The 57032-nt window shown below is 60.5% G+C and carries 51 protein-coding genes and 1 tRNA gene (1 of these 52 running past the window's edge); 29 read left to right on the plus strand and 23 right to left on the minus strand.

All coding sequences use genetic code 11. The features are described 5' to 3' along the window. Positions 1 to 119: 119 nt before the first annotated feature. Positions 120 to 1319 carry a tyrosine--tRNA ligase gene (tyrS, locus tag AC1RQI_RS09785; protein ID WP_481904614.1) on the minus strand — a complete coding sequence of 400 codons (1200 nt, stop codon included), beginning with the start codon at positions 1317 to 1319 and terminating at the stop codon, positions 120 to 122. Between the two features lie 279 nt (positions 1320 to 1598). Between tyrS and AC1RQI_RS09790 the strand changes: the two genes are divergently transcribed. Then, positions 1599 to 3059 (plus strand): peptidoglycan DD-metalloendopeptidase family protein, encoded by a 1461-nt coding sequence (locus AC1RQI_RS09790; protein WP_481904615.1) that lies wholly within the window; start codon positions 1599 to 1601, stop codon positions 3057 to 3059. Continuing rightward, on the plus strand, positions 3060 to 4190 hold the full coding sequence (locus tag AC1RQI_RS09795) for an anhydro-N-acetylmuramic acid kinase (RefSeq protein WP_481904616.1): 1131 nt from the start codon (positions 3060 to 3062) through the stop codon (positions 4188 to 4190). It begins immediately after the preceding gene. On the opposite strand, the gene erpA is transcribed toward AC1RQI_RS09795, so the two are convergent. From erpA to argC, 4 genes are all read right to left on the minus strand, one after another. Beyond that, positions 4180 to 4533 carry an iron-sulfur cluster insertion protein ErpA gene (gene erpA / locus AC1RQI_RS09800; RefSeq protein WP_481904617.1) on the minus strand — a complete coding sequence of 118 codons (354 nt, stop codon included), beginning with the start codon at positions 4531 to 4533 and terminating at the stop codon, positions 4180 to 4182. The genes AC1RQI_RS09795 and erpA overlap by 11 nt on opposite strands. A 92-nt stretch (positions 4534 to 4625) precedes the next feature. Beyond that, positions 4626 to 5147, minus strand: coding sequence for a bactofilin family protein (locus AC1RQI_RS09805; RefSeq protein ID WP_481904618.1), 522 nt, complete (start codon positions 5145 to 5147; stop codon positions 4626 to 4628). Then, positions 5119 to 5886: a DUF6776 family protein gene (locus tag AC1RQI_RS09810; RefSeq protein WP_481904619.1), complete on the minus strand. Its 768-nt coding sequence runs from the start codon at positions 5884 to 5886 to the stop codon at positions 5119 to 5121. Before AC1RQI_RS09810 ends, AC1RQI_RS09805 begins: the two co-directional genes overlap by 29 nt. Before the next feature lie 10 nt (positions 5887 to 5896). Further along, positions 5897 to 6931: an N-acetyl-gamma-glutamyl-phosphate reductase gene (argC, locus tag AC1RQI_RS09815; protein ID WP_481904620.1), complete on the minus strand. Its 1035-nt coding sequence runs from the start codon at positions 6929 to 6931 to the stop codon at positions 5897 to 5899. A 92-nt stretch (positions 6932 to 7023) separates the two neighbouring features. Here argC and hemJ point away from each other — a divergent pair, with 92 nt between their 5' ends. Genes hemJ through hemL form a run of 3 tightly spaced genes read left to right on the plus strand, consistent with a single transcriptional unit; the run spans position 7024 to position 9393 of the window. Continuing rightward, entirely contained in the window at positions 7024 to 7446 is a 423-nt protein-coding gene (gene hemJ / locus AC1RQI_RS09820; RefSeq protein WP_481904621.1) for a protoporphyrinogen oxidase HemJ, read from the plus strand. Between the two features lie 28 nt (positions 7447 to 7474). Beyond that, on the plus strand, positions 7475 to 8116 hold the full coding sequence (gene thiE / locus AC1RQI_RS09825) for a thiamine phosphate synthase (RefSeq protein WP_481904622.1): 642 nt from the start codon (positions 7475 to 7477) through the stop codon (positions 8114 to 8116). After that, a complete protein-coding gene (gene hemL / locus AC1RQI_RS09830) occupies positions 8113 to 9393 on the plus strand; it encodes a glutamate-1-semialdehyde 2,1-aminomutase (RefSeq protein WP_481904623.1) in 1281 nt (426 codons plus the stop codon). Before thiE ends, hemL begins: the two co-directional genes overlap by 4 nt. A 6-nt stretch (positions 9394 to 9399) precedes the next feature. On the opposite strand, the gene AC1RQI_RS09835 is transcribed toward hemL, so the two are convergent. The 3 genes from AC1RQI_RS09835 to AC1RQI_RS09845 all read right to left on the minus strand — a co-directional run bounded on the left by AC1RQI_RS09835 (position 9400) and on the right by AC1RQI_RS09845 (position 12412). Next, positions 9400 to 10692, minus strand: a complete 1293-nt coding sequence (locus AC1RQI_RS09835; protein WP_481904624.1) for a tetratricopeptide repeat protein — start codon at positions 10690 to 10692, stop codon at positions 9400 to 9402. Positions 10693 to 11184: 492 nt separating this feature from the next. Continuing rightward, positions 11185 to 11823, minus strand: coding sequence for an anti-sigma factor family protein (locus AC1RQI_RS09840; RefSeq protein ID WP_481904625.1), 639 nt, complete (start codon positions 11821 to 11823; stop codon positions 11185 to 11187). A gap of 37 nt (positions 11824 to 11860) precedes the next feature. Continuing rightward, positions 11861 to 12412, minus strand: a complete 552-nt coding sequence (locus AC1RQI_RS09845) for an RNA polymerase sigma factor (RefSeq protein ID WP_416633522.1) — start codon at positions 12410 to 12412, stop codon at positions 11861 to 11863. Positions 12413 to 12593: 181 nt separating this feature from the next. On the opposite strand from AC1RQI_RS09845, the gene AC1RQI_RS09850 reads away from it, so the two are divergent. Then, positions 12594 to 13487 carry a DUF4382 domain-containing protein gene (locus AC1RQI_RS09850; RefSeq protein WP_481904626.1) on the plus strand — a complete coding sequence of 298 codons (894 nt, stop codon included), beginning with the start codon at positions 12594 to 12596 and terminating at the stop codon, positions 13485 to 13487. Positions 13488 to 13508: 21 nt separating this feature from the next. Here the strand turns inward: AC1RQI_RS09850 and AC1RQI_RS09855 are convergent, their stop codons facing one another. Both AC1RQI_RS09855 and mrcB read right to left on the minus strand, forming a co-directional pair. Continuing rightward, positions 13509 to 14042, minus strand: coding sequence for a tetratricopeptide repeat protein (locus tag AC1RQI_RS09855; protein WP_481904627.1), 534 nt, complete (start codon positions 14040 to 14042; stop codon positions 13509 to 13511). Positions 14043 to 14056: 14 nt separating this feature from the next. Beyond that, positions 14057 to 16351 carry a penicillin-binding protein 1B gene (mrcB, locus tag AC1RQI_RS09860; RefSeq protein WP_481904628.1) on the minus strand — a complete coding sequence of 765 codons (2295 nt, stop codon included), beginning with the start codon at positions 16349 to 16351 and terminating at the stop codon, positions 14057 to 14059. Between the two features lie 104 nt (positions 16352 to 16455). On the opposite strand from mrcB, the gene AC1RQI_RS09865 reads away from it, so the two are divergent. Both AC1RQI_RS09865 and AC1RQI_RS09870 read left to right on the plus strand, forming a co-directional pair. Then, complete coding sequence (locus tag AC1RQI_RS09865) at positions 16456 to 18015, plus strand: bifunctional aminoglycoside phosphotransferase/ATP-binding protein (protein ID WP_481904629.1); 1560 nt, start codon at positions 16456 to 16458, stop codon at positions 18013 to 18015. A gap of 76 nt (positions 18016 to 18091) precedes the next feature. After that, positions 18092 to 18472, plus strand: a complete 381-nt coding sequence (locus tag AC1RQI_RS09870; RefSeq protein ID WP_481904630.1) for a pentapeptide repeat-containing protein — start codon at positions 18092 to 18094, stop codon at positions 18470 to 18472. On the opposite strand, the gene sfsA is transcribed toward AC1RQI_RS09870, so the two are convergent. Beyond that, positions 18430 to 19164, minus strand: a complete 735-nt coding sequence (gene sfsA, locus AC1RQI_RS09875) for a DNA/RNA nuclease SfsA (protein WP_481904631.1) — start codon at positions 19162 to 19164, stop codon at positions 18430 to 18432. The two genes, AC1RQI_RS09870 and sfsA, sit on opposite strands and share 43 nt — an antisense overlap. Before the next feature lie 164 nt (positions 19165 to 19328). On the opposite strand from sfsA, the gene dksA reads away from it, so the two are divergent. The 10 genes from dksA (at position 19329) to pgi (ending at position 30988) form a co-directional block, all read left to right on the plus strand. Next, a complete protein-coding gene (gene dksA / locus AC1RQI_RS09880) occupies positions 19329 to 19769 on the plus strand; it encodes an RNA polymerase-binding protein DksA (RefSeq protein WP_416633515.1) in 441 nt (146 codons plus the stop codon). Positions 19770 to 19787: 18 nt separating this feature from the next. Further along, a complete protein-coding gene (gene gluQRS / locus AC1RQI_RS09885) occupies positions 19788 to 20645 on the plus strand; it encodes a tRNA glutamyl-Q(34) synthetase GluQRS (RefSeq protein WP_481904632.1) in 858 nt (285 codons plus the stop codon). A 1-nt stretch (position 20646) separates the two neighbouring features. After that, positions 20647 to 20823 carry a hypothetical protein gene (locus AC1RQI_RS09890; RefSeq protein ID WP_416633513.1) on the plus strand — a complete coding sequence of 59 codons (177 nt, stop codon included), beginning with the start codon at positions 20647 to 20649 and terminating at the stop codon, positions 20821 to 20823. Beyond that, positions 20813 to 23773, plus strand: coding sequence for an ATP-binding protein (locus AC1RQI_RS09895; RefSeq protein ID WP_481904633.1), 2961 nt, complete (start codon positions 20813 to 20815; stop codon positions 23771 to 23773). The genes AC1RQI_RS09890 and AC1RQI_RS09895 overlap by 11 nt, the downstream gene beginning before the upstream one ends. Next, on the plus strand, positions 23770 to 25185 hold the full coding sequence (locus AC1RQI_RS09900) for a sigma-54-dependent transcriptional regulator (protein WP_481904634.1): 1416 nt from the start codon (positions 23770 to 23772) through the stop codon (positions 25183 to 25185). Before AC1RQI_RS09895 ends, AC1RQI_RS09900 begins: the two co-directional genes overlap by 4 nt. A gap of 549 nt (positions 25186 to 25734) precedes the next feature. Beyond that, positions 25735 to 27099 carry a polynucleotide adenylyltransferase PcnB gene (pcnB, locus tag AC1RQI_RS09905; RefSeq protein ID WP_481904635.1) on the plus strand — a complete coding sequence of 455 codons (1365 nt, stop codon included), beginning with the start codon at positions 25735 to 25737 and terminating at the stop codon, positions 27097 to 27099. Then, complete coding sequence (gene folK / locus AC1RQI_RS09910) at positions 27096 to 27584, plus strand: 2-amino-4-hydroxy-6-hydroxymethyldihydropteridine diphosphokinase (protein ID WP_481904636.1); 489 nt, start codon at positions 27096 to 27098, stop codon at positions 27582 to 27584. The genes pcnB and folK (AC1RQI_RS09910) overlap by 4 nt, the downstream gene beginning before the upstream one ends. A 54-nt stretch (positions 27585 to 27638) precedes the next feature. Then, the gene (panB, locus tag AC1RQI_RS09915) at positions 27639 to 28433 is read left to right on the plus strand and encodes a 3-methyl-2-oxobutanoate hydroxymethyltransferase (RefSeq protein ID WP_481904637.1); all 795 of its coding nucleotides are present in this window, start codon (positions 27639 to 27641) and stop codon (positions 28431 to 28433) included. Further along, positions 28430 to 29287, plus strand: a complete 858-nt coding sequence (gene panC / locus AC1RQI_RS09920) for a pantoate--beta-alanine ligase (RefSeq protein ID WP_481904638.1) — start codon at positions 28430 to 28432, stop codon at positions 29285 to 29287. Before panB ends, panC begins: the two co-directional genes overlap by 4 nt. Positions 29288 to 29308: 21 nt before the next feature. Then, positions 29309 to 30988 carry a glucose-6-phosphate isomerase gene (gene pgi / locus AC1RQI_RS09925; protein WP_481904639.1) on the plus strand — a complete coding sequence of 560 codons (1680 nt, stop codon included), beginning with the start codon at positions 29309 to 29311 and terminating at the stop codon, positions 30986 to 30988. Here the strand turns inward: pgi and folK (AC1RQI_RS09930) are convergent. Continuing rightward, positions 30974 to 31486 carry a 2-amino-4-hydroxy-6-hydroxymethyldihydropteridine diphosphokinase gene (folK, locus tag AC1RQI_RS09930; protein WP_416633505.1) on the minus strand — a complete coding sequence of 171 codons (513 nt, stop codon included), beginning with the start codon at positions 31484 to 31486 and terminating at the stop codon, positions 30974 to 30976. The genes pgi and folK (AC1RQI_RS09930) overlap by 15 nt on opposite strands. Next, positions 31483 to 31839, minus strand: a complete 357-nt coding sequence (folB, locus tag AC1RQI_RS09935) for a dihydroneopterin aldolase (protein WP_481904640.1) — start codon at positions 31837 to 31839, stop codon at positions 31483 to 31485. The genes folK (AC1RQI_RS09930) and folB overlap by 4 nt, the downstream gene beginning before the upstream one ends. Positions 31840 to 31896: 57 nt before the next feature. Here folB and plsY point away from each other — a divergent pair, with 57 nt between their 5' ends. After that, positions 31897 to 32481: a glycerol-3-phosphate 1-O-acyltransferase PlsY gene (gene plsY, locus AC1RQI_RS09940; RefSeq protein ID WP_481904641.1), complete on the plus strand. Its 585-nt coding sequence runs from the start codon at positions 31897 to 31899 to the stop codon at positions 32479 to 32481. On the opposite strand, the gene tsaD is transcribed toward plsY, so the two are convergent. Then, positions 32469 to 33530 (minus strand): tRNA (adenosine(37)-N6)-threonylcarbamoyltransferase complex transferase subunit TsaD, encoded by a 1062-nt coding sequence (tsaD, locus tag AC1RQI_RS09945; RefSeq protein ID WP_481904642.1) that lies wholly within the window; start codon positions 33528 to 33530, stop codon positions 32469 to 32471. The two genes, plsY and tsaD, sit on opposite strands and share 13 nt — an antisense overlap. A gap of 179 nt (positions 33531 to 33709) precedes the next feature. Here tsaD and rpsU point away from each other — a divergent pair, with 179 nt between their 5' ends. The 8 genes from rpsU to AC1RQI_RS09985 all read left to right on the plus strand — a co-directional run bounded on the left by rpsU (position 33710) and on the right by AC1RQI_RS09985 (position 44833). Continuing rightward, positions 33710 to 33925 carry a 30S ribosomal protein S21 gene (gene rpsU, locus AC1RQI_RS09950; protein ID WP_416633501.1) on the plus strand — a complete coding sequence of 72 codons (216 nt, stop codon included), beginning with the start codon at positions 33710 to 33712 and terminating at the stop codon, positions 33923 to 33925. Positions 33926 to 33978: 53 nt separating this feature from the next. Continuing rightward, the gene (gene dnaG / locus AC1RQI_RS09955) at positions 33979 to 35715 is read left to right on the plus strand and encodes a DNA primase (protein ID WP_481904643.1); all 1737 of its coding nucleotides are present in this window, start codon (positions 33979 to 33981) and stop codon (positions 35713 to 35715) included. Positions 35716 to 35841: 126 nt separating this feature from the next. Then, positions 35842 to 37752 carry an RNA polymerase sigma factor RpoD gene (gene rpoD, locus AC1RQI_RS09960; protein WP_481904644.1) on the plus strand — a complete coding sequence of 637 codons (1911 nt, stop codon included), beginning with the start codon at positions 35842 to 35844 and terminating at the stop codon, positions 37750 to 37752. Between the two features lie 60 nt (positions 37753 to 37812). Continuing rightward, positions 37813 to 37889, plus strand: a tRNA-Ile gene (locus AC1RQI_RS09965). A gap of 209 nt (positions 37890 to 38098) precedes the next feature. After that, a complete protein-coding gene (gene hsdR, locus AC1RQI_RS09970; RefSeq protein WP_481904645.1) occupies positions 38099 to 40519 on the plus strand; it encodes an EcoAI/FtnUII family type I restriction enzme subunit R in 2421 nt (806 codons plus the stop codon). Between the two features lie 83 nt (positions 40520 to 40602). Continuing rightward, entirely contained in the window at positions 40603 to 42087 is a 1485-nt protein-coding gene (locus AC1RQI_RS09975) for a type I restriction-modification system subunit M (RefSeq protein WP_481904646.1), read from the plus strand. Beyond that, on the plus strand, positions 42084 to 43853 hold the full coding sequence (locus tag AC1RQI_RS09980; protein WP_481904647.1) for a restriction endonuclease subunit S: 1770 nt from the start codon (positions 42084 to 42086) through the stop codon (positions 43851 to 43853). The genes AC1RQI_RS09975 and AC1RQI_RS09980 overlap by 4 nt, the downstream gene beginning before the upstream one ends. After that, a complete protein-coding gene (locus AC1RQI_RS09985; RefSeq protein WP_481904648.1) occupies positions 43853 to 44833 on the plus strand; it encodes an Abi family protein in 981 nt (326 codons plus the stop codon). The genes AC1RQI_RS09980 and AC1RQI_RS09985 overlap by 1 nt, the downstream gene beginning before the upstream one ends. Before the next feature lie 459 nt (positions 44834 to 45292). On the opposite strand, the gene AC1RQI_RS09990 is transcribed toward AC1RQI_RS09985, so the two are convergent. After that, positions 45293 to 45850 (minus strand): SOUL family heme-binding protein, encoded by a 558-nt coding sequence (locus AC1RQI_RS09990; RefSeq protein WP_481904649.1) that lies wholly within the window; start codon positions 45848 to 45850, stop codon positions 45293 to 45295. A gap of 218 nt (positions 45851 to 46068) precedes the next feature. Here AC1RQI_RS09990 and AC1RQI_RS09995 point away from each other — a divergent pair, with 218 nt between their 5' ends. Then, positions 46069 to 47661 (plus strand): hypothetical protein, encoded by a 1593-nt coding sequence (locus AC1RQI_RS09995; RefSeq protein WP_481904650.1) that lies wholly within the window; start codon positions 46069 to 46071, stop codon positions 47659 to 47661. A 51-nt stretch (positions 47662 to 47712) separates the two neighbouring features. On the opposite strand, the gene AC1RQI_RS10000 is transcribed toward AC1RQI_RS09995, so the two are convergent. Both AC1RQI_RS10000 and AC1RQI_RS10005 read right to left on the minus strand, forming a co-directional pair. After that, positions 47713 to 49338 (minus strand): acyl-CoA synthetase, encoded by a 1626-nt coding sequence (locus AC1RQI_RS10000; protein WP_481904651.1) that lies wholly within the window; start codon positions 49336 to 49338, stop codon positions 47713 to 47715. 125 nt (positions 49339 to 49463) lie between these two features. Next, positions 49464 to 51977: an acyl-CoA dehydrogenase gene (locus tag AC1RQI_RS10005; protein ID WP_481904652.1), complete on the minus strand. Its 2514-nt coding sequence runs from the start codon at positions 51975 to 51977 to the stop codon at positions 49464 to 49466. A 162-nt stretch (positions 51978 to 52139) separates the two neighbouring features. On the opposite strand from AC1RQI_RS10005, the gene rfaH reads away from it, so the two are divergent. Continuing rightward, entirely contained in the window at positions 52140 to 52622 is a 483-nt protein-coding gene (rfaH, locus tag AC1RQI_RS10010) for a transcription/translation regulatory transformer protein RfaH (protein WP_416633493.1), read from the plus strand. Here the strand turns inward: rfaH and AC1RQI_RS10015 are convergent. The 6 genes from AC1RQI_RS10015 to AC1RQI_RS10040 all read right to left on the minus strand — a co-directional run. Beyond that, on the minus strand, positions 52619 to 53365 hold the full coding sequence (locus AC1RQI_RS10015; RefSeq protein ID WP_481904653.1) for a pteridine reductase: 747 nt from the start codon (positions 53363 to 53365) through the stop codon (positions 52619 to 52621). The genes rfaH and AC1RQI_RS10015 overlap by 4 nt on opposite strands. Before the next feature lie 156 nt (positions 53366 to 53521). After that, positions 53522 to 54076 (minus strand): hypothetical protein, encoded by a 555-nt coding sequence (locus AC1RQI_RS10020; RefSeq protein WP_481904654.1) that lies wholly within the window; start codon positions 54074 to 54076, stop codon positions 53522 to 53524. Between the two features lie 163 nt (positions 54077 to 54239). Then, positions 54240 to 54806, minus strand: coding sequence for a hypothetical protein (locus AC1RQI_RS10025; RefSeq protein WP_481904655.1), 567 nt, complete (start codon positions 54804 to 54806; stop codon positions 54240 to 54242). 5 nt (positions 54807 to 54811) lie between these two features. Further along, a complete protein-coding gene (locus tag AC1RQI_RS10030) occupies positions 54812 to 55693 on the minus strand; it encodes a hypothetical protein (protein ID WP_481904656.1) in 882 nt (293 codons plus the stop codon). A 116-nt stretch (positions 55694 to 55809) separates the two neighbouring features. Beyond that, the gene (locus AC1RQI_RS10035) at positions 55810 to 56916 is read right to left on the minus strand and encodes a tRNA nucleotidyltransferase/poly(A) polymerase-related protein (protein ID WP_481904657.1); all 1107 of its coding nucleotides are present in this window, start codon (positions 56914 to 56916) and stop codon (positions 55810 to 55812) included. Then, on the minus strand, positions 56913 to 57032 hold the 3' end of the coding sequence (locus AC1RQI_RS10040) for a tRNA (cytidine(34)-2'-O)-methyltransferase (RefSeq protein WP_416633488.1). 351 nt of this gene lie beyond the right edge of the window; only the last 120 of its 471 coding nucleotides appear in the window; its start codon lies beyond the right edge, outside the window; the stop codon is at positions 56913 to 56915. Before AC1RQI_RS10040 ends, AC1RQI_RS10035 begins: the two co-directional genes overlap by 4 nt.

Below are 57032 nucleotides of genomic sequence, written 5' to 3' on the forward strand. Positions count from 1 at the left end.
GGACCGCCGCAGCTTGTCGCCGCCGCCGGACCCCTTTGCCCCGAAAGAGATGCGCATAATACACCCTCAGCGCATGGAGTCAACAGGGGACTTAATTCCCTTTCCCAAAACCACCCCCATTACTGGATGTGGACCCGCGCGATCTTCTTTCGGCCAGCCTGGATGACATAGGTATGGCCCGCGGGCAGCGCCTGTCGATTCCCGAGTGGCTCGCCATCCACATAGACCGCACCCTGCTTCACAACGTCCTTGGCCGCGCCACCCTGGGCCAGCCCGGCCTGCTTCAGCAGACTCACCACGAACAACTCCGGCTGACCGCTTGCTTCCACGGTCACCTCGGGCACATTGTCAGGAATCTCGCCGAACTCAACCCTGTTCCCCGCCGAACGATGGGCATTATCGGCTTCCTCTTTACCGTGATAGCGACTGATCAACCAGTGCGCAAGCGCCTTCTTGGCCTCTTGCGGGTTCAATCCTTCTTCTTCTACCTGTTGCCGCAGCGCATTCACCTCCTCCATCGGCTTCAGCGTCAGCAGCTCAAAGTAACGCCAAACCAGCTCATCCGGCACCGAAAGAAGGCGACTGTACATCTGCCCTGGCGAGTCCGTGATCCCGACATAGTTGCCCAGCGACTTGGACATCTTCTGGACGCCATCCAGCCCCTCCAGGATGGGCATCGTCAGGACCACCTGGGGCTCCTGGTCATAGTGACGCTGCAGGTGGCGCCCCATGAGCAGATTGAACTTCTGATCCGTACCCCCCAGCTCAACATCCGCTTCCAGCGCCACCGAGTCATACCCCTGGACCAGTGGATACAGGAATTCATGGATGGCAATGGACTCGTTCGCCTCATAGCGCTTATGAAAATCATCACGCTCAAGCATGCGGGCAACGGTATACTGACTGGCCAACCGGATCATATCGGCCGCACCCAGGTCATTCATCCAGCTTGAGTTGAAGACCACCCGGGTCTTCTCCGGATCAAGCACCCTGAACACTTGCTCCTTGTAGGTCTCGGCATTCCTTGCCACCTCCTCTTCGGACAGCGGTGGGCGCGTAGCACTCTTGCCGCTGGGATCCCCGATCATCCCGGTAAAGTCGCCGATCAGGAAAATAACCTCATGCCCCAACTCCTGGAACTGCCTCAGCTTGTTGAGAAGCACGGTATGGCCCAGGTGAAGGTCCGGGGCCGTAGGGTCGAAGCCAGCCTTGACCCGGAGCCGGCGGCCGCTGCGCAGCTTCTCGGCCAAGTCTTCCTCAGGGATAAGCTCATCCACGCCTCGGTGGACCTGGGTAATGGCGTCATCAATGCTCGTCATGGATCCTTTTCTACTCCATTCGGTTCAGGCGGGGCCTACCCGCTACACACGCTGACAATTTTCACAGACCATTAACACATTGGTAATTCCAGCGAATTCGCTTTGTGTCGCGGGCATTTGCAGAGCCTGCCATTGTAACAGGAAAGCGCAAATCAGGTTGTACCCGCCAACATGCCCCGTCTATTTTTTTGCGCCCGCCGCTGTTTTCATTATACTTCGAATAATTCTGCGAACTTGCCCCAAGAGTTTGCCCCAAAACTGAAACAACAGGGTGTAACCGTGCTCAGACATTTCCCGGGAACCCATATCGCTGCCCTTGCCGGGCTGGCCGCACTGGTTGGCGTCACCCTGCTGGCCAGCTCCGGCAGCGACCGCAACGAACAGAGCCGAACCACGACAACCTTCGATCCAGAGCCCATTCCGACCCTTTCCCGCAACCAACAACCCGACGGCCGGACATTCGCGCAAGCCGGTCTGGTTACGCCGGCGCGCGCAGCAACGGTCAACGGCCCAGCGCCGGACCTCCAGAGCATGCTCGGCGTCAACCTGACCAACGTGCCAAAACCCGAGGGGCCTTCCGGCACTGCCTCAGCCACCACCAGCGTCAAGAATGACGGCCCCAGCGCAAAAGATCTGGAATGGCAGCGCTTCACGATCGAGCGCGGCGACTCCCTGTCTTCGCTCTTCGGCCAGGCCGGTCTCAATGACCGGAAAATGTACCGCATTCTTAATGGTGAAGGGAAAACGGACAAGCTGTCCCGCCTGCGTGTGGGGCGCGAGGTCGAGTTTGGCTTTGATGAGGACGGCAAGCTGGCGATGCTGGTCCTGCATAACAGCCGCACCACCAAACTCAAGGCCATCCGCAAGGACGACGGCTTCCACACCCTTGAGGAAATGCGCGAGCCCGAAGTGGAGCTGGCCTATGCCAATGGCGAAATCCAGACCTCCTACATCCTGGCAGCGAACCGTGCCGGCCTCGGCACCAAGATCCGGAACAAACTCTCGCGCATCTTTGGCTGGCGGGTGGACTTTTCCCGGGACCTGCGCAAGGGTGACCGCTTCGGTGTACTGTATGAAGAACAGTACCTCGATGGCGAGATGATTGGCTATGGACGCATTCTCGCTGCCACCTTCACCAACCGGGGCAAGACCTACTCCGCGGCCCTTTATACGGATGCCAACGGTCACAGCGACTATTACACGCCCCAGGGCGAAAGCTTGCGCAAGGCGTTCCTGCGCGCCCCGCTTCAATACCAGCGCATCTCGTCCCATTTCGATATGAACCGGCGCCACCCCATCCTCAACCGCACCCGTCCCCATGAGGGAACGGACTTCGCCGCATCACCCGGCACACCAGTCAAGGCTTCGGGAGATGGCCGTATCACCTACGTGGGCCGGGACGGCGGGTACGGCAAGACGGTTCGCATTGATCATGGCAATGAGGTCACTACCGTCTACAGCCATCTCCGCAGCTACAAACGTGGGCTGCACCGTGGACAAAGTGTCCAGCAGGGCGAGGTCATCGCCTATGTAGGGATGAGTGGCCTGGCAACCGGACCGCACCTGCACTACGAATACCGGATCAGCGGTCAACCGCGGAATCCACTGCACGTGAGCCTGCCAGACGCGGAGCCCATCCCGGAGGATAGGATGGCGCAATTCCATGCCCAGGTGAACCCGCGTCTGGCGCGGCTTTCGGAAGAAGACGAATCCTTCCAGATTGCACTGGCCGAGGAATGAATGGCTGACCAACCAGAGTGGTACATCGGTCTTATGTCCGGAACCAGCATGGACGGGATCGATGCTGTTCTGGCGGGATTCAGCAACGAAGGGATTACAGCAAGCTGGCACGCCAGCCATGCCTTCCCGGACAAGCTCCGCAATCAGCTGGCAACCCTGGCCAGCGACCAGGGCACACCATCACTGATTGGCGAGGCTGACGTTCGGCTGGGACGGGCTTTCGCCGAATGCGCCCTGGCGGTTATTGAAAACGCAGGCCTGGCGCCCGATGCCATTACCGCCATTGGCAGCCACGGCCAGACCATCCAGCACCGTACCCAGGGGGCCTGCCCCTTTACGCTCCAGATCGGTGATCCCAACCGTATTGCCGAGAGCACGGGCATCACGACGGTGAGTGACTTTCGCAGGCGCGACCTTGCCGCTGGCGGTGAGGGCGCGCCCCTGGCACCAGCGTTCCACAACTGGCTGTTTCGCTGCAGCGGGCACACGCGCTGCCTGGTCAATCTAGGCGGCATTGCCAACATCACCCTGATCCCGGATGACGACACGCCTCCCCATGGCCACGATACAGGCCCGGCGAACCGGCTGATGGATCTATGGTGTGAGCGTCACCTGGGCCACCCGTTTGATAATAAGGGCGAATGGGCGGCGTCAGGGCGGGTCAATGCCTCCCTACTGGCATCGTTCCTGGCAGATCCGTACTTCTCTAAGGAGCCCCCCAAAAGTACCGGTCGGGAATATTTCCATGAGCAATGGCTGGAAGTGCATCTCACCGCACTACACGAGACGCCCAGCCCGGAGGATGTGCAAAGAACGTTGCTGGAACTGACAGCGGTAACGATAACGCAGGCCATCAATGCCGCTGGCGCGGAGGAAGTCTTCCTCGCGGGCGGGGGCGCTTTCAACCCTCTACTTTGCGAGCGCATTGCCGATCTTCTCCCCCGGAGCAGGGTGGATACCAGTGATGCGCTAGGCCTGGATCCGCAGTGCGTTGAGGGAGCGGCTTTCGCCTGGCTGGCACGCCAGCGCCTTCAGGGTGCTCCCGGCAACGTGCCCACGGCAACCGGCGCCACCGGCCCCAGGGTGCTGGGTGGGATCTGGCCCGGTCACTCCGGGGACCTCAGATACTGAAGGAAGAGCCGCAGCCACAGGTGCTCGTCGCGTTCGGGTTCTGAACCCGGAACTGGGCCCCCATCAGATCCTCTTCATAGTCGACCGTGGCGCCCACCAGATACTGGTAGCTCAGCGGATCCACCAGCAGAGTCACGCCGTCACGCTCCACTGCCGCATCATCGGCAGCCTGTTCCTCATCGAAGGTAAAGCCGTACTGGAACCCGGAACACCCGCCGCCCGTAATGAAAACGCGCAGCTTGAGATGAGGGTTACCTTCCTCGTCAATCAGCTCACGCACACGTGTCACGGCTGACTCACTGAAAAACACCGGTACTGCTGCCTGTTCCTGAACCGCGCCCATGCGATGACTCCCGATTGCTGGTTTAATCACTCACACCATTATGTAAAGCGGATGCAGGACTGACAAGCCTGATTGTTTGCTTCTTACCCGCATCACGCCCCTGATACCCGTTCCAGGGGGGCGTCTTGCTGGCTGTCTTCCCGCCCTTGCTCATCCGCGAAGGAAGCCGTGCCCTCATTATCCCCACTGGCGTGCGGATCTGGGCGATCCCCTGAGGGCAAGGTGCGGGAGCCACCGGGGACGCTCCCCTCACGCTGTTTTAGCAGGTTACCATTGACTGCGGCCCCCATTGCCATCTCAATCAGATGGTAATACACGTTCCCATTAATGGAGGCCTTGGACGCCAGTTCAAGGTCCTCCGATGAATAGACGTTGCCGTGCACAGTACCGTTGATAATGATATGGGGCGCATAAACGTCGCCGGCAACCTCACCAACGTCACTGATGCGGAGAACAGCATCCGCCCCTTCTTCGGCATAGACCGTCCCCTCAACACGGCCATCAATATGCAGCCCACCGGAAAAGTGGACGTCCCCGGTAATGGCCATCTTGTTTGAAATCAGTGTGTCGTATTGCCCCGTACGCTTACGGGTTGTTTTGGATTTGCGAAACATCCGCCTCGCCCCCTGTTTTGTCCTGCCAGAAAAATTCACGCTCGGACGTTTGCCGACCGTTGTCCGTAACCGCTTTGACCTGGATAGCGTCGGGCTCAAACTGCTCGGGAATGATCATCTCGCCATCCACCGACTGGAAGTAGCGGAACCGGAACTCGATGTCATTGGCCTCACGCGATGCCGAAATCTGTTGCAACGGCAACCGCTGCCGTTCCTCTCCAACATAGCCCACAAGATGCACCTTCACATGACCGGAGATAAAACGGTTGTTGTCACCAATCTGGGTCAATACGAGGTTATAGCGCCAGCGGTCAGGGTTACTGGTGGGATCCAGATCCATCCGGAACACCTGCAGTCCGCTTTCCAGATCTTCGGGCGCCATGATGCTCTTGTAGAAGCTGATTTCAGACTTCCGCTCCTTCAACTGTCGCTCCAGCTTCTGGATCGTATTCTGGGCTTCCCGCAGGCTGTGGTTATCCACTTCCTGGTCACGCTCCAGTCTGACCAGTTTCTCGCGGTATTCCGTCACCTTTTTCCGCAGCGAATCCCTCTCCTGGCGTAAAGACTCAACCCCCTCGTGGGCTGCCTCAAAACGGGCCCGGTACTGACCACTCCCAAGCATGAAGCCCGTGACACCAGAGACAACAGAAAATCCAATGAGGATCAGCAAACGCCGCAACCGTTGCCCACGCCGCTTGCGGACCAGTACCAGCTCTTCAGATGCACCGGGATGCGTCATGGAGCCAGCCTCAAGGCAAAAGCGCGGGCGCCTTCAGCCCTTCGCGCTCATCCAGGCCACACATCAGGTTCATGTTCTGGATGGCCTGGCCGGCCGCCCCTTTGACCAGATTATCGGTCACAGAGCTGACAATGATCCGATTCTGACCCGGTTGGCGGTGAAGGGCCATCCGGCAGGTATTCTCGCCGCGCACCGAACGTGTCTCAGGCAGCGACCCCCAGGGCATCACGTCCACGAAAGGCTCATCACAGAAACGCGCTTCATAGATGGACTGGAAATCCGCGCCCGCATCCGTAACCTCCGCATAGAGGGTGGCTTCAATGCCTCGCACCATGGGCACAAGGTGGGGAACGAACGTCACCTGCGGCATCACTTCCGCCCGCATCATGCGTAGCCCCTGCTCAATCTCCGGCAGATGCCGATGCCCGGAAGCCGCATAGGCCCTAAAACTCTCGCCGGCCTCGCCCAACAGCATCCCCATACGCGCCTGCCGACCGCCGCCGCTGGCTCCGGATTTACCGTCAGCGATCAGCCGCGACGGGTCGACGACGCCGGCTTCAATCATGGGGAGGAACCCCAGCTGGATCGTGGTCGCATAACACCCGGGATTCGCTACCAAACGGGCCTGGCGGATGGCCTCCCGGTTAACCTCGGGCAACCCGTAAACCGCTTCCTGCAGAAGGTCCGCCGCAGTATGGGGGGTTCCGTACCAGTGCTCCCAGACTTCACGGTCCTGGAGCCGGAAGTCGGCCGACAGGTCCACCACTTTGACCCCCTGCGCCACCAAGGTCCCAACGCTGTGCATGGCCACCGCGTTGGGCGTGGCGAAGAAAACCAGATCGCACTCAGCCAGACGCTGGTCCTCCGGATCCTCAAAGACCAAGTCACAGTGACCCCGAAGACTCGGGAACAGATCCGCTACCGGGCGTCCGGCCTCCGAGCGGGAAGTAATCAGCGCCACCTCCACGCCCGAATGAAGCGCCAGCAGCCGCAGCAGCTCAACGCCCGTGTAGCCGGTTCCCCCGACGATACCCACTGTGATCACAGTTCGGCCTCCTCTGTTTTGATTGGCTCGTTGGCGCCCAGAACGGAGCATTGTACCATGCCTGAATCATTCAGTCGGTTGAGGGCGTTGCGTTGCTCTGGATCAAGGCATTTCATCTCATGGCCATGGTGACCTGGTTCGCCGGCATTTTCTATCTACCGCGCCTGTTCGTCTATCACGCCATGACCGAAGACGAGCCCGGCCAGCAGCGTTTCCAGACCATGGAGCGCAAACTGTACCGCGGCATCATGACCCCATCCATGGTCGCAACCCTGATCTTCGGCATCTGGCTCATCGGGTTCAACCCGGGTCATTACCTCCAGCAGGGCTGGCTCCACACCAAGCTACTGCTCATCGCCGTACTGGTGGCCTACCACCTGTGGTGCGGCCGTTTTGTCCGACTGTTCCGGGAGGGCCGCAACCCCCACGGCCATGTCTTCTTCCGGTGGATCAACGAGGCGCCGGTACTGCTACTGGTCGCGATCATTCTGCTTGCCGTACTGAGACCCTTCTGATGCCTACTGCCCGAAAGGAGCCGCACCCATGGCTGACCGTATGCCCACACAGGGCCTTTATGCCGTAACAGACAGCCAGCTGTTACCGGACGAACGCATCGTGGACGCGGTGGAACAGGCCCTGGCCGGCGGGGCTGTCATGATCCAGTATCGGGACAAACGGTCTGACCACGAACAGCGCCGGGCTATTGCCCAGCAGCTGGTTACGATCTGCCAACGCTGGCAACGCCCGCTGATCGTGAACGATGACGTGGCCCTGGCCCAGCAGGTGGGTGCGGCCGGGGTCCACCTGGGACTGGAGGACACAATGCCCGAACAGGCTCGCCAGATACTGGGTCCGCAGGCCATCATTGGCGTTACCTGCCACGGCGATTTTGAGCGGGCCCGCGACCAGGCTGAGGGAACAGCGGACTACCTCGCCTTCGGGCGTTTTTTCCCCTCCCTTACCAAGGGAGCGGCCTCTCCCGCTTCTGCGGACGTGCTGGGCCAGGCAGCCATACTAGGGCTGCCCAGGGTTGCCATCGGCGGCATTACCACGGACAACGCGCCCCACCTGATCCAGGCGGGAGCGGATCTGATCGCGGTCATCAACGGGCTTTTTTCGGCGCCGGATATCGAGGCGCGCGCCCGCGAGTTCACCCAACTTTTTGCTACAGGAGTCTTCTCATGAGTCAATCGGACACCTTGTTCGAACAGGCCAGCCAATACATCCCGGGCGGGGTCAACTCCCCTGTGCGAGCCTTCAAGGGCGTAGGCGGCACCCCCATCTTCTTCAAGCAGGCGGAAGGCCCGTACCTTTGGGATGAAGACGACAAACGCTATATCGACTATGTCGGCAGCTGGGGCCCCATGATCCTTGGCCATGCCGCTCCCGCCGTAATCGAGGCGCTCCGGGACCAGCTCACTCATGGCACCGGTTACGGTGCCCCGAGTTCAACGGAAACCGCGATGGCGCAGAAAATCTGCGAGCTGGTGCCCTCTGTGGAGATGGTTCGCATGGCCAACTCCGGCACCGAAGCCACCATGAGCGCCATCCGGCTGGCGCGTGGCTATACCGGCCGGAACCGGATCCTGAAATTCGAAGGCAACTATCATGGCCACGTGGACTCGCTGCTGGTCAAGGCAGGCTCGGGAGCGCTGACCCTGGGCCAGCCCAACTCCCCTGGCATCCCACAGGCTCTGGCGGAACAGACCCTTACCGCTACCTTTAATGACCTGAAGAGCGTGGAAACCATCTTCAGCGAATACGGTGATGAGATCGCGGGCATTATTGTGGAACCGGTGGCAGGCAACATGAACTGTGTCCCGCCTGTCCCCGGATTCCTGGAAGGGCTGCGCGAGATCTGCGACCGCCATGGCAGCGTTCTGATCTTCGATGAGGTGATGTCCGGCTTCCGCGTTGCCCCGGGCGGCGCCCAGCAGCACTACGGCATTACACCGGACCTGACTGCTCTGGGCAAGATCATCGGCGGTGGCCTTCCCGTGGGCGCCCTTGGTGGTAAACGAGAGCTCATGCGCCACCTGGCGCCCCTTGGACCGGTCTACCAGGCGGGCACCCTCTCCGGCAACCCGCTGGCCATGCGCGCAGGCCTGGCCACCCTGGAGGGCCTCTCAGAACCGGGCTTCCACGAGCAGCTGCAAGCGCGCACCCGCCAATTGATGGATGGTTTGCGCGAGGTGGCGAAGAAACACGGCATCCCGCTGAAGGTCCAGGGCGCTGGCGGCATGTTCGGACTCTTCTTCACGGACCAGCCGGAAGTAACGCGCTTCGAGCACGTGGTTAACTGCGACACCGACCGTTTTGGGCGTTTCTTCCACGCCATGCTGGAGCGCGGCGTCTACCTGGCGCCCGCGGCGTTCGAGGCCGGCTTTGTCTCCGGGGCCCACACGGAAGCGGACATTGACGCAACACTGCAAGCGGCAGATGAGGCCATGGCCCAGCTCTGAGCCGAGTCACCACCGGAACGCGCGCCGGATCCCGACCCGCGCCTCCATACGGCGGTAGTCGCGGTATTCCAGGCGCGCGTGATTGGTTTCCCACTCAGCCCCAAGCGTCAGGTGCCAGTCCGGATGCACCTGCCAGTCCGCCCCCAGATGCAGGCGCCAGCGCTCCTCCTGACGCCGCTCGACCCGCGTCCCAGCCCGCATTTCCGCTTCCTGGTAACGGGAAAGACGGTAAGTCATCCCAGCGGAAAGCCGCCACTGAGCCACTGGCCGGAATGCCAGAGCACCTTCAAAGCGATGGCGAACTGGCGAGGCGCTGTAGAAATCGTCCTTGAGCACGAGACCGTCCCGGTTTTCCTCAGTCCAGCTGTACCCCGCGGACGCCGTTACTGTATCCGTAAGAGGCCGCCTGTAATCCACGCTCGCAAACTGGTCACTGCCATCAAGCTCCGGAAAAGCCGCTCCTGCATTCACACCAGCCCTGCCAGCCTCAAACTGAACCAGCCCCTTACCCGGCCACCAATCCAGAAAGAGAGAGGACTCCGTACGCCGATAAACACGCTCCCCATCGAGCCATTGCCACTCAAACTCTGCTTCCACACCGGCTGTCACCATAGGGGCCAATGGATACGACAAAGCCACCCCCGGCTCGGCAACGCCCTCATCCGCCCCTTCATGGCCGCTGTAATGACGATAGTCAACGAGCCCTGAAACGGAAACCCGCCCCCCATGCCATTGCCTCAGCGTTCGCTGCCCCCATGCGACTGCTTCCTGAAATGGTGAGGCTGCCTCCGCGCGGCGGTCCCCGGCCAGGTTCAGGTTGTGTTCATACCCACCAACCGCCCGCACAAAAGCACGCCCCTGATCAGGTTCACTGTTGCTGGCGGTCTCCCCCAGCCGGTCAAGCTGCTCAGCAGCCAGGCTGGCGATACGACCGTCACGGTCTGTGGCCAGAGCCTCGGAAAAGTGCGCCCGAGCCGCCACCTTCCGCTCCCCTTCCAGCGCCACCAGGCCCAGGTTGTAATGGATCAGCGCCGGACTATCCGAAACCGACAGTAGCTGCCGGAAACGGCGCTCCGCCTTATCAAGCCGCCCGGCACGGAACCACGCCACGGCCAGGTTGTAGAGCAGCCCCTCTGTTTCTGACGTGTCCGTCAGGGCCCGCTCAAACAAACGCGCCGCCTGACTGTAGCGACCAGCCTGGAAGGCGGCGCGAGCACGGGATGAAAGCTCGTCTCCGGCCTGTGCGCAGGCCATCGCTGGCATGACGAGAACGGGTAACAGGAGCAGAACGTGGCGCAAACGAAGCCACATGCAGCTGAAGGCGGGTCCAGACCTGATCAAATCGATTCCCTACGGGCTCCCAGGCTCTAGCAGACGGCGTTGCTGGGGTCAGTGCTGGCCAGGCCCATCAGGATGTGACTGCTCCGAAGTGGGGACGTCCGGTCCTGATTGAGCCCCTTTCTCCGGGTGCTGTGAAACCTGGGACGCAGGGCGTGCAGATTCCCCCGGGGATTCCCCCAGACGCCGCCCCTGCTCACGGGCCCGATCCACTCCCTCACGAACGCTCCGGGGCGCTTGAGCTGCCCGATCAAGTCCTTTGCGAGAAACCGCGGCGGATTCACCTGGCGCTCCATCAGGTAATTCAATACGACGCACCACATTATCAGACACCGGTTCATCCTCAGGCACCATCCGCATGGTCACATCCAGATCCGTTTCAGCATGGGCCGTCCCCCAGCTCATAAGTGCTATCGCAAACAGCGGACTCAGCCAAACTCTCATCACATCACCTCAGCCACTCCTGTCGCGACCCTGGATCGGAGCACGAAAACTCCGCTCCTTGTCGCCATGACGAATACGGGCGACGAGTTCACCCTCGCCGGGGAAAAGCGTCCTCACCGGCAACGCCAGCAGGTTTTCACCGCGCTTCAGATCCACTTCCCAGCTGAGGCGACGCTCTCCCGGAAATGAAGCGATTTCCGCATTAGGCGGCATCTCTATGGTTAATGTCACATTCTGCAACGCTTTATCGGACTCAAACGCCAGACGCACGGTTTTTACCCGATCATCCGCCACCGGCCCTACAACTGTCGGGGGTTGCGATTCCTCTTGCAAGGGCAGCCCCCATTGGCCAATGAGCAACCCAACAGCCAGGCATGCTGCCATGGCAGCCGCCACAACAGGCGTACTCCAGCGTCGCCGGGCATCGCCGCCGCCGTGCACTGAAGCCAGAACCCGCCCCTCGAATCCGGAATCCGGCTCCGCTGTGACCGGCTCCCGCAGCAGCTCCCGCCAGCGCTGCTCTGCGCAAACCCGACGCGCGCATTGCCCGCAAACCGCCACGTGAGCCTCCACGGCTTCCCGCTCACCGGGGCTGAGGACGCCATCGCAATAGCCCTCAATATAGGCAGCCAGCTCATCACATTTCATGCTCATCCCCCTAATGGTACACACGCCACAGCACGGCCTAGGGTTCCATCCGTTTTGCCAGAATCTCACGCAGTTTCTGGCGGCAGCGGTGAAGCCGGGACTTGACCGTGCCCGGCGCCACGTCCAGCACGGCGGCAATCGCCTGCTGCTCCCAGCCTTCCACATCGTACAGGATCAACAATGCCCGTTGGTCGGGCGACAGCTCGGCCAGCGCCTCCTGGACCAACCGTCCCGCCTGCCCCCTTTCCATCTCCGCCAGTGGCTCCAGACTTGACCCCGGGTAACCATCCAGAAACTCCTGATGGTTATCAAGCGTCCCCATATCGCTCAATGCTTGCTCGCGACGACGCTTCCCCCTGCGATCCCGGTCCACAAACTGGCGATAGAGTACCCGATTGAGCCAGGGACGAAGATCATCAACAGACTGCAGCTCCTGGGTGCGAGGATAAAGCTTGACCATTACATCCTGCACCAGATCCTCCGCGTCAGCCGGATTGCCCGTCAGACGATGCGCCAACCGATAAAGACTCCGCATATGCGGCCTAACCAGCTCATCAAAGATTCGTGCCTGGGAACGACTGAAAAACAAGAGATACCACCTGCCTGGGTCGCGGTGCGGTCGGCTGTAGCAAAGACCAGAGACTGAAACGCCTCACCATGAATTTTCTGTAACTCGCATACCGGAACCGCTAGCGCTGCGCATGCGTGGGAATACCCAGATGCCATATCAGGCATCAGGAATCCGAAAGTTTAATAAAATGGAGATGATTATGATAACCAATACATTAAAACCACTCACCATTGCGATGCTTGCCGTTTCCACAGCGGGCCTTAGCGGGTGCGATTCCGATTCCTCTTCTTCAGGCGACGAGGGCACTTTCTCCCTAGCGCTGACGGATGCGCCAACACAGCAATTCAACGCCGTGAACATCACGGTGACCGGCGTAGCGCTCCAACCCGCGGACGGAGACCGGGTATCCTTTGAATTCGACAGTCCCAAGAACCTCGACCTTCTGAATTACCAGAACGGCGACAGCGTTGCCCTTCTGGAAAACCAGAGAGTGCCCGCAGGCGAATACAACTGGATGCGCCTCAAGCTGGATACCGATAACCTCAGCGTTGAGGACAGCGAAGGTGAGAAGACCCTGTTCATTCCCTCGGGCGAACAGACCGGCCTCAAGACCTCCGGTTTTACCGTCGCCCAGAACAGTCAGACAAGCTATACAATCGATTTCGATGCCAGTAAATCCATCGTGAATCCCCAGGGCGAGACCCCGGACAACGCGGACTACCTGCTCAATCCTGTGTTGAGGCTCGTGAACAATCTGGAAACAGGCACCATCAGTGGCCAGGTCGGCTCCAACCTGCTCTCAGACTGCGAGAACGATGGCGGCCTGGTCTACGTCTACACAGGCGCCGAGGCCACCATTGGCGACCTTGGCAGCGACAATGAACCGCTGTCGATCGCCACTGTGGAAACCGACTCCGAGACCAGCGATTTTGTCTACACGGCCGCGTTCCTTGAAGAGGGGGACTATACCCTGAGTCACACCTGTGATGCCGATGACAACGAACAGGACGAGGACCTCGCCTTCAGCTCCGGAGAGACCGTTTCCGTTACAGCCGGTGAGACAACGGAGCATAACCTGAGCGCTAACCAGTAACCGGCCAAAGCGGGAGCCGGGCTAGCGCTGCCCGGCCCGTTCCCTGGCTGCCTCCGCACCCGCCTGGTCGCCCAGGCGGGCGCGGATCCCAGCCAGTTCAGACCACCCTTTATCCCGAAGCGTCCCATCATTACCGGCCTTGCTGATGCCTTTGAGCACGAACTGCTCAGCACGGGCGAGATTGCCCTGCTGGCGATGCACCCGGCCAAGGGCGTAATAGACCGCCGCAGCATCCGGGGCGATGCGCTGTGCCCTCTGGACCAGATCCAGGGCCCGGCCTCCGTCACCAGCCGCCAGAGCAGCATCCGCAGACCCCAGTAGTCCTTTCGCTGCCTCAGGAACCCCGCCGCCGGTATCTCTCTGGCGCTCCACTTGTTGAGATTTCTCGGGTTGACGCTTTTCAGCAGGCTCCCTCGCAGGCTCAGCGTCCTCCGTTCGCTTGCCAATGGGCGCTTCGTCCTCCCGTTCAGGCGGGGCATACCGGACGCTGCAGCCTGCCAGTAGCACCACCGCAATACCCAGGGTGGGCCACTTTAACCAGGGTTGAACCATCATTCGACTTACCTCTCTCAGAACACCTGCTGGAACCACCGCTGGATACGTCCGCCCATACTGTCACTGCAGGGGACCTCCTGCTGGGGCTCCGAACCCTGTATGAAGGGGATGCGTCTTGCGCCTTCACACTGTTGCGCTGTGATACCGCCGGTAGCTGTGTCGATCCAATGGTACGCCACCGACTCGGGCACCACCGGGGAGAACGCCCTGGTGGTGCCTTCAGCCATGATCCGGCCCCAGATCTGCAGCGCACCGGTGCTGCCGGTCAGGCTGGTTGCATCGTAATCATCGCCCCCAACCCAGACCACGCCCAGGTGATCCCCTGTAAAGCCCGCAAACCAGCTGTCACGACCCTGGTCAGTTGTACCCGTCTTGCCAGCGGTATGCACTCGCTCCGGAATGAGATTGTACACGGAGCTGCCCGTGCCTTCGCGCATCACCTCCTGCATGGCGTAATGCAGCAGGTGCGCCGGTCCCGGCTCAACCACCTGCTCCATCTCCAGATCATAACGTGACAACACCTCACCATCCGGTGTCGTTACACTGCGGATACTGCGCAACGGAACCCGGAAGCCACCCGAAGCGATGGTCTGGTACATGCGAGCCACCTCCAGAGGCGTCATCTCCAGGCTTCCAAGAAGCATGGAGGGGTACTGACGCAGCTCACCCTCTGCCCCCAGCCGCTTCAGGGTTTCGGTTACCTCGGGCAGCCCCAGATCCAGCCCAAGCCGGACGCTGGCCTGATTGTAGGAATGGGAAAGCGCCCGGTGAAGCGGTACCTGACCATGGGACTTACCACTGAAGTTGGCCGGCGACCAGGTCTTGCCGTTTTCAAACTCCAGGCGGAATGCCTCATCCTTGAGCGGCGAAATCAGCGTGTACCGCGACGGCTTTTCCAGAGCCGTGAGATAGGTCGCAGGCTTGACCAGAGATCCGATCGGCCGACTGGCGTTCATCGCCCGGTTGAATCCCGGGAAGCGGCTATCGCGCCCCCCCACCAAGGCCTCAACTTCACCACTTTCACGCCCGGTAATAACAACCGCGCCTTGAAGGGCGCCCGTTGCCTGCCCTTGCTCCAGAGCCGCCATCATACTGCTGGCTCTGGACTCAGCCACCTCCTGGAGGCGAGGGTTCAGGGTGGTAAAGACGCGAAGGCCAGCAGTTTCCAGATCCTCGTTCCGATAATCGCGGGCGAGATGCTCACGCACCAGCTCCATAAAGGCAGGGTAACGGTGGGTGTCCTGATCCGGAGCACTTGCCACATCCAGGGTCCGCTTCTTGAGCGACGCCGCCCTTGAGTCCGTAATCAAGCCCCGGTCGGCGAGCAGATCCAGTACCAGATCCCGCCTTGCCCGTGCCTGTTCAGGCCTGGTGCGTGGATTGTAATACCCCGGTCCACGCACCATCCCCACGAGCAGCGCGGTTTCATGGAGTTCCAGCTCGCTGAAGGGCTTGGCAAACCAGAACCGGCTTGCCAGCCCAAAGCCATGGATGGCCCGGGTGCCGGACTGCCCCAGATAGGCCTCATTCATGTAGGCCTCAAGGATGGCCTCCTTGGAATAGCGCAGCTCCAGCAACACCGCCATAATGGCTTCATTGAACTTGCGCCAGTAGGTTTGCTCGCTGGAAAGCCAGAAGTTTTTGACCAGCTGCTGGGTGAGTGTACTGCCACCCTGAACCACCCGCCCAGCCCGCAGGTTCGCAAGCAGTGCCCGCGCAATGGCCGTGGGCGCCACCCCGTAATGGGACTCAAACCCGCGGTCCTCAACTGTTAATAATGTTTCCCGGAACAACTCCGGCTGGTCCTCCAGCTGCACCAGCACACGGTCCTCTCCATGACCGGGATAGATACTGGCAATACGGCGGGGCGCCAGACGCGCGAGCGCCGCTCCATCCGAGGCCTCAAAGCCAGCGATGGTACCGTTGGCAACCCTCAGACGCAGCGTCCGCTCAGGCGCCTCACCATCCGGGAACCGGAATCCACGGGTCCGGATACGAAACCGGCCTCCCTGGCGCAGGAACTCACCCGCATTATCCGGTGTGCCGTTCACAGCTTTATACCCGAGGGCATCCAGCTCCTTTGCCAAGGCCCCGGCCTCAAGCGACCTCCCTTCATAGAGTTCCAGGGGACGGGCGTACACGCGCGAGGGGATCTCCCACCGGTGATCCTCGAACCGGGAGGTCACCTGGACATCCAGATAGATGGTCCAGGCGGCCAGAACCAAGGTTGCCACCAGCCCCAGTCGCCAGAGCAGCCCGATGAAACCTCGGGCGCGGCGCTTATCCTGTTTTTTGCCTGTTTTTGCCATAGGCGCCGATTATAGCGCTCTGAAACGCCACGTCATGGTCCGTTTCATGTTCAAATCATGACGTCCCCGTTATGATGTCAGAACATCCTTTCAGGAGCCGTGGAATGGAATCAGGGTTGATCAGTGCCTTACAGGCCCCGGAGCGATACCCTCACCCCGTCAGCACTATCCGCCTGATTGAAACCCACATTTCCTGGGTGCTGCTGACCGGCGAATACGTCTACAAGGTCAAGAAACCCCTTGACCTGGGGTTTCTGGATTTCCGCGAACTCAGCGCCCGTAAGCATTACTGCGAAGAAGAACTGCGGCTCAACCGCCGGCTTGCGGAGCCCGTCTATGAAGCCGTGGTACCGATCTCCGGCAGCCCACAAGCACCAGCCGTTAACGGCAACGGCATGCCCATCGAATACGCGGTGCGCATGCGCCAGTTCGACCCCGAACAGACCCTGGACCAGTTGAGTGAGCGGGGTGAGCTGACCGCGGAGCATCTGGATGAACTCGCCGAGCGCGTGGCGGGGTTTCACGAATCAATCCCCTCGCTTGCCCCAGACAGCCCTATGGGCCAACCGGATGTGCTGAAAGAAGCCATGGAGGCTAACTTCACCACGGCTCTGGATCGGCTGGACGATCCCAGCGACCGTAAACAGGCGCAGGCGCTTCTGGAATGGACCCGGGATACCTTTGAGCAGCAACGGGAACGCATTCAGCAACGCCTTGCCAACGGACGGGTTCGGGAGTGCCACGGCGATCTGCACCTGGGCAACATCGCCCTTTTCGAAGGCCGGATCACGGTGTTCGACTGCATCGAGTTCAACCCTGAATTCCGTTGGATTGATACCGCCAATGACCTGGCCTTCCTCCTGATGGACCTCGAAAGCCGCGGCCATCCCGCCTGGGCCACCCGGGTACTCAACCAGTACCTGGAACACAGCGGGGACTTTGATGCCCTGGCGCTGCTGCGCCTGTTCAGCGCCTACCGCGCCATGGTGCGCGCCAAGATCGCTCTGCTCAGCCCCGCAGACACCCACGAAGACTGGCTGCACAACCTCCAGCGTTATCGGCGCTACGCCCAGCTGGCCGAGCATTACTCACTGATCCCCCAGCCCTGGCTGGCGGCAACCACCGGTTATTCCGCCAGTGGCAAGTCCCTGTTCAGTGCCGCGCTGGCGGAGCAGTTCAACATGATACGGCTGCGTTCCGATGTTGAGCGCAAACGCCTGTATGGACTCGGCCCAAAAGACGCCAGCGACTCCGCCCAGGACGCCGGAATCTACACACCGCAAGCCTCTGAAAAAACCTATAAGCGCCTGGAATCGTTGGCATACCAGATCCTGAGCGCCGGCTACCCCGTCATTGTGGATGCCGCGGCACTGCGCCAGCATGAACGGGATGGTCTGGCGGAAGTGGCGGAATCACTGGCCACACCCTTTGTACTGCTCGCCTGCGAGGCACCGGAGTCCGTTCTGCGCGAGCGGATCCGCGAACGGGCCGAGCGTAAGGGAGAAGTCTCCGAAGCCGATGAGGCTGTGCTTGAACACCAGCTGAGTACGGCGGAGCCTATAGGGGACAGCGAGCGCAGCCACACCATCCATATCCACACTGACAGGCCGGGGGCCATGGACGCATTGCTCCAGACCCTGCCCCCAGTGCCCTATCGTCAGTAGATCGGCCCTGTGGCAGCCCGCAGACAAGGCACTATACTGGGAGAGGCAAGTCGCACAACCCTGGATGGACAGACCAATGGAAGAAGATCAGGCACGCAGTATCGACGATCCGCTCTACAAGGCACTGCGCGACGAAAACATCCATGCCTTCAATGAGGCCCGCGAAAAGCTGGACAGGCTACCGAGCTTCGCCTATGGCGACTTCCGCGGCCTGGATCTGCGGGGTCTTAACGCACGGGGCCTGGATTTCAGCCATGCCTATTTCCGTGGCGCAGACCTGAGAGGCATCGATTTCCGCGGCTCTGAAATGGAAGGCGCAAGCATTGCCAATACCAAGATCTCGGGCTGCTTCTTCCCCAACGCCATAGCCGCCGATGAGATCGTGATGTCCCTCAACCACGGAACACGCATGCGCTACCACCCGGGAGCCGGGGTTCCGGGCAGCACCGGCACCTGATCGCCCGGGTGCAGCCCCTGCGGGGCCATCCGCATGCGCCAGGCGCAGCACTCCACGCCCCGATCGACGACCTCGCGCAACAAGTGGGCGTACACCGGATCAATGCCCGCGGCTGGCCGGACCTCGCGGGCACCGGAATGGCTCACGCAGAACAACAGCATCGCGCGGTCCCCGGCCTCAACACGCCCCGCCAACTCGCGCAGGTGTTTCTGGCCACGCACGGTCACCGCATCCGGGAAATAACCGATGCCCTGCTCAGCCAGCGTCACATTCTTTACTTCAATCCAGACCGGCGGGCGCGCACCGCTACTGTCCTCAAGAAGCCAATCAATGCGGCTCTTTTCACTGCCATAACGGACCTCCGGACGAAGCCGGTCATAGCCTTCCAGCGCGGCGGGTCGTGCGCTGTCCAGAAGTTCTCCCATCACGGTATTGGCACGAGCGGTGTTAATGCAGGCAAGCGCTTCCGATTGGGCGCTTTCCACCAGCTCCCAGGTCCAGGCCAGTTTACGCCTGGGGTTGGTTGAATAACTCAGCCAGACCCGGGTGCCCGGCTCATCGCACCCCATCATGGAGCCCGTGTTCGGACAATGAGCCACCACTGTTTCCCCGGTTTCCAGCGTCACATCCGCCAGGAAGCGCTTATAGCGACGTTCCAGAATGCCGGGTGTCAGCGGTGGATCAAACTCCATGGGTGGCTCCCCCTGATGTTATCTGCTACGTTTCGCAATCTTGCCTGCCACGCCCAGCATCTTCTATAAAGAGCAGGTGGCGTGGAGAATCCGGACTCACGGCAATGATGCCGAAGGTCAGGCGCCGGCGCCAGGCCGGCTGCGACTAGAAAGGGGTAACCATTATGTCGAAGAATGAACCCGCTGTTCAGAACGACTTCGCTGACTTCAAGCCTTACGAGGCAGGAGAAAACGAAGAATACATGAACCAGGAACAGCTGGAGCATTTCCGGCAGATCCTGCTCGGCTGGAAACAGCAGTTGATGGAGGAGGTTGACCGCACGGTACACCACCTCCAGGAAGACGCCGAGAACTACGCGGACCCAAGTGACCGGGCGACCCAGGAAGAGGAATTCAGCCTGGAACTGCGTACCCGGGATCGCGAGCGTAAGCTGATCCGCAAGATCGACAAGACGATCGACCGGATCGACAAGGACGATTACGGGTTCTGCGACCAGTGTGGTGTGGAAATCGGCATCCGGCGGCTGGAGGCGCGCCCAACCGCCACACTGTGCATTGACTGCAAAACCCTGGCCGAGATCCGGGAAAAGCAGACCGGCGTCTGATCCAGCTGCGGCGGTTTCATGGCCTACCGTGGCCGTTTTGCCCCCTCGCCTACAGGCCCGCTCCACTTCGGCTCGCTGGTCGCCGCACTGGCGAGCTGGTTGGACGCGCGTGCTAACGGCGGCAGCTGGCTGCTCCGAATCGAGGACATCGACCCGCTGCGTGAGGTCGAGGGGGCGAGCCAACGTATCCTGAATGACCTTGTCGAACACCACCTGATTCCCGACGAACCGCCCTGGCACCAATCCCGGCGCGGTGATGCGTATGAGGCCGTCCTCGCACAGCTCCGGGAGGCGGGCCACCTCTACCCCTGCCCCTGTTCACGGCGCGAACTCAATGAACACCATGGGCTGCACCCCAGGCACTGCCGCAGCCACCCGGACTGGGAGCAGCCGGAACCCTTTGCTCTGCGCTTGCCGGTAGAGGACCGCGAAGGCCACTGGTACGACCGGGTTCTGGGCGAGCAGGCCCTCCGCCTCAGACGAGAGCTGGACGATGCGATACTGCGTCGTAAGGAAGGCTTCTACGCCTATCACCTGGCGGCGGTTGTGGATGACATCGACCAGGGCATCAACCAGGTGGTCCGGGGCCAGGATCTGGCCGAGCTCACACCGATCCACCTCTGCATTTACGAAGCCATGGGGCATACCCCCCCGGACTATCTGCATTTCCCGGTAGTCTATAATGAAAAGGGCCAGAAGCTGAGCAAACAGGCCGGTGCCTCCCCCATCAACGCCCTGGCACCACGGCGCAACATCACCCAGGCCCTGACCGCCCTGGCCCACCGTCCCCCGGCGTCGCTCCAAGAAGCGCCGGTGGACCAGCAGCTGGAATGGGCCATCAACGCCTGGGATACAGCCAGGCTCAGAGGCGCCTAGAATGTATATCTACCGCCTGGTATTCCTGCTGGTCCTGGCCATCTATATTTTCTCACCCGGCATCATGGACTGGTGGGTTCAGCCTGGCAGCGCCTGGTACCAACCCTTCGGGCTCTGGCTCGCGCTGATCGCACTGGCCTTCTGGCTTGATTACCGGAGGGACAGCGATGAGCTTTAGTGTTCCCACGCTGCTGCTGATCAGCGCGCTCTACCTGGCCATTCTGTTTGGCATCGCCCATGCCACGGATCGTAACTGGCTGCCAAGGCGCTGGACCCATCACCCACTGGTTTACATCCTCAGCCTGGGCGTCTTTGCCGGAGCCTGGGCCGTTTTCGGCGCCGTCAGCATGGCCCACAACTTCGGCTACGGCTACCTGGCGTATTACCTGGGCCTGTGCGGCGCCTTCCTGCTTGCCCCTGTGCTCCTGCACCCCATACTCAGGCTGGCACGCAGCTACCAGCTCAGTTCACTGGCGGACCTGTTCACGTTCCGGTACCGCTCCCAATGGGCAGGCACCCTCGTCACCCTCTGCTCCAGTATTGCCATAATCTCACTCCTCAGCCTGCAGATGCAGGCCATCGCTGGCGCCATCCAGATTCTGGCGCCCGGAGCCAGTCGTTGGCTCAGCGCCACCCTCTTTGCCATCCTTGCCGCCGTATTCACGGCGCTTTTTGGAGCCCGACGCAGCCAGGGCGTGGCCCGCAACGAAGGCCTGGTCATGGCCATGGCGTTCGAGGCCCTGGTCAAGCTGGTGACGCTGGGCACCATCGCGACCGTGCTGCTGTTCACCGTCTTTGACGGAACAGATGGCCTCAATGCCTGGCTCCAGAACCAGAGCCACCAGGTCAGCGCCCTGGAACGGCGCCTCAGTGACGGCAACTGGCGCGCCCTTCTGCTGATCTCCTTTGCAGCAGCGCTGGTGATGCCACACATGTTCCACATGACCTTCACCCAGAACCCCAGCCGCCGTGCCCTGGCGCGGGCCAGCTGGGGGCTGCCGCTGTATCTGCTGCTACTGGCCCTGCCCATTCCCATCATTCTTTGGAGCGCCCGTGCCCTTGAGGTCCCCGGCAACCCGGAACTGTTCACCCTGAGCCTGGGCGTAGTCCTGGAGTCGCCGCTGCTGGCAATCCTCGCCTACCTGGCCGGCCTTTCCGCGGCCAGCGCGCTGACGATCGTTCTGACACTGGCGCTGTCCGGGATGCTGCTGAACCACCTGATCCTCCCGTTGCGCTCGCCCCCTGAAAACCGCAGCATCTATACGTGGCTGCAGGGCGTGCGCCGGCTGCTGATCCTGGCCATCATCCTGGCGGCACTGCTTTTCCATGGCCTTGTTGGTCGCCACCTTGCCCTGGAGAACCTCGGCCTGCTGGCCCTGACCGGCGTGCTCCAGCTCCTGCCAGGCGTCCTGGCCGTCATCTACTGGCCAGAAGGTAACCGTAAGGGTGTCATCAGCGGCATTGCCGTGGGTATGCTGGTCTGGTTTGCGGGTCTGGTCATGCCCTTTACAACAGGGCTGACCCCGGGCGACTGGCTGGGCATCGAACTGATCAAACCTTCCCGGACCGACAGCTGGCATGTCCCCGCCTTCGTCTCGCTGACCTTCAATGTCGTGTTTTTCGCGCTCACCTCCATGCTGACCCATACCAGCAACCGGGAAAGCCGTGCCGCGGAATCGTGCAGCATCGGCGCCATGGCCAGGCCACCACGGCGGGAACTGGAAGCGACCTCCTCCGAAGAATTCAAGTCCCAGCTCACCGCCCCCTTGGGCGCGGAGGTTGCTACCCGTGAGGTGGACCGTGCCCTGACCCAGCTGGAGTTGCCGGCCTCAGAGAACAGGCCTTACCCGCTGCGCCGTCTTCGCGACCAGCTGGAGGTCAACCTATCGGGCCTGCTCGGGCCGGCCATTGCCCAGGACATCGTCCAGCGTCACCTGGGCTTCAAACCCCAGACCGATGCCCAGGAACCCCAGCACGACATCCAGTTCGTGGAAGAAACACTGGAAGACTACAAAACCCGGCTGACCGGGCTGGCCGCCGAACTCGACAGCTTGCGCCGGCACTACCGCCAGATCCTCCAGAACCTGCCGATCGCCGCCTGCTCACTCGGCAGCGACCATGAAATCCTGATGTGGAACCACGCCATGGAAGCGCTGACCGGCGTGGAGGCGGGCCGGATCGTGGGCGCCACCATGGAGGCGCTTCCTGAGCCCTGGCAGGAGGTGCTGGCGAGTTTCCATCACAGCGAAGCGCAGCATCAATCCCGCCGCCGCGTGGACCTTGGTGGCCAGCCCCACTGGTTCAACCTGCACCAGAGCGATATTGCCGGCCCTGGCCACCCCGAAGGGGGCACGGTCATCCTGGTGGAAGACCAGACCGAAACACGGCGCCTTGAAGAAGAGTTGATCCACAGTGAAAGACTGGCCTCCGTGGGACGACTGGCCGCCGGGGTGGCCCACGAGGTGGGCAATCCGGTCACCGGCATCGCCTGCCTGGCCCAGAACCTGAAACTGGAGACACAGGCACCGGGCGTATTGGACACAGCGGATGAAATCCTGAGCCAGACCCACCGCATTTCCAGCATCCAGCAATCGCTGATGAACTTTGCCCGTTCAGGCCAGGATGGCGTAAGCAACCCCCATGCTCCGGTGCGGATCCGGCGCTGCGTGGATGAGGCCATCCACCTGATTTCACTGGCCGAGCGCGAGTCGGCCAGCCCCTACCGTAACCACTGCGATGAGGAACTCTTCGTTCCAGGTGACGAACAACGCCTGGTGCAGGTGTTCGTGAACCTGCTCTCCAATGCCCGGGATGCCGCCCCCGAGGGAACGGACATCCCGGTTGAGGCCCAGCGCGCCGAAGGCACTGTAGAGGTCACGGTAACCGATGAGGGTGACGGCATTGCACCCGGTGACCTGGACCACATTTTCGACCCCTTCTACACCACCAAAGGACCTGATCGGGGTACGGGCCTGGGTCTGTCCCTTGTCTACAGCATCGTTGAGGAACATCATGGCATCATCAACGTTGAAAGCCCGGCCAATCCCGACAGCGCTCGGGGCACCCGCTTTGTGCTGCGTTTCCCGGAAGCCCGGACGACGAACGAGACAATGGACCAGCCATCATGAGTCGCATACTCATTGTTGAGGACGAAGCGGTCATCCGCTCGGCCCTTGAAAAACTGCTCACCCACAACGGCTACGAAACCGAAGGGGCCGACTCCATCACGGACGCAGCCGCACGCTTTGACCTCAACCACTTCCACCTCATCATTACCGATCTGCGCCTGCCAGGCGAGCCGGGTACCGACCTCATTCATCGCGCGCCGGATGTGCCCGTACTCATCATGACCAGCTATGCCAGCCTGCGCTCAGCGGTGGATGCCATGAAAATGGGGGCCGTCGAATACATTGCCAAACCCTTTGACCACGGTGAGATGCTCGAGTGCGTGGAACGGATCCTGGCCCAGCAGCCAGCACCGGAAACCACCCAGGAACCCACCGAGTTCAGCGGCCCCACTGGCGACCCCTCACACTTCATGTACGGTGAATGCCCGGCCATGCACCGGGTGTTCCACCTGATCCGCAAGGTCGCTCCCACAGACACCACGGTTCTGATCATCGGCGAATCCGGCACGGGTAAAGAGCTGGCCGCACAGGCACTGCACAACCTCAACAGACGGGCACCGTGGAAGCTCATCTCGGTCAACTGCGCCGCCATCCCGGAAGCGCTGATCGAATCCGAGCTGTTCGGGCATGAAAAAGGCGCCTTTACCGGCGCCGTCTCAGCCCGCACCGGCCTGATTGAAGCGGCGGACGGCGGCACCCTTTTCCTTGATGAAATCGGGGAGCTGCCCGCGGAGGCCCAAGCCCGCCTGTTGCGGGTACTGCAGGAAGGTGAAATCCGGCGCGTGGGTTCCACTCAGAGCCGCAGCGTGGACGTGCGGCTGGTTGCCGCCACCCATCGAAACCTCAAGGCCATGACCCGCACCGGTGAATTCCGGGAGGACCTGTTTTACCGCCTCAACGTCATGCAGATCCGGCTGCCGCCGCTTCGGGACCGGGAAGAGGACATCCTGGGGTTGGCCAAACGCTTTCTGGACCAGATCAGCGAACGCATGACGCATCGCAGCTACACCTTCTCCCCGGAGGCCATGCAGCTGATCCAGCGCTACCGCTGGCCAGGCAACGTGCGGGAGATGGAAAACGCCATTGAACGTGCCGTAATCCTGGCAGACGGTGATGTCATCACCCCGGAGCTTCTGGACCTCGATGCGGAGGATGAAGAACCAGCCATCTCCACCGGCCTGGTGGGTGCCGACCAGCCTGCCGAGCCCCACCGCCGGGAGGAAGAAGCTCCCTCTGACCTGTCCCTTGAAGACTACTTCCAGCACTTCGTATTGGAAAACCAGGACCGGATGAGCGAGACAGAGTTGGCCCAGAAACTGGGAATCAGCCGCAAGTCCCTGTGGGAGCGGCGCCAGCGGCTTGGCATCCCCCGGAAAAAGTCCGGAGCCCACGGTTCCAGTGCCAGCCACTGACAGCCCCCACACCTGTTACCCACTGTTACCGTCCGAAACGCCGCCTGCTCGACCACAAAGCACAAGTAACAGCTCGTGCGCTATTACAGCGCCTCGCCACAGCTTGCGCTTTCGTAACCTCTTGTCTTAAAAAGTCATAATATTTCTGGCACGCCACCTGCTTCCCTCCGCGACAAATAAAAACAAGCGCGCAACAAAAACAAGAACGCGCACTTTTAAAAGGCAGCGGCCCAACAACAAGAACAAGCTGCCCCAAGGGCTCAAGAACAATAATAACGCCCTTCGAACTGAGTGTTTTGGCAGCCGAGCTTTTTAGCGGCCATTCCGCTCTCTGTTGCAAAAACGTTCCGTTCGTCGCAAAACGGTCGAGCGGCGACAACAAGAACAATAACGAACGCCTGATAACAACAAGAAGACCCTCCGATTGAATACTGGTTTCGGGGCTGCCTGCGGGCGGCCCCGTTTTGATTCCGCCCTCCGGACTCGCGCCAGCCCGCATGAATCGTTACACTCGCGCTTTCGGGTTAAACAGCATCAGCAAGAGACTCCATGGCGAGACGTTTTCTGGAACGGGTAAAGAACTGGTTCGGCCAGCTCGGCGGGCAGAACGGGACCGCCCCCCATGAACCCCGCATCATTCCGCGCGATGAACACAACATTTCGCGCCAGAACATCAGCGAATCCGCCAAAAAGGTGCTGCACCGGCTCAACCGCTCCGGGCACGAAGCCTACCTGGTTGGCGGTGGCGTGCGTGACCTGCTGCTTGGCGGTCACCCCAAGGACTTTGACATCGCCACCAGCGCCACCCCCGAACAGGTGCACGAGCTGTTCCGCAATTCACGCCTCATCGGGCGGCGCTTCAAACTGGTCCACGTACTGTTCGGACGCGAAGTCATCGAGGTCACCACCTTTCGCGGTCCGCCGGAAGACACGGAAAACGACCCCCACATCGACGTCAATGAACAGGGGCGGCTGCTGCGCGACAACGTCTACGGCACCCGCGAGGAGGACGCCGTCCGGCGGGACTTCACGGTCAATGCGCTCTATTACGACATCCAGGACTTCACCGTTCACGATTATGCCGGTGGTGTGAAGGATCTGCACAACCGACAGCTCCGACTGATTGGTAACCCGGTAACCCGTTACCAGGAAGACCCGGTACGCATGCTTCGCGCCGTGCGCTTTGCCGCCAAGCTGGATTTCACCATCGCCGACGATACCGCCCAGCCAATCCGGGAAATGAGCCACCTTCTGGAGGACATTCCACCGGCACGGCTGTTCGAGGAAGTACTCAAGCTTTTCACTGCGGGTCAGGGCGAGACCACCTATGAAATGCTGAAGCGCTTTGACCTGTTCGCCCCGCTTTTCCCGGAATCCGCCAAGGCCATCGCCGAAGGGGAACCGGATGAGGTCATCCGGATCGCGCTGGCCAGCACGGATCGGCGGGTCAGCCAGAACAAGCCCATCACGCCCTATTTCCTTTATGCCGCGCTGCTCTGGCCCGCGCTGCAACAGGCGTGGCGCCAGGAAGAGGAAGAAACCGAGCAGCCTGCCTACCAGGCCCTGCAGCAAGCGGCGGGCGAAACCATCCAGAACCAGACCCAGGCCACCGCCATTCCGCGGCGCTTCAGTACCCCCATGCGCGAGATCTGGGAGCTGCAGCTGAGGCTGGGCAAACGCAGCGGCAAGCGCGCGGACCGGTTGCTGGAGCACCCAAGGTTCCGTGCCGCCTATGACTTCCTGCTGGTGCGTGAGGAAGCCGGGGAAGATACCCAGGGCCTGGGCGCCTGGTGGACGGAGTACCAGGATGCCGATGCCGAGCGCCGTCGCGAAATGATCAGCGCTCTGGGCGGCGGCGGCAAGAAGCGCAGCGGCCGCCGCAAACGCCGTAAGCCCGCAAGGAGCGACTCATGAGCGTTACCGCCTGGGTCGGGCTCGGCAGCAACCTGGACAGCCCGCTGCAACAGCTGCATCTGGCGCTGGAGGCACTGCACCAGGTTCCAGAAACCACGCTGGCGGACGCCTCCCCCATCTATCGCAGCACCCCGGTCGGCCCCTCGGACCAGCCGGATTTCCTCAACATGGTGGCGAAGCTGGACACGGATCTGGACGCCACCACACTGCTGCACCAGCTGCTGCGCATCGAGGATGCCCAGGGGCGTGTTCGGGCCCAGGTCTGGGGCCCCCGGGTCCTGGACCTCGACCTGCTGCTCTACGGCCAGCAAACCATGGCGCAACCGGAACTCACCGTGCCCCATCCGGAAATCCCCAATCGGGACTTCGTGCTGCGCCCACTCCTGGATCTTGCTCCGGATCTGGCCCTGCCCGATGGCCGGCGCATTGACCAGCTGCTCCGGGAGTGCCCGGACAACAGCCTGACGCCGGTCACACTTGCCTGAACACAGGGCCGGCTTTACCCTTGACGGAATCCACCTTGGAACCGGGAGCCGCTCATGAGCACCACCATTCAGTCGCTACGGGACTATCGCGATAAAGGGCAGAAATTCAGCTGCCTGACGGCCTATGACGCTACCTTCGCGGGGCTGCTCAGCGACTGTGGGATCGACGTGCAACTGGTGGGCGATTCCCTGGGCATGGTGCTTCAGGGCCGCGACAGCACCGTGCCCGTCAGCATGGCGGACATGGTTTATCACACGGAATGCGTCGCCCGGGCCCAGCCCGAGTCCCTGATCATGACCGACCTGCCCTTTATGAGTTACGCCACCAACGAGCAGTGTCTGCATAATGCCGCTAGGCTGATGCAGGCAGGGGCCCAGATGGTCAAGCTTGAAGGCTCGGACTGGATGGCCGAAAGCGTCCACCAGCTGAGCGAGCGAGGCATCCCGGTCTGTGCCCACTTGGGCCTGACTCCCCAGTTCATTAACAAACTTGGGGGCTATCGGGTCCAGGGCAAGGGCACGGAGGCGGCTGAACGCATGACGGTCCATGCCCGGCGTCTGGTTGAAGCGGGAGCGGACATGATACTGCTTGAATGCGTCACCGCTTCGCTGGGCGCCCGTATCACGCGTGAGGTGGGCGTGCCGGTGATTGGCATCGGCGCCGGGCCGGACACCGACGGCCAGGTCCTGGTCCTTCAGGATGTCCTCGGTATCAGCCGCGGCCACAAACCCCGCTTCGTGAAGGACTTCCTGCCGGAGGGCGGATCCGTGGAAGGCGCCATCCGTGCATTTGACCAGGCCGTCAGGAACGGCGAATTCCCCGAAAGCAAGCACAGTTTCAGCGGATGAAGACCGCCCATACCATCGCCGATCTCAGAACCGAGCTCAATGTGCACCGGGATGCCGGCGCGCGCATTGCACTGGTCCCCACCATGGGCCACCTCCACCCGGGGCACCTGGCACTGGTGGAGGAAGCACGGCGCCAGGCCGACATTGTGGTGACCAGCATCTTCGTGAACCCGCTTCAGTTCGGCCCCAACGAAGACCTGGACAGCTACCCGCGCACCCTGGCCGACGATCAGCAAAAGCTTGAGCCGCTGGGCAATGACCTGGTGTTCGCGCCCAGCGTGCGCGAAATCTACCCCAACGGCATGGAATACCACACCCACATCACGGTTCCGGCGATCACGGAGCTCCACTGTGGCGCCAGCCGGCCGGGACACTTCACCGGCGTTGCCACCGTGGTAACGGTGCTGTTCAACATCGTGCAGCCGGATCTGGCGGTTTTCGGCGAGAAGGATTTCCAGCAGCTGGCGGTCATCCGTAAGCTCACCAGGGACCTCTACCTGCCCATCGATATTCAGGGTGTTCCCACCTACCGCGAATCCGATGGGCTGGCCATGAGTTCGCGCAATAACTATCTGAGCGAGCCCGATCGCGAACGGGCCGTGCGCCTCTACCAGATGCTGTGCTGGGCACGGGACGCCATTGCTGAGGGAAGACGCGACTACAGCACCCTGTCAGACGAGGCCGTTCGCGCCCTCGACAGCGAAGGGTTTCATCCGGACTACTTCAATATCGTCAACAGCGATACCCTGGAACCGGCGGACCGGCAGGATACCCGGATCACCATTCTTGCCGCCGCTTGGCTCGGACAGGCCCGGCTGATCGACAATATCAGCCTGACGCTGGACAACAACTGACCCGCTCAGGGAGATGAGCCAGTGACGACCCAACCCCTGCCTCCCCTCACCGAGACCCCGGAATGGTCCGCACTGATGAACCACCGCCCGCAGCTGGATGCCCTGCCCCTGCGGGAACTTTTTGAGCGCGACCCCCAACGCTACCCAAGGCTGACGATCGAAGCTGCCGGACTCGCTCTGGATTACTCACGCAACCGGGTTACGGACCAGACCCTGACCCTGCTCACCCAGCTGGCCCGGGCACGGCGGCTCCCGGAACAGGTCGCTGCCCTGTTCAGCGGGGAACGACTGAACACCACGGAAGACCGGCCCGCCCTGCACACGGCCCTGCGCCAACCGGACGATACCCCGGCATGCGTGCAGGGCGAAGACATTATGCCAGCGGTCAGCACCACTCTGGCGCGCATGGAAGCCTTTACCAACGCCGTGCGCAACGGTGACTGGCAAGGCATGACGGGTAAAGCCATTACCGACGTGGTCAGTATTGGTATCGGGGGCTCCTACCTGGGACCACTGACCGCCACTGAAGCGCTGGCTCCCTTCCAGTCAGACCAGCTGCGCTGCCACTACGTGGCCAATGTGGATGGCCATGAGATCCTGGAAACCCTCAAAGGCCTGAACCCGGCAACCACCCTGTTCCTGGTCCAATCAAAGTCTTTCACCACCCAGGAAACCCTCGCCAATGCCCGGGTGGCACGCCAGTGGTTCCTGGACGGCGGCGGCAGTGAGGCCACCGTACAGAACCACTTCGCGGCAATTACCGCCCACGCCGAGCGTGCCCGCGATTTCGGCATTGCCGGGAACAGTATTTTTCCCCTGTGGGACTGGGTCGGCGGGCGCTATTCCCTGTGGTCGGCCATTGGCCTGCCGGTTGCCCTGGCAGTGGGCATGCCCCGCTTCCGTGAACTGCTGGCCGGCGCCCACGCCATGGACCAGCATTTCCGGGAGACCCCCCCGGAACAGAACATGCCCATGATCATGGGACTTCTGGGACTGTGGTATCTGCACGGCTTTGGCGCCGAATCCCAGGCTGTCATCCCCTACAGCCACCTCCTGCGTCACCTGCCGGAGCACCTGCAACAACTGGAAATGGAGAGCAACGGCAAGCGCGTATGCCAGGATGGCACGCCTGTCAGCCATCACACAGGGCCCGTGATCTGGGGCGGCCCCGGGGTCAACGGCCAGCACGCCTATCACCAGTTGCTGCACCAGGGGACGCGCCTGGTGCCAGTGGATTTCATTCTGCCACTGACCAGCGACAACCCGGTCGACGGCCATCACACCATGCTCGCGGCCAACTGCCTGGCACAGGCCCGGGCCCTGATGCTCGGGCAGACGGAGCAGGAAGCGCAGCAGGCGATGATCGCCCGCGGTACAGAGCAAGCGGAAGCCCGGCGCCTGGCACCACACCAGGCCATCCCCGGTAACCGGCCGAGTAACCTCCTGACTATGGAGCGGCTGAGCCCCCGGACACTGGGCGCCCTGATCGCCCTTTACGAGCACCGCACCTTTGTTCAGGCGGCGATCTGGCACATCAATCCGTTTGATCAGTGGGGTGTTGAGCTGGGCAAGCAGATTGGCGTGCAGATCCAGCCGCAGCTCAAGGGCGAGCCAGAGGGCGACCTGACACTCGACAGCGCCACGGCCGGCCAGATCGCCCGCTTCCGGACGGCACAGGGCGATGCTTCAGGTTCGCGGTGAGATCCGCTGACCCTGCCAGTCGAATTCAATGGCCCACAGGCGCTGATCACGTTCGTACGCCTGCCACAGGTCGGCGTAACGTTGCCCGTTAACCGGGTGGCGTTCATCAGGGGCGATCTCTGCCAAGGGCCGGAGCACGAAGGCGTTACGCAGGATTTCGGAACGGGGCAGCTCCACGCCATCGATGATGCCGACGCGATCCCCGTAGACAAGCACGTCCAGGTCCAGCGTCCGGGAACTGAAGCGTGGCCGGTTACGTTCACGCCCGTTGTCATCCTCGACCTGCTTGAGCCATTCCGCCAGCTCACCAACGGGTTCATCGGTCTCCAGCCCGGCCACCAGGTTCAGGAAGTTTTCACCGTCAAACCCAACGGCCTCACTCTCGTACACCGACGAAATCACCAGAGCACCAAAGCGGGCTGACAGGGCATCCAGTGCAGCGCGGACGTTCGCCTCGGTATTTTCGTTGGAGCCAATGCTGATGTAGACTCGATTCATTCGTCTTCTCCCCGTTCCACCACCACGCCCACGGACTGGGCACTGGCAACAGCACCGGGCTTGCGCAACACAATACGCCGGTAGCTCACCCCGAATTCACTGGCAATCATTGCAGCCAGCCGTTCCGCCGCAGTCTCAAGCAGACGGAAGCGACCCTCTTTGAGGCATCGCGTCACCGCTTCCGAGACCGCCGCGTAATCCAGGGCCAACGCAAGGTCCTCCCTGGAAGCTGGCGCGCGATTATCCCAGCGGAGGTCAAGATCCACAAGCAGGCGCTGAGCCACCTCCCGTTCCCAGTCCAGGACCCCGATCACCGCCTCAACCGCCAACTGCTCAATGAAAACGCTATCCATTCCAACTCCCGTACTGATCGATTATCCTGAAGCCTTGATTCCGATTCAGGGCGTTCGATGGAACTACTGTTCGCACTACTGCTCTGCGCATTGGGTTACCTGAGCGGCTCGATCCTGTTCGCGCCCCTGGTGTGTCAGCTGCTCAATGCCCCACCACCCCATCTCTATGGCTCCCGCAATCCCGGTGCCACCAATGTGTATCGCATTGCCGGTCCCGGGCCTGCCATGCTTACCCTGCTGGGTGATGCCCTGAAGGGCTGGGCTCCCGTTACCCTGGCAGTCTACCTTGAGGCCACTCCCGCAACACAGGCTGCGGTAGCGCTGGCGGCCATAGGCGGCCACATGCTGCCGGCATTGTCCCGCTTCCGGGGTGGCAAGGGCGTTGCCACTACCCTGGGAACCGGCCTGGCGCTGGCCGCCGGCACCATCCTGGCCATGGCCCTCATCTGGCTCCTGGTGTTCCGCCGTTGGCGCATTGCCTCGCTGGCCTCGATCATTGCCGCCGGCAGTGGCCCGCCGCTTGCGCTCTGGCTCAATCCCGAGCACGCCGCGCTGTTCCTGATGATTACGCTGGTCCTGCTGGTTCGCCACCGGGATAACCTGATCCGCCTTGCACAAGGAAAGGAACGTCACCTCTGGTGACGCAAGCCCTCAAGGCAAACCGCCTCCAGCCCCGGCAACTCGGTAAGCGGCCAGCGGGGTACCGCCAGCATCTCGCTGCCATCACACTGCCCGGCAGCCAATCGCTGATGGCCGGCGTAGGCAATCATGGCACCATTATCCGTGCAGAAATCCAGCCGGGGAAAGAACAGCTCCGCGCCATGACTGTTTTCCAGCGCTGCCAGCCGCTCACGTAGTGCCCGGTTGGCCCCTACACCACCGGCCACGACCAGACGCCGGACCCCCGTGTCTTCCATGGCGCGACGGCATTTGATGGCCAGCGTGTCCACCACGGCCTGCTCAAAAGCCAGTGCCACGTCCGCGCGCAGGGTCTCATCCGGGCCCTCCGGGCCCGCCTCATCCCGCAGGGTATTACGGGTGTACGTCTTGAGCCCGCTGAAACTGAAATCCAGCCCCGGCTTGGTGGTCATTGGGCGAGGGAAGCGGAAGCGCCCCGGCGTGCCTGAAAGGGCCATTTTGGCCACCGCCGGGCCACCGGGGTATCCCAGATCCAGCATGCGTGCCGCCTTGTCAAACGCCTCGCCAGCCGCATCGTCAACGGACTCGCCCAGCAGCTCGTAGCGCCCGAGCGCTTCTACCTTCACAAGCTGGGTATGCCCCCCGGAGACCAACAGGGCTATGAAAGGGAATGCCGGCGCGCGCTCTTCCAGCATGGGAGCAAGCAGGTGCCCTTCCATGTGATGAACACCAAGCACTGGCACCCCCAGCCCACGCGCCAGGCCGTGCGCGAAGGTACTGCCCACCAGCAGTGCCCCGATGAGGCCCGGCCCGGCCGTATAGGCAATGGCATCAATGCGCTCGCGGGCGCAGCCCGCTTCATCCAGAACATGTTCGCACAGCGGCAGAAGCCGGCGGATGTGGTCCCGGGAGGCCAGTTCCGGCACGACGCCGCCATAGGCCGCATGTTCAGCCACCTGGCTGTGCAGGGCGTGGGCCTGCAAACCGTCGCTGCTGTCGTAGAGGGCAACGCCGGTTTCGTCACAAGAGGTTTCGATACCGAGTACGCGCATGATCACCGCTTCCTGAATAACCGGCACAGTGTACCAGAGCCAGGCGCCGACAACCCGCCTTCCCCCTTCTCCGAATCCCCTTTACAGTACGCAACCGAGTGCGTAGACTTGCTGGTCCTGCACAGGCAGACCCTTTAACGCATCAATCTGACAACGGATTTTAAGGTAGGTGATTTCGCATGCCCGCTGTGAAAGTGAGAGATAACGAACCGTTTGACGCGGCTCTGCGTCGCTTCAAGCGCTCCTGTGAAAAAGCGGGGGTTCTTTCCGAAGTGCGTCGTCGTGAGCACTATGAGAAGCCCACCGAGGTGCGCAAGCGCAAGCGAGCCGCAGCGGTTAAGCGTCATCTCAAGAAGCTGCAGCGTGAACAGAAGCGCTTCGAGCGCTATTACTGATCACCCGGACGCCCGCCTCGCGCGGGCGTTCCTGCTTTTTGGGGCCCGGAACCATGGCCGGCATGATCCCCCAGACCTTTATTGAGACCCTGCGCGACCGGGTCGATCTGGCTGAAATCATCGGCCAGCGCGTCCACCTGAAGAAAGCCGGCGGCAACTACAAAGCCTGCTGCCCGTTCCACGACGAGCGCACCCCCTCTTTCAACGTCCGCCCTGACAAGGGCTTCTACCACTGCTTCGGCTGTGGCGCCCATGGCGATGCCATTGCGTTCCTTCAGGAATACGAGAACCAGAGCTTCACAGAGGCCGTGGAAGCACTCGCCTCCCACCTGGGTCTGGAAGTCCCCTACGACCCGGCCACCCGCGAGACCATGAAACGCAGCCAGAGCCTGACCGGCGCGCTTGAGGAAGCGACCCAGTTCTATCAGAAGGCTCTCCGGGACCACCCCTGGAGTCGGCTGGCGCAGGAGTACCTGGCCAACCGGGGCGTGGACCAGGCCATGATCGAGCGCTTTGCACTGGGATTTGCACCACCAGAAGGGGATGCGCTCGCCAACCGGGTCGATGGCGAAACCCGCCAGGCCCTGCTTACGGTGAAGGCGCTCAACGAGCGCAACGGCCAGGTGCGCGACCTGTTCCGCAACCGCCTGATGTTCCCGATCCGCAACCCAAGGGGGCGCACCGTCGCTTTTGGCGGCCGCACCCTGGGTGACGATAAGGCAAAATACATCAATTCCCCGGAGTCCGAGGTCTATCACAAAAGCCGTGAGATCTACGGCCTCTATGAAGCACGCCAGGCCAACCGCAGACTGGAATCCTTGCTGGTGGTTGAAGGCTACATGGATGTGATTGCCCTGGCCCAGATGGGAATCAGTAACGCGGTTGCAGCCTCGGGAACCGCGACCAACGAAGAAAGCCTCCAGACCCTGCTGCGCGCCTCCCATCACCTTATCTTCTGTTTCGATGGCGACACCGCCGGCTATCGCGCCGCGGACAGGGCCATGGAAAACCTCCTGGGAATGCTTGAAGACGGCATGCACATCCAGTTCCTGATGCTGCCGGAAGGCGAGGACCCGGACTCGCTGGTACGCACCGAGGGCAACGACGCCTTCAGCCGCCGCGTGGAGGCGGCGACACCGCTGTCGCGCATGCTGTTCGAACGCCAGAGCGAGGGTCTGGACCTCAGCCTCGCAGAGCACCGGGGCGAGCTCCGGAGCCGGGCGGAACCCCTGCTCAAGCGCATGCCGCGCTCAGCCATCCGGGATGCGCTCTGGGAAGAGCTCCAGCGCCTGACCCGCCGCCCAGCCGCCGGCAGAGGCGACAGGCGCGGCAATAACCAGCCCCATCACACCAACCCCCAGCCCAGTGGCCAACCCGCCATGGCCCTGGACCGGGACACCCTGCTGGCCCTGGCGCTGTATTACGAGCCGCAGCTGGCTTCCGAAGTCCAGTCAGTCCCCGGGGCAAACAACCACTACCCATCGGCCTCCGCGTTCGCGGCATGGATCCTGGACAATGGCATCGAGCATCGCACCAGCCTGCTGGTGGAAATGGCCTTCTCCGCTTCCGCCCGGGAGCGCTTTGCCGGGCTGTTCAACCGCATCGAGCATTTCCCGGAACACGAACCGCTGTTGTCGGACGCCCGGCAGATGCTTGAGCGCACACGCTCACGCCACGAGACCCGCCCGGCAAACGAGATACTCGCCGGGCGCAAGCCCAGCGAGCTGACCGAAGCAGAGCGCCAGGAACTGCAGCGCCTGCGCGAAAACCGCTTACGGGACAGCCATTGAACACCCTCCATTGAAATCCACGGGTGTTGTCCCCAGATTAAGCGGGCAGCTGGTAACCGACGCACTAAGACGCAATCACCGGTAGCGGAATCCACCGACTGGAATAACGGATGGATCGTGGCTATAATGCTCGATTCATCTTGCCCCAGACAACACCGAGCCCAAAGGGTGACTATGTCAGCCAATTCCCAGAAATCGCGACTCAAGGATCTCATTGCTCGAGGCAAGGAGCAGGGATACCTGACCTACGCCGAAGTCAATGACCACCTACCGGAGGATATCGCCGATCCGGATCAGGTGGAAGACATCATCCAGATGATCAAGGACATGGGCATCCAGGTTACCGAAGAAGCCCCGGATGCCGACGACCTTCTGATCACCGATGGTGACTCCTCCGCGGACGACGCCGCCGCCGCTGAAGCCGCAGCGGCACTGGCCGCTGTGGAGAGCGACGCCGGGCGCACCACCGACCCGGTTCGCATGTACATGCGCGAGATGGGTTCTGTTGAACTGCTCACCCGTGAAGGCGAGATCGTCATCGCCAAGCGCATCGAGGAAGGCATCCGGGACGTAATGGCGTCCGTGGCGCACTTCCCGGGGACCGTCGCGGCCGTTCTCAACAATTACGACAACATTGTTGAAAACGAAGGCCGCGTCAGTGACCTGGTCACCGGCTTCCTCGACCCGGAAGGCGAGGAAATGGAGTTCCCCGCCGCCAATGCGGCCAATGAAGAAGCCGCTCCCGAAGCCGCGGAGGCAGCCGAAGAGGAAGCTGAAGACGCGGACGAGGAAGACGCCGAGGAGGCCACCGAAAGCGACGGCGGCCCGGATCCCGAAGAGACCCGCCAGCGCTTTGAGATGCTGCGGGACCGACTCAACACGGCCATGGAAATGGTCAACGAGTACGGTCGTTCCAGCGACAAGGCACAGGAAGCGCTGGACGAGCTCGGTCGGGTGTTTGCCCCGTTCAAGCTCAACAACCGGCATTTTGACGAGATGGTCAATGTGGTGCGTTCCACCAATGACACCGTGCGCCAGCACGAACGCAGTGTCATGGCCATCTGCGTGAAAGAGTGCGGCATGCCCCGCAAGGAATTCATCAAGCAGTTCCCCGGCAACGAAACCAACCTCAACTGGGCCGAGGAACTGGCGAACACCGATCGCAAGTACGCCAACGCCATTGGTGAACGGGCCAACGACATCATCCGGCTGCAGAAAAAAATCGCCAATGTTGAAGAAGGCGTGGGTCTGGATGTTACCGACATCAAGGAAATCAACCGCCGCGTCTCCATTGGCGAGGCCAAGGCCCGCCGCGCCAAGAAAGAGATGGTCGAGGCCAACCTGCGCCTGGTGATCTCGATCGCGAAGAAATACACCAACCGTGGCCTGCAGTTCCTGGACCTGATCCAGGAAGGCAACATCGGCCTGATGAAGGCCGTGGACAAGTTCGAATACCGCCGCGGCTACAAGTTCTCGACCTACGCCACCTGGTGGATCCGCCAGGCCATCACCCGCTCCATCGCGGACCAGGCCCGGACCATCCGGATCCCGGTTCACATGATCGAGACCATCAACAAGCTCAACCGGGTTTCCCGCCAGATGCTGCAGGAAATGGGCCGCGAGCCCACCCCGGAAGAGCTGGGTGAGCGCATGGACATGCCGGAGGACAAGATCCGCAAGGTCCTGAAGATCGCCAAGGAGCCGATCTCCATGGAGACGCCCATCGGCGACGACGAGGACTCGCACCTGGGTGACTTCATCGAGGACATCCTGGCGCTGTCCCCTGTGGAATCCGCAACGGCCGAAGGCCTCACGGAAGCCACCAAGGGCGTGCTCTCCGGCCTGACCGCGCGCGAAGCCAAGGTCCTGCGCATGCGCTTCGGCATTGAAATGAACACCGACCATACCCTTGAGGAAGTCGGCAAGCAGTTCGATGTTACCCGCGAGCGCATCCGCCAGATCGAGGCCAAGGCACTGCGCAAGCTGCGCCACCCCTCCCGTTCCGATCACCTGCGCAGCTTCATCGACGAAGGCTGATCGCGGGACTGGCGGGCGCCGGCTTCCCCGGCTAGAATGGCGCCCGCCTCCCTCCTTACCGGGCCTGTAGCTCAGTTGGTCAGAGCAGAGAACTCATAATTCTTTGGTCGCTGGTTCGAGTCCAGCCAGGCCCACCACTCGCCCTTACCTCAAACTCCAAGAAGTTCCAAAACCCATTTAGTAGATAGGGCTGGGCCAGGTCTGTCCAGTCTAATGTATGCCTCGTTAAGACTCTCGACAACTTCCGTCCATTTTCCGTATGGACTACCCTGCTCAACATGTATCGATTGAGGTTTATGTTCCCAATCGAGTTTTAAAGGAAACGGTAAACACCGGTGCGGCCTCAATGGACAAGAAAACGCTCAGCGAACGCGACATCTGCACCAAGTTCATCACGCCCGCCATCGAGCAGGCCGGCTGGAACATCAAGAGCCAGGTGCGCGAGGAGTTTCCACTGACAGACGGCCGAGTGATTGTGCGCGGTCGCATGCACTCGAGGGCTAGACCCCGCCGAGCAGACTACGTGCTCAACTACCAGAAGAACCAACCCATCGCAGTCATTGAGGCTAAGGACAACAAGCACAGCCTCGGAGATGGCATGCAGCAGGCACTGGCCTATGCTGAAGCGCTCGATGTCCCGTTCGCATTCAGCAGCAACGGTGACGGATTTCTGTTCCGCGACAATACCGGCTTGGGCGACAAAACCGAGTCCACCATAGAGCTGGATGAATTCCCCTCACCGGAATGGCTCTGGCAGCGTTACTGTCAGTGGAAGGGCCTGGAGTCCACAGCCAAAACCATCGCTGAACAGCCCTACTACGACGATGGGTGGGGCATGACACCCCGCTACTACCAGATGGTTGCCATCAATCGCACGGTGGAGGCCATCGCGCGCGGCCAGAACCGAATCCTGCTGGTCATGGCGACCGGCACCGGCAAGACCTACACCGCCTTCCAAATCATCTGGCGACTCTGGAAAGCCGGGCAGAAGAAACGAATCCTGTTCCTGGCGGATCGCAACGTGCTGGTGGATCAAGCGAAGAACGGCGCGTTCAAGCCCTTTGGGCAGGCTATGACCAAGGTCGGCAACCGCACCATCGACAAGTCCTTTGAGATCTACCTGTCGCTCTACCAGGCGGTGACCGGCGCTGAAGAAGACAAGAACATCTACAAGGAGTTCTCCCCGGATTTCTTCGACCTTGTCGTCATTGACGAGTGCCACCGCAGTAGCGCCTCTGAGGATTCCTCATGGCGGGCCATCCTCGAGTATTTCTCGTCCGCCACGCACATTGGGCTCACGGCGACGCCCAAAGAAACGAAGGATGTCTCCAACATCAATTACTTCGGGGACCCGCTCTACACCTACTCCCTGAAACAGGGCATCGAGGACGGCTTCCTGGCGCCTTACAAGGTAGTGCGCATCGACCTCGACCGTGACCTTCAGGGATGGCGGCCGGACAAGGGCCAGACCGACAAGCACGGCAACCTCATCGAGGATCGCATCTACAACCAGAAGGACTTCGACAAAGACCTCATCCTGGAAAAGCGTACAGAGCTCGTGGCGAAGAAGGTCACTGAATTCCTGGAACAGACCGATCCGTACCAGAAGACCATCGTTTTCTGCGAGGACATCGACCACGCCGAACGCATGCGCCAGGCTCTGGTCAATGCCAACCCCAAACGTGCGGCCGAAAACCATCGCTACGTCATGCGCATCACTGGCGATAACATGGAGGGCAAGGCCGAGCTGGACAACTTCACGAACCCGGAAGAGCCCTACCCGGTCATCGCCACCACCAGCAAACTCATGACCACCGGCGTGGACGCCAAAACCTGCAAGCTCATCGTGCTGGATCAACGCATCCAGTCCATGACCGAATTCAAGCAGATCATCGGCCGTGGCACGCGCATCGACGAGGACTACAACAAGCACTGGTTCACCATCCTCGACTTCAAGAAAGCAACGGAATTGTTCGCTGATCCGGACTTCGACGGTGACCCAGTTCAGGTGTATGAACCTGCCGGGCCAGGTGAGAGCCCCGTACCCGGAACTGAGTACGACCCACACGACCCGGAAACTACGCCCACACCGGAGCAGGGTGAGGACCCAGGCGAATACGGCCCCGACCCAGAACAGCCTTGGCGCCCTGACGGGCCGGGAGGCGGCGAGCCTGAACCGCCTCCTGAGCGGACTCGCTACATTGTGGACGATGTCGAAGTGACCGTTGCCGCTGAACGTGTGCAGTACCTGGGCCCCGACGGTAAACTCATCACCGAAAGCCTGCGCGATTACACACGCAAGAAGGTGAAAGAGCAGTTCGTCTCCATGGACGAATTCGTTCGACGCTGGAATGACGCTGACCGCAAGCAGAGTGTTATCGAAGAGCTCGCGGAAGTGGGTGTGTTCTGGGACGACCTCATGAAGGATGTGGGCAAGAAGCTCGGGGACGATCCGGACCCCTTCGACGTCATCTGCCATATCGTCTATGACCAGCCCGCCCTCACGCGCCGTGAGCGGGCTGAGCAGGTGCGCAAGCGCAACGTCTTCACGCGCTACGGCGGCCAGGCTCAGGAGGTTCTGGAGCGCCTGCTGGAGAAATACAAGGACGTCGGCATCGAGCCCATTGAAGACCCCAAGGTGCTCACCCTGGCGCCGTTCACCGAACTGGGCTCAGCCATGGAACTAGCGAACGCCTTCGGCGGCAAGCAGGGCTACAAAGAGGCTGTACGCGAACTCGAGGACGCTCTCTACCAGCAGCCGTCATAACCCTCTGATACGCCAATACACCAGTATGCTCACGCATGCTGGATGAATGCACGTGACCAACGACAACGGACACCACACCCATCATGGCCATCAGCACGACCATCAAGAGTATTCAGGACACCATGCGCCAGGACGTTGGCGTGGACGGCGATGCCCAGCGCATCGGCCAGCTTGTGTGGATGCTGTTCCTGAAGATCTACGACGACCGGGAGGCCGAGTGGGAATTCCTGTATGACGACTACCGCTCGCCCCTGCCGGAGCGCATGCGCTGGCGCAACTGGGCGGCCGATCCGGAAGGCATGACCGGCGAGGAGCTCAAGCAGTTCATCGACAGCGAGCTGTTTCCGACCCTTCAGAACCTCCAGTCCGAAGGCGATGACCTGCGCGGCGTCATGATCCGCAACGTCTTCGAGGACGCCTACAACTACATGAAGTCCGGGCACCTCATCCGACAGGTCATTAACAAGCTCCAGGAAGGCATCGACTTCAACCGATCCGACCAGCGCCACGAGCTTGGCGACATTTACGAACAGATCCTCAAGGACCTGCAGAGCGCGGGCAATGCAGGCGAGTTCTACACGCCGAGGGCGGTCACGGAGTTCATGGTGAACCGCGTTGATCCCCAGCTCAATGAGACGGTGATGGACCCTGCCTGCGGCACCGGTGGCTTCCTCACCTCCACCATCGAGCACAAACGCCAGCACTATGTGAAAACACCGGATGACGAGCGCGTCCTGCAGCGCTCTGTACATGGCGTGGAGAAAAAACCCCTGCCCCACCTCCTGGCAACAACCAACATGGTGCTGCACGGCATCGAGGTGCCCGACAACATCCGTCACGACAACACCCTGGCGCGCCCCCTCACCGACTGGGGGCCCAGGGACCGCGTGGATGTCATCGTCGCGAATCCACCCTTTGGGGGCACCGAGGAAGACGGCATTGAAGTCAACTTCCCCCAGGCCTTCAGGACGCGCGAGACGGCCGACCTGTTCATGACCCTGTTCATCCACCTGCTTAAGAAAGGTGGCCGGGCTGCCGTGGTGCTGCCGGACGGCTTCCTTTTCGGCGAAGGAATGAAAACCCGACTCAAAGAGAAGCTGCTCAACGAGTGCAACCTCCACACCATCGTGCGCCTGCCCAACGGTGTGTTTAACCCTTACACCGGCATCAAGACCAACCTGCTGTTCTTCACGAAGGGGCAACCCACTGAGACCGTCTGGTTCTACGAGCATCCCTATCCAGAAGGCTACAAAAACTACAGCAAAACCAAACCCATGCGTTTTGAGGAGTTCGGACCGGAAATCGAATGGTGGGGCAGCGAGAGCGATGGATTCGCCAGCCGGGTGGAGACGGAGCAGGCCTGGAAGGTCTCCATCGAGGAAATCCGTGAACGCGACTACAACCTGGACATCAAGAACCCCTGGCAGGAAGAAGAGGAAGTCCACGATCCCGATGAACTGCTGGCCAAATACGAGCAGCAACAGACGGAAATCCAGGAAATCCGCGACCAGATCCGGACCATTCTGGATGACGCCCTGAATTCCCGCTCTCCGGAGGATAAGGCATGAGCGCTCAGGAGCTGATTACCGAACATCTTGGCCTCTGGACCAGCGCCACTACGCACGCAGCGAACGGCCGAGGCAAGAACGGCAAGGTTGAGCTGACGGGGATTCAGAAACTTAGAGAGTTAATTCTCGAGTTGGCAATTAGGGGAAAACTCGTTGAGCAAAACCCCGATGATGAGCCCGCCAGCGGGCTACTTGCGAGTATCGCTGAAGAAAAGGCGCTGCTGGCAAAAGAAAAAAGAATCAAAACTCCAAAAGATCCACCTCCAATCGCGAACACCGAAATACCTTTTGCATTACCCAATGGGTGGTGCTGGGCGCGAATGGAAGAGGTAAGTGAGTATATTCAGAGGGGAAAGGGCCCGAAATACGCAGATTCTGGGGAAGTACGCGTTGTTTCTCAAAAATGCGTGCAGTGGTCAGGTTTTGACCTGAGCCCTGCGCGATTCATCAACGACAACAGTCTAAACGCTTACCAAAATGAGCGATACATCAGGAAATACGACATCCTTTGGAACTCTACTGGAACAGGGACTGTTGGGCGAGCTGCTATAGCGAAAGAGCTACCTTTCCCAGTGGTAGCAGACTCCCACGTCACAGTGATCAGGTCTCTATTAATCAATCCTACCCATGTACTTAACTATATCTCGTCACCAACTGTCCAAGAACGAATAGATCCAGAGCATGAAAACTCATTGGTCTCTGGTTCTACAAAGCAAGTAGAACTGAATTCCAGCGCAGTTAAGTCACTACCAGTCCCACTTGCCCCACTCCGAGAACAGCACCGCATCGTCCAGAAAGTCGATGAACTCATGGCCCTCTGCGACCGGCTGGAGCAGCAGACCAGCGACCAGATCGAGGCCCACGAAACCCTCGTGGACACCCTGCTCAACACCCTCACTAAATCCGAAAACGCCACCGAGCTGGCCGACAACTGGGCCCGCCTTGCCGCCCACTTCGATACCTTCTTCACCACTGAAAAGAGCATCGCTAAACTTAGACAAACCATCCGGAAACTCGCGGTAATGGGGCTACTGACGCCTCAAGACGAGAGCGATGAGCCGATATCACTTACGTTAAAAAGAATTGCAGCCCCTCCAAAGCCTTCGCGCTATAAAAGAAGAAGCGCTGAGGTGGTACCAGGCAGCTGCGGCTTATCAATAAATGATCCCAACCTACCAACACCGCACGGGTGGGAATGGGTCCCCTTGATCCGGGTTGCGAGCTTAGAAAGTGGTCATACTCCCAGCAGGAGCCGATCCGATTGGTGGGGTGGAGACATACCTTGGATTGGAATTACAGATGCCAGAGAGCATAACGGAGGGGTGATTAATGCCACAGCCCAGTCAACAAATGAAGATGGACTAAAAAACTCAGCAGCTAGGTTATTACCAAAAGGCACTGTCTGCTTTAGTCGGACAGCATCGGTCGGATACGTCGTTATCATGGGAAGACCAATGGCTACTAGCCAAGATTTTGTTAATTGGGTTCCCACGGAAGCAATATCATCGGAATGGTTGAAATTGGTTTTAATGGCAGAAAGGCCAGAGATGAGCAGGTTCAGCAAAGGAGCCGTTCACCAAACCATCTATTACTCTGCTTGGCTTTCTATGAATATTGCTCTTCCTCCAGTCCCAGAACAGGATAGAATCATCGAAAAAGTCGATGAACTAATGACCCTCTGCCACGAACTTCAGAAACGCCTAAATCAAGCTGGAAAAACATGCTGTCAATTGGCTGAGTCGGTCGTACAAGGAGCCCTAAACTGATGCCGTATGACAGACCATGGAAGTCGTTTACGGAGCAACTGGAACTGCTCAAGTCCCGAGGCATGGTGGTCACCGACGAACCTGCCGCGTTGGATTACCTGGAGCGCGTGGGATACTACCGCCTCAATGCTTACTGGTACCCGTTCCGGCAATTTGAGGTGACCCAAGACCCCACAACCAATACGCTGACGACCCAGGCGCTGGACGAATTTCAACCCGGAACGCAATTCGTTGACGCGGTGCGCCTGTACCTGTTCGACAAGCAACTACGGCTGTATGTGGCGGATGCTCTGGAGCGTATCGAGGTTTCCCTGCGTGTAGACCTTGCCTACTTGCTGGGGCGACGCAGTCCGTTTGCCCATCTCGAGAACACAAAAGCCCATTTCCATCCGCGGTTTGCGGCGCAGCCATTCAGTCGATCCAACTCCATTCCCCGGTTCGAAGCCTGGCTGAGCAAGTACAGGGGCCTCGTGGCCCGCTCCAAAGAGGACTTCGTGCGACACTACCACCGCACGCACGGGGATGAACTGCCTATCTGGGTCGCCGTGGAAGTGATGGATTTCGGCGCCATTTCCCAACTGCTGAATATGATGCATCCGCGAGACCAACAGGCTATAGCTGACCGTTACGGCGTGCCGGACTGGAAGGTGTTCAATAGCTGGATATTCAGTCTCAGTTACCTGAGAAATCTGGTTGCGCACCACAGTCGTCTGTGGAACCGAAACATCACGTCCAAACCGAAGCTGCCTCAACTCGGTGTGCTTCAGTGGTGTAACGCCTTCATCAAGGATGAGGAAACACGTTTCAAGCCATTTCTTCTACTGGCTATCACCCGAATGCTGGTCAAGGCCGTGTGCCCGAACACGCATTGGCATCAGCGTGTGGCGAACCATCTGGACAATTTCCCGGAGCAGCACTCCTCCAAACAGCTTACGCTATCTGGGATGGGGGTTACCGAGGATTGGCAGGCATGGTGGTAAGCAGGCAATAAAAAACCCCAGCGTAGGTTGCGGACAACCAAGAGGCCGGGGTCGTGTTATCGAGAAGGATATCCCCGCTCTTCGGGGCAGTCAAGCGCTGTCTTATTCAATTTCCTTACACACTAGAGCTCCAGAGCTCCACGGCTATGGCAATCGAACAGGGCATTTGGAAATGTTGGCGCCCAGCCCCGCAAACTGAAGCCATCCGGTCTGGCCGAGGAGTCTCTGCTGGAAGACATGGCGATGAAGGATATCTCGATCCTCAGCGCCGACTGGCTCCTCATTGGCCTGTAGGTGAGGACCGACTTCGACAAGTACATCGACCTGCTGTCAATGGATGCCAACGGCTCCATCATCATCGTGGAGCTTAAACGCGGCAAGATAGGAGGCCTTTCATTGTGCCTACTTGCTCGTCAGCTATCGGATCCAGGCGGCGTAAAGACCTTCTCTTTCACATGATCAACGCTCGACAGGGATCATGATTTCATTATGACGCAGGAACCAGGGGGTAAACGGGGGGTTATAGCGCGCCCAGATGGGCCGCCCGTTGCCCTCAAGCGATTCCTTCTCCATCCAGTCAGTCAGCTTGGCCAAGTGCTCCTCATAGCGGTCCCTGCTCCAGGTGCCCGAATACTCGATAACCGCGACACGGCGCTCGGGCACAGCCCGTAACGCCACGTCCGGATTCGTGGGCTTGGGAAGTGTTTCAAGCGTGTACGAGGCCGGCATCACGAAAGAAACAACCCATCCGCCATCAGCTTCCCGCTGACCCACGGGCGCCGTCATCGCGATTTCCTCTGAGGCGGCAGTCTGTGTAACCGGTGCCGTCATCGCAATATCCTGATCCACCCGGTTCTCGCCGGAGATATACCCGAAAAGCCGGTCAAAGGCCTCGCCCCCTGCCTCCTCGAGCGTTGCATCAACGCGGGTCTCGGCAACGATCACACTGTCGTAATCCCGCAGCTCAAACGGAGGATCCTGTTCAACGGTTTCATAGGAAGGCTGTTCAGTGACCATACTGCACCCCTGGCTCATCACCAACACGCAAACGGAAACGAACAACCTCACCACTATTTTCATAACCACTGCCCTGCTGGTTGGTTGCTCACAGACGGTACGCCAGCATGCCGCATCCTGATCACCACGGATGCTGGCCTGTTGGTTTTACCCTGATGTCATCATTTCTTAATCAGGACCGTGGATACTGCCTGCGACATTCAGGCAGGAGCGGTTTTATGTCCGAGCAATCCTCCCAGATCGTTGAGCGGCTCTGGCGCCTCAAGCGCGGTATTGAGCATGGCCAGTGCCAGGGGTTGAGCTTCGCTCACCTCAACAATCTGCTTCGCGATCCGGCGTACCGCCAAGAGGTGCTGGACAAGGTGGTCCGGAATGGGACCGAGTCCATGAGTAAACTGGCGCTCGAGATTCAAGCCATGGATGCGGGCGAGCCGTTGATGGCGTCCGCTCAACCACCTCACCGGCAGGGGGAAGACCCTGATGAACCCCAAGCCGACGAAGAGCCTCAAGGTGGCAGTTGGCACTCGGCCCTGTGGCTGGTGCCCGTTCTGGGGCTGGTGCTGACCGTGGCAGTGGGATTCACCATGCTGGGAGACGACACCGTCAGAATCAGCGACGACATCACCGCCGAAACCATCTGGGAATCCGGGAACACCTACATACTCAAGGATATCATCAAGGTCCGTGATACCGCCCTGACTATTGAGGCCGGTGCCCGCATCGAGGGGACCGCACGGTCGGCCCTGATCGTGGGTCGTAACGCCAAGCTGGCCGCCCGCGGCACAGCAAAGGAGCCCGTGGTATTCACCAGCCATAATCCCACCGGCAAACGCCAGCGCGGCGACTGGGGCGGCGTGGTGCTTCTGGGCAACGCCCCTGTTAACCAGCCTGGTGCGCTCATTGAAGGACTGGAGGAAGGCACCGGCATCCGGCAATTCGGTGGCGATGATGGTCGCAGCAATTGCGGCGTTATCACACACACCCGTATCGAGTTTGCCGGGCACGAGGTGTACAAGGGCAATGAATTGAATGGCCTGACCCTCGGGGGCTGCGGCAACACCACCATCATCCGTAATGTACAGGTGCACCGGCCTCTGGATGACGGCATCGAGATGTTTGGCGGCACAGTGGACCTGAAAAAGGTGCTGATCACCGGCGCCGGGGATGACGGCATTGATTGGGACTGGGGCTGGCGCGGTCGTGTGCAGTTCGCGGTCATCCAGCAGCATCCGGATGCCGGTGATAATGCCTTTGAAGGGGATAACAATGGCAACAACCACCAGGCCCTCCCCCGGTCCGAACCGACCTTCTACAACGTCACCCTTGCCGGCGCCAGCCGCGGCAATAAGCAGAATCGCGGCATGGTGCTTCGCGAAGGCACCAACGGCCACTTTCACAACATGATTATTGATGGCTATGAACTTGGCACTCTGGACACCCGGGATGAGGTCGCCACACGGGTGCGCAAGGACGAGCTGACATTCACCCACAACCTCATCGCCGACACGGGCGACTCGAACGATGAGTACCGCGAAACCGGCGATCGGGATGATGATTTCGGGTTTGACGAGCAGGCCTGGATCCGCAAGGCATCGCATGACAACACCTTCCGGATGGAGACCGTTCTGCAGTCCATGGCCCGTAACATCGAAGGGCCCGGCTTCAAGCCCATCCTCCCGAGGCGCCAGATGACCGCGAAAAAGCCACCTCAAAGTGAGTTCTTCGAAGAATCCGCCGTCTTCCAGGGCGCATTCAGGCCCGGCTCTAAGGAATCATGGACGGATGGATGGACGGCTTTCCCACCCAACTGAGGCTGGCCGCCGGCCATGGCAGCCGGGAGCGGTGCCCCCGGGGCCAGGATCTCATGCCTGTTTCGCCTGATCCCTCAGCATGAACTTCTGCACCTTTCCGGTTGAGGTTTTGGGCAGATCCTGGAAATAGACCGTCTTGGGGGCCTTGAAACGGGCCAGGTGCTCGCGGCAGAACTCGATGATGGCCTCCTCGCTGACCTCGCCGGCTTCGGGCGTGAGGGTCACGAAGGCACAGGGCGTCTCGCCCCATTTTTCGTCTGGACGGGCAACAACCGCCGCTTCCAGAACATCCGGATGCTTGTAGAGGACACCTTCCACCTCAATGGTCGAGATGTTCTCGCCCCCGGAAATGATGATGTCCTTGATGCGATCCTTGATTTCCATATAGCCATCCTCGTGCCAGACGGCCAGATCCCCGGTGTGGTACCAGCCGCCCCGGAAGGCTTCCTCGGTGGCCTTGGGGTTCTTGAGGTAACCTTTCATCACGGTATTGCCGCGCATGCAGATCTCACCCACGGTCTCACCATCCCTGGGGACAGGCTCCATTGTGTCCGGATCCGCCACCATCAGCCCCTGAAGCGTCTGGTAACGCACGCCCTGGCGCGCCTTGAGGGCGGTCCGTTCCTCCAGCGCCAGGTTGTCCCATTCCGGTTTCCAGGCGCAAACGGTGACGGGTCCGTAAACCTCCGTCAGGCCATAGACGTGGGTGATCTCGATGCCCATGGCCTCGATATCGCCGATCACACTGGCCGGCGGCGCAGCCCCGGCGGTCATGGCCTGAACCGGATGATCGATGCTCTGGCGGGCCTCTTCCGACGCGCTCAACAGGGTGTTCAGAATAATAGGCGCCCCGCACAGGTGCGTCACCTGATGGTCACGGATCAGGTTAAGGATGGTTTCCGCCTCTACCCGGCGCAGGCACACATGGGTACCGCCCAGCGCCGTAACCGTCCACGGGAAGCACCAGCCATTGCAGTGGAACATGGGCAGCGTCCACAGGTAGACCGGGCGCTCCCCCATGGACCAGACGATCTGGTTGCCCATGGCGTTTTCGTACGCGCCCCGGTGATGGTAAACCACCCCTTTGGGATTACCCGTGGTGCCGGAGGTATAGTTCAGGGATATGGCGTCCCACTCATCGTCGGGGAGCGCCCATTCGAACGCTGGATCGCCCTCATTGAGCAGGGTTTCGTAATCCAGGTCACTCACGGGCTCCCCCTGGACAAACGCCCTGTCATTCACATCCACCAAAAGCGGTGGCGTATCAAGCCTGGCCACGGCTTCCTGGATGACCGGCGTGAACTCGCGGTCCACCAGAAGCACCTTGGCCTCGCCATGGTCAAGCATGTAGGCAATGGCCTCAGCATCCAGCCGGACGTTGAGCGCGTTCAGTACGCCACCGATCATCGGTATCGCGAAGTGGCTCTCCAGCATCTCGGGAATGTTCGGCATCATGGCGGCCACGGTGTCACCACGGCCTATGCCCCGCCCCTGCAGGGCGGACGCGAGGCGCCGGCAACGCTGGTAGGTCTCACGCCAGCTCCGGCGGACGCTGCCGTGGATGACCGCTGTGTGGTCTGGATAGACGTCCGCGGTGCGGGCAATGAAATCAACGGGCGACAACGGACTGTGGTTGGCCGTTGTCTTGGGAAGGTCCTGGTCGAAGATGGAGGTCATGGCTGCATTCCTCGGGGTTCTCCGGGTCAACGATTCGATTACCACTGGCAACCTAACCGCCCCGGGGAACCCAGGGGAATTAGACGATGGTCGCAGACGGGTCCCCCACGCGCAGCCCCCGCTTTCTAGTTGGTGGGTTCATCCTCCGCCCTGGGTCGCTCCACCAGCTCCAGACGCCCCATGGAGTCCCGCGCCAGGGCCTCAATGCTTTCCTTGGAAAAGGCATCCACACGGATGGTGTCGTACATCGCCGCCATGGCCTCGGACACCCGGGCGCGCTGCGTATCGTCCAGAAGCTCACGCTCCTGGGCCCAGTCCAGCAATTCCTCGCGCTGGTGGCCCAGCAGCATCTCGATGTCCTGAAGCTCGTCCGGGTCCGACTTGCGGATGGCATCGTTGATGCGCGTGCGCGCAGGCTCCGTCTCACGCGCCAAACGCAATGCATGCAGGATCCGGCCGACCGCATCCGCCGGGTCCTCGGTATGGTAGACCCCACGCGGAACGCGCTCCTTGGCGCCGCCTTCCTTGACGATGCTCAACGCCACGCGCTGCCCCAATTCGTCGTCCGGCCGACGCAGGCGAACGCCCAGCGGGAAAACAAGCGCTTTCAGCGGCCAGCGCAACGGTTTGACCGGAAAATTGGTCACCGCGGCGTACAGAGCCGTCTGGATATCATAAAGCGACTGCTGCAGGCTCCACTCAACCAGATCCCGGGTGGCCTCGTCATAGCCTTCCTCATGCCATTGCTTAATGGAGGCGGAGGCGTAGTAGAGCCCCACAAGGGCATCCGTCATGCGCCCCGTGAACCGTTGGCGCCCCTTGAGACTGCCGCCAAGGGTGAGCAGGCCCACGTCCGTAAGCACTGAGAAAGCGGAAGCAAAACGGGAAAGCTGCTGGTAATAACGCCGCAATCCCCCCTTGCCCGGTGCCGGCTCCAGAAGGCCACCGGTCAGCCCGAGCACCAGCGACCGCAATACGTTGCGCGTTGTATGGGCGATATGGGCAAAGAAGATGCCATCGAACTGGCGCACAGCCTTGCCCGTATCCTCCATACCCGCCGCCTCAATCTCCTGGATCATATAGGGATGACAGCGGATGGCGCCCTGGCCAAAGACCATGAGGCTGCGGGTCAGGATGTTCGCGCCCTCAACCGTGATGGCGATGGGAATGGCCTGGTAGATGCGTGCCAGGAAATTGCGCGGACCGCGGATGACCCCCCGCCCGGCCACCACGTCCATGGCGTTGGTCACCACCTTGCGCATCAGGTCCGTATTGCGGTACTTGAGCAGCGCCGAGGGCACCGAGGGCTTAACACCCCTATCCAGCATGCCGGCGGTAAAGATCCGTGCACTGTCCATCATCCAGGTGTAGCCGGCCATGGGTTCCAGCGCTTCCTGGACCCCCTCGAAATCACTGATGGAACGGCCGAACTGCTCACGCACGGCGGCGTAGGACCCGGTGGTCAGGCAGGCCATCTTGCCACCGCTGGTGCCCAGCGCCGGCAATGAAATGGAGCGGCCGATGGACAGGCACTCCAGGAGCATCCGCCAGCCCTGACCAACCATCTCACGCCCACCGATGACCTGCTCCAGCGGTATGAACACATCCTCCCCCCAGGTAGGGCCGTTCATGAAGACCGTGTTCATGGGCAAATGGCGGGGACCGTGGTTCACGCCCTCGGTGTCCGCCGGCACCATCACCGTGGTCACCCCCAGGTCGTGTTCCTCGCCCAGAAGATGGTCCGGATCATACACCTTGATCGCCAGCCCAATGAGCGTGGCCACCGGCGAGAGCGTGATGTAGCGCTTATTCCAGGTGACCTTCATGCCCAGGGTTTCCTGGCCGTTCCAATAGCCGCGACAGATCACACCCCGGTCCGGAATCGCGCCCGCGTCCGAGCCAGCCACCGGCGATGTGAGCGCAAAGCAGGGAATTTCCTCCCCTTTCGCCAGGCGGGGCAGGTAATACTGCTTCTGATCGTCCGTACCGTAATAGGTGATCAACTCGCCGGGCCCCAGAGAGTTGGGCACCATCACGGTGACGGCGGCGGAGACCCCCCTTGAGGCGATTTTCATCACGACTTCGGAATGGGCCATATCGGAAAAGCCCAGGCCACCGTATTCCTTGTCGATAACCAGGCCGAAGAATCCCTTCTCACGGATGAAGCGCCAGGCCTCTTCCGGCAGGTCATAGCGCTCGTTGGTGATGGACCAGTCATCGAGCATGGCGCAGAGCTCGTCCACCGGGCCGTCGATGAAGGCCTGCTCTTCCTCGGTCAGCTTCGGATGCGGCAGACTCAACAGATGGTTCCAGTCCGGTCGTCCCGAGAACAGCTGACCGTCCCAGTCCACGCTGCCGGCATTCAGCGCCTGCTGCTCCGTATCCGAAAGGGTGGGCAGCATGCCCCGCACCATTCCCAGCAGAGGACTGCTGACAAGGTTCCGCCGCAACGGCGAGGGAATAATGATCAACAGGGTGGCGAGAAGCAGCACCGCGCCCACAAACACACTCAACCAGTGCCAGCTATCCAGCCAGAACCCAAGGCCGGTCGCAACGACCAGACCGGCGGCACTGAGCCACCAGTTCGCCCCCAGGTAGAGCAGAACCAAGCCAGCCAACAGCCAAAGAAGAACACTCATGGGGTCACCTCCTTATATCCGGCCACCGCTTCTTGCGGTGGGTACGCTCCACCATATGCCCATCCCCGCGTTTGTAAAAGGGCTTTTGACACCATCCCATTTAACCTGCTGAGCCTTGGGCACTAGAATACACTTGAACAATAAGGGAAAGGATTTCAGCCCATGGCATGGTACGCCGTACAGCACAAACCCGCGCAGGCGGAGCGCGCCCTCGCTAATCTGGAATACCAGGGCGTGGAGTGCTTTTTCCCTGAAATTGATGTGGAAACCATCCAGCGCGGTAAGCGCCGCATCCGGCGGGAGCCGCTGTTCCGGGGCTACCTGTTCATCAACCTGGAGCTGACGGACCCGGTGTGGCACAAGCTGCGCTCAACGCGGGGCGTGGTCCGGGTGGTGAGCTTCGGCAACAGACCGGCCCCCATTGAGGACGACGTTATTCAAAGCATCCGGGAGGGCCTGGACTCGGCCGCCGAAGCCGGCGGTATCCGCAGAGGGGACAAGCTGGACATCCTGGAAGGACCTTTCCGGGGTCTGAACGCAGTCTTCCAGGAATACGATGGCGAGGCCCGGGCCATGGTGCTCATCGACTTCCTGCAGAAGCAGCACCGCGTTTCGATGGAACTGAACCAGGTGGCGCCCGGCTAGACGTTCACACTGCGCCCGCCATCAACATTGATGATCTGGCCATTGACGTAGGGCGCATCGCATACCAGCCATGCCACCGCGCTGGCAATATCGGTCGCCTCGCCAGCACGATGCATGGGGATTCTCTGGAGTAGCGCCTGCTTTGACTCCTGATCCAGTTCTGCGTCCCCCTCCGGCCAGAGAACCGCGCCGGGGGAAACCCCATTAGTGCGTATTTCGGGCGCCAGGTCTCGAGCCCAGGAGCGGGTGAGCGAGGCCAGGGCCGCCTTGGTGGCGCTGTAGACCGGGTGATCCGGCAGGGGGCGCTCGGAATAGATGTCGATCAGATTGATGATGCAGCCGCTCTGTAGCGTCAGCTCTTCAACCAAGTGCTCAACCAGCAAAACCGGCGCCCGCACATTGGTGTTGACCAGGCTATCCCAGTCCTCCAGCCGCAGTTCCCCCGTCGGCGTTGGGAAGAAAACCGACGCATTGTTGACCAGCACATCGAGACGGGACCAGTAATCCGTTGCCTGGCGCGCCAGCCGCTGGATGGCTTCCGGGTCTGCCAGATCCGCCTGGAGTGCAACCGCCGACCCCGGTCGCCGTTCGTTGAGGTCCTCAACCAGCGCCTCCGCGTCATGCTGGCGGCTACGGTAATGCACCACCACCCGGTAATCGCGGGCATGGAGGGCCCTGGCCGTTGCGGCTCCAAGCCTGTGTGCAGCGCCGGTAACCAACGCTACCCCGGTGTTCTCTGACATGATCGCCCCCTATTGGACATGGTGGGTTGGATTGACTCGTTCATAAAAGATTCGAATCGAAATGACCACCGGTTCACTATCACTGCACGGCATGAAGCAGATTCACATCAATCAAGAAGCGCCCCAATACGAGAGCTGAACTGCTAATGCATGTGGCTATTTTTTATTCAGATAATTGTTAATGTCGCCCAACTCATGATCAGAGGAGCGGAACATTCGCCGAACTGTTTCGTCATGACAGGACGACAGGTCCCGAACCCAGACCGTCTGCTCCCACATATTGGTAATACTGAACGACATTTTGCAGGATTCATATCCAGCATTCCTGAATGTTTCTTCCCAATACCAGTTTCCAATATAGCGGCCGGCTAACATAGCAACGACGCCAATAGCCATCATATAGCTGGCAATCTTCATGCAACGCTGTCGAGCCGGGCTATCCCGTGCGTGACGAATCTCAGCCAGGACAGCACACACACCCATCAGGAACATCCCCGCGAAACCGAGAAAGATCAGGTAAAAAAAGGATACTCCCGGGCTATGCACCAACACAGGTGCCTCCTGTCGGAGCAGTTCCCAATACTCTTGATGGGTTAAATTCAGCAGCCACGCACAACCAGCGATCAATACAAGCGCAAGAACGCTAAGGGAAAGCCCTGCCGCAATCATGACCTTCGGTTCTGTCACTACAGTGCCATCATCTTTGGACATAGACTCTCACCTGAGAAACCGCTGCATAAATTGCAGCTGACTCCAAAGAAATAACTGCTGTCCCTACGCACTTTCTTTAGATCCTGTTCCCACAAAGCTCGGTGTTCCGCGATCGAATCCGCCAGACTTGCAGTAATCCCCAGGTTTTTACTGAATAACGCCCTCAACTACTCTCTTTTTGAGCAAGGTACTCGTTAACATCCTTGAGACTGTACTCGTACGAGGAGAAAAGACGACGCACCTCCTCATCAGCACAGTAAGCCTTGTCGCGAACCCAGACTACCTCCGCCCACTTACCAGTGATAGCGAACGAATTCTCGCACGAGACGTACCCAGCATCCCTGAAAATTTCCGACCAGTACGAATTCCCAATGTAACGCCCCGCAAACATGGCCACCACACCAACCACGATCAGGCAACTGGCAATCTTCATATGCCGTCGGCGCCGTGGGCTATCCGAGGATTGGCGGATACCCGCTATCAGCGCAGAAAGACCAATCCAAAAAAGTCCTATCAATCCCGGGAAGCACAGGTAGAAAAAGGAGATTCCCGTGCTTTGGAGTAGAATAGGTGCGTCCTGAGCGAGCAGCTTGCGATACTCTTCATGGACATCACTGATGCCCCATACACCAAGGAAGGTCAACAGTAACACCAAGGCTATAAAGAAAAGCCCTCCAAGGACCATCACTTTTGGTTCAGCTGCAACAACGCCATCATCATCCCCAGACATACGGCTCATCGCCTGAGAAACCGTTGCATAAACTGCAGTTGGCCCTCAGCTGTACCAAAGAAATAACTATTATCCTTGTGCACTTTGCTCATAGCCTGTTCCCATTGATCTCTATGATCGGCGAGGGCGCCTGCCAACTTTTCAGTAATACCCAGCCTTTTGTCCAAAAAGTTTAAACCAAAGCCTACCATTACGGCCGCCAAGATCCCTGCCGCCAAGGGAGCAACAGCAATAGTAGCGCCTCCGACCAGAATGGGAACCAGCACTCCCGTAAGATACCCCACTCCAGTAGCAATTATCCCCTTTACTAGGTCAGTCGAAATCTTTGCCAAAACCGATTCAATAGCAGCCTGCTTGTCCAGAAAAAGCCATTCAAAACCACGTGTGATAGGGATAACAATGACAGTAAACAAGATACTACTGCGTGCAAGGCTGCCCATAGCGGCCTTACCAACCCCCATTCTCATAACCTTCGGGTTCTTCATACCATAACGAGGCGCGTTCAGATATCTGCGTAACCCAGGCTTTCCCCTGAAAATAATGAACTTCCGGCCTCCCTGCTGAACAACCCGGTAGGTTGTAAAGATATGCCCTGACCGGTTCATATCTGCGGCAAGCTTACCCAGAACAACACTACTGGAAACGTTGGAGCCGTGATCCCGGATGAATTCGAGTCCGTACCCGGTAAGCTGCTCAAACTCCTCGCCAATCTCCGCTTCCGAGCGCTTCAGTTTCTTCTTCGTATTTACCCAGATACCAACAAGTTCGTGAACCTGAAGGGCATACAAATCCACCTGGTTGCTGTCGAACTCTCTCTGGAGGGCTTCCCTGAGGGCCTTGCGCCTGTTCTGCTCAAGGTGGCGGCGGGTTCTTTGGTGATGCAGCATGGTGACCTCCTTGTTCCAGTGCCTGAGCCAATTGGCTCGAAATAATCCTTTTTTCAGCGAGCTGAATTTTCGAAGTTCCAACCACGGGTGTCAAGGAACCATAGGCTTATGGGTGCTCAACCAACGACATTCCGGATGCACCGAAGCCGCTCACGCTGGATAGCCTCACCCAATGCCTTACCTTTGTAGCCTTCTGCCATCAACGCTTTGGGATCGACCTGGCTGGCCTGAGCACGGGCCTCAGTAAGCGCGTTCGTCCAAGCGGCGGGAATACCAACAGCTTCCAGCACCAACAGAATCCGCTCGAATCGTTCAGGGCGCCGCCAGCCATCGCCTTCGTCAATCAGCGCCTGAACCCGCTCGGCTGAAAGCCTGCCATCAACGGGAAACCGCTCCAGAAGCGTTCCGGATGTCGCGGCAAGTTCCTTGCAGTCATTGGGCATCTTCATGCGGCTGTTGAGCGCTTCGCGCTCCCCGGAATCAAGACCGGCAACCAGTGCAGCAAAACGGACGTCGGTATCATCGCTCCGCTCTGTCGCCCTTTCCAGATGATCCAGGGGCTCACGCCCATCCCTGGCAAACAGCGCGGCGATTTCCGGCATCACGACGGCCAGCGCGCCACAGGCATCAAGAACCTCGAAATAAACGGCAGGCGCTTGCTCATGGAGGGCCCGGCGGGTTTCCTGCCAGACCCGTTCGGCCACCAGATGGTCGGCCTCACCATCGGCTACCATTTGCTGCATCAATGTCATTGTGTCGTCGGCTACCCGGAATCCCAGTGGCGCGAAACGGGCAGCGAAACGGGCGGTACGAAGGATTCTCAGGGGATCTTCGGTGAAGGCGCTGGAGACATGGCGAAGCAGGCGGGCTTCAAGATCCGCCTGGCCCCCGAACGGATCAACCACTTCGCCATCAACGGACCTGGCCATGGCATTAATGGTGAGATCCCGGCGCTGCAGATCCTCCTCCAGGGTCACATCCGGGTCGGCATGCACCGTGAAACCATGGTAGCCATGCCCCTGCTTGCGCTCGGTGCGGGCCAGGGCGTATTCCTCATTCGTTTCTGGATGAAGGAAAACCGGAAAGTCCGCTCCCACCTGCTTGTACCCGGCATCCAGCATCTCCTGTGGCGTGGCGCCCACCACTACCCAGTCCCGGTCCTTAACCGGAATACCCAGGAGTTCATCACGAACCACGCCGCCGACCAGATACTGCTTCATCATTCCGCTCCCTCAAATCCCAGCTGTCGCCAGGCCTCGTACACCACGATAGATGCCGCGTTGGACAGGTTCAGACTCCGCCGCCTTGGAAGCATGGGGATGCGCAGGCGATGGCCCTC

It is taken from the genome of Salicola sp. AFF1 (assembly GCF_056783195.1).

What these genes read in the sequence shown, in the direction of transcription:
- tyrS (WP_481904614.1), bottom strand. Translation starts at nt 1,319, where the DNA reads ATGACGAGCATTGATGACGCCATTACCCAGGTCCACCGAGGCGTGGAT.
- AC1RQI_RS09795 (WP_481904616.1), top strand. Translation starts at nt 3,060, where the DNA reads ATGGCTGACCAACCAGAGTGGTACATCGGTCTTATGTCCGGAACCAGC.
- erpA (WP_481904617.1), bottom strand. Translation starts at nt 4,533, where the DNA reads ATGGGCGCGGTTCAGGAACAGGCAGCAGTACCGGTGTTTTTCAGTGAG.
- AC1RQI_RS09805 (WP_481904618.1), bottom strand. Translation starts at nt 5,147, where the DNA reads ATGTTTCGCAAATCCAAAACAACCCGTAAGCGTACGGGGCAATACGAC.
- AC1RQI_RS09810 (WP_481904619.1), bottom strand. Translation starts at nt 5,886, where the DNA reads ATGACGCATCCCGGTGCATCTGAAGAGCTGGTACTGGTCCGCAAGCGG.
- thiE (WP_481904622.1), top strand. Translation starts at nt 7,475, where the DNA reads ATGGCTGACCGTATGCCCACACAGGGCCTTTATGCCGTAACAGACAGC.
- hemL (WP_481904623.1), top strand. Translation starts at nt 8,113, where the DNA reads ATGAGTCAATCGGACACCTTGTTCGAACAGGCCAGCCAATACATCCCG.
- AC1RQI_RS09840 (WP_481904625.1), bottom strand. Translation starts at nt 11,823, where the DNA reads ATGAAATGTGATGAGCTGGCTGCCTATATTGAGGGCTATTGCGATGGC.
- AC1RQI_RS09850 (WP_481904626.1), top strand. Translation starts at nt 12,594, where the DNA reads ATGATAACCAATACATTAAAACCACTCACCATTGCGATGCTTGCCGTT.
- AC1RQI_RS09855 (WP_481904627.1), bottom strand. Translation starts at nt 14,042, where the DNA reads ATGATGGTTCAACCCTGGTTAAAGTGGCCCACCCTGGGTATTGCGGTG.
- mrcB (WP_481904628.1), bottom strand. Translation starts at nt 16,351, where the DNA reads ATGGCAAAAACAGGCAAAAAACAGGATAAGCGCCGCGCCCGAGGTTTC.
- AC1RQI_RS09865 (WP_481904629.1), top strand. Translation starts at nt 16,456, where the DNA reads ATGGAATCAGGGTTGATCAGTGCCTTACAGGCCCCGGAGCGATACCCT.
- AC1RQI_RS09870 (WP_481904630.1), top strand. Translation starts at nt 18,092, where the DNA reads ATGGAAGAAGATCAGGCACGCAGTATCGACGATCCGCTCTACAAGGCA.
- sfsA (WP_481904631.1), bottom strand. Translation starts at nt 19,164, where the DNA reads ATGGAGTTTGATCCACCGCTGACACCCGGCATTCTGGAACGTCGCTAT.
- dksA (WP_416633515.1), top strand. Translation starts at nt 19,329, where the DNA reads ATGTCGAAGAATGAACCCGCTGTTCAGAACGACTTCGCTGACTTCAAG.
- gluQRS (WP_481904632.1), top strand. Translation starts at nt 19,788, where the DNA reads ATGGCCTACCGTGGCCGTTTTGCCCCCTCGCCTACAGGCCCGCTCCAC.
- AC1RQI_RS09890 (WP_416633513.1), top strand. Translation starts at nt 20,647, where the DNA reads ATGTATATCTACCGCCTGGTATTCCTGCTGGTCCTGGCCATCTATATT.
- AC1RQI_RS09895 (WP_481904633.1), top strand. Translation starts at nt 20,813, where the DNA reads ATGAGCTTTAGTGTTCCCACGCTGCTGCTGATCAGCGCGCTCTACCTG.
- AC1RQI_RS09900 (WP_481904634.1), top strand. Translation starts at nt 23,770, where the DNA reads ATGAGTCGCATACTCATTGTTGAGGACGAAGCGGTCATCCGCTCGGCC.
- pcnB (WP_481904635.1), top strand. Translation starts at nt 25,735, where the DNA reads ATGGCGAGACGTTTTCTGGAACGGGTAAAGAACTGGTTCGGCCAGCTC.
- folK (WP_481904636.1), top strand. Translation starts at nt 27,096, where the DNA reads ATGAGCGTTACCGCCTGGGTCGGGCTCGGCAGCAACCTGGACAGCCCG.
- panB (WP_481904637.1), top strand. Translation starts at nt 27,639, where the DNA reads ATGAGCACCACCATTCAGTCGCTACGGGACTATCGCGATAAAGGGCAG.
- panC (WP_481904638.1), top strand. Translation starts at nt 28,430, where the DNA reads ATGAAGACCGCCCATACCATCGCCGATCTCAGAACCGAGCTCAATGTG.
- folK (WP_416633505.1), bottom strand. Translation starts at nt 31,486, where the DNA reads ATGAATCGAGTCTACATCAGCATTGGCTCCAACGAAAATACCGAGGCG.
- folB (WP_481904640.1), bottom strand. Translation starts at nt 31,839, where the DNA reads ATGGATAGCGTTTTCATTGAGCAGTTGGCGGTTGAGGCGGTGATCGGG.
- plsY (WP_481904641.1), top strand. Translation starts at nt 31,897, where the DNA reads ATGGAACTACTGTTCGCACTACTGCTCTGCGCATTGGGTTACCTGAGC.
- tsaD (WP_481904642.1), bottom strand. Translation starts at nt 33,530, where the DNA reads ATGCGCGTACTCGGTATCGAAACCTCTTGTGACGAAACCGGCGTTGCC.
- rpsU (WP_416633501.1), top strand. Translation starts at nt 33,710, where the DNA reads ATGCCCGCTGTGAAAGTGAGAGATAACGAACCGTTTGACGCGGCTCTG.
- dnaG (WP_481904643.1), top strand. Translation starts at nt 33,979, where the DNA reads ATGGCCGGCATGATCCCCCAGACCTTTATTGAGACCCTGCGCGACCGG.
- rpoD (WP_481904644.1), top strand. Translation starts at nt 35,842, where the DNA reads ATGCTCGATTCATCTTGCCCCAGACAACACCGAGCCCAAAGGGTGACT.
- hsdR (WP_481904645.1), top strand. Translation starts at nt 38,099, where the DNA reads ATGGACAAGAAAACGCTCAGCGAACGCGACATCTGCACCAAGTTCATC.
- AC1RQI_RS09975 (WP_481904646.1), top strand. Translation starts at nt 40,603, where the DNA reads ATGGCCATCAGCACGACCATCAAGAGTATTCAGGACACCATGCGCCAG.
- AC1RQI_RS09980 (WP_481904647.1), top strand. Translation starts at nt 42,084, where the DNA reads ATGAGCGCTCAGGAGCTGATTACCGAACATCTTGGCCTCTGGACCAGC.
- AC1RQI_RS09985 (WP_481904648.1), top strand. Translation starts at nt 43,853, where the DNA reads ATGCCGTATGACAGACCATGGAAGTCGTTTACGGAGCAACTGGAACTG.
- AC1RQI_RS09990 (WP_481904649.1), bottom strand. Translation starts at nt 45,850, where the DNA reads ATGGTCACTGAACAGCCTTCCTATGAAACCGTTGAACAGGATCCTCCG.
- AC1RQI_RS09995 (WP_481904650.1), top strand. Translation starts at nt 46,069, where the DNA reads ATGTCCGAGCAATCCTCCCAGATCGTTGAGCGGCTCTGGCGCCTCAAG.
- AC1RQI_RS10000 (WP_481904651.1), bottom strand. Translation starts at nt 49,338, where the DNA reads ATGACCTCCATCTTCGACCAGGACCTTCCCAAGACAACGGCCAACCAC.
- AC1RQI_RS10005 (WP_481904652.1), bottom strand. Translation starts at nt 51,977, where the DNA reads ATGAGTGTTCTTCTTTGGCTGTTGGCTGGCTTGGTTCTGCTCTACCTG.
- rfaH (WP_416633493.1), top strand. Translation starts at nt 52,140, where the DNA reads ATGGCATGGTACGCCGTACAGCACAAACCCGCGCAGGCGGAGCGCGCC.
- AC1RQI_RS10015 (WP_481904653.1), bottom strand. Translation starts at nt 53,365, where the DNA reads ATGTCAGAGAACACCGGGGTAGCGTTGGTTACCGGCGCTGCACACAGG.
- AC1RQI_RS10020 (WP_481904654.1), bottom strand. Translation starts at nt 54,076, where the DNA reads ATGTCCAAAGATGATGGCACTGTAGTGACAGAACCGAAGGTCATGATT.
- AC1RQI_RS10025 (WP_481904655.1), bottom strand. Translation starts at nt 54,806, where the DNA reads ATGTCTGGGGATGATGATGGCGTTGTTGCAGCTGAACCAAAAGTGATG.
- AC1RQI_RS10030 (WP_481904656.1), bottom strand. Translation starts at nt 55,693, where the DNA reads ATGCTGCATCACCAAAGAACCCGCCGCCACCTTGAGCAGAACAGGCGC.
- AC1RQI_RS10035 (WP_481904657.1), bottom strand. Translation starts at nt 56,916, where the DNA reads ATGATGAAGCAGTATCTGGTCGGCGGCGTGGTTCGTGATGAACTCCTG.